The 55,399-nt window shown below is 72.0% G+C and carries 54 protein-coding genes and 1 tRNA gene (2 of these 55 cut by a window edge); 28 read left to right on the forward strand and 27 right to left on the reverse strand.

Translation table 11 applies throughout. From position 1 onward, the window contains the following. Positions 1-373, forward strand: partial view of an LPXTG cell wall anchor domain-containing protein gene (locus tag ACZ6K0_RS02135; RefSeq protein WP_469229280.1) — the end only. 986 nt of this gene lie to the left of the window's left edge; the window shows 373 of its 1,359 coding nt (coding positions 987-1,359); its start codon lies off the left edge, out of view; the stop codon is at positions 371-373. Between the two features lie 77 nt (positions 374-450). Here ACZ6K0_RS02135 and ACZ6K0_RS02140 read toward each other — a convergent pair whose 3' ends face one another. Both ACZ6K0_RS02140 and ACZ6K0_RS02145 read right to left on the reverse strand, forming a co-directional pair. Further along, positions 451-2,457, reverse strand: a complete 2,007-nt coding sequence (locus ACZ6K0_RS02140; protein WP_469229282.1) for a CocE/NonD family hydrolase — start codon at positions 2,455-2,457, stop codon at positions 451-453. A gap of 20 nt (positions 2,458-2,477) precedes the next feature. Then, positions 2,478-3,983 (reverse strand): peptide MFS transporter, encoded by a 1,506-nt coding sequence (locus ACZ6K0_RS02145; protein ID WP_376408756.1) that lies wholly within the window; start codon positions 3,981-3,983, stop codon positions 2,478-2,480. A gap of 211 nt (positions 3,984-4,194) precedes the next feature. Here ACZ6K0_RS02145 and ACZ6K0_RS02150 point away from each other — a divergent pair, with 211 nt between their 5' ends. Together ACZ6K0_RS02150 and ACZ6K0_RS02155 are read left to right on the forward strand one after the other, a co-directional pair. Then, a complete protein-coding gene (locus ACZ6K0_RS02150) occupies positions 4,195-5,205 on the forward strand; it encodes a polyprenyl synthetase family protein (RefSeq protein ID WP_376408754.1) in 1,011 nt (336 codons plus the stop codon). A gap of 189 nt (positions 5,206-5,394) precedes the next feature. Next, a complete protein-coding gene (locus tag ACZ6K0_RS02155; RefSeq protein WP_469229284.1) occupies positions 5,395-6,600 on the forward strand; it encodes a LolA family protein in 1,206 nt (401 codons plus the stop codon). Positions 6,601-6,685: 85 nt separating this feature from the next. On the opposite strand, the gene ACZ6K0_RS02160 is transcribed toward ACZ6K0_RS02155, so the two are convergent. Next, the gene (locus ACZ6K0_RS02160) at positions 6,686-7,993 is read right to left on the reverse strand and encodes a M28 family metallopeptidase (protein ID WP_469229285.1); all 1,308 of its coding nucleotides are present in this window, start codon (positions 7,991-7,993) and stop codon (positions 6,686-6,688) included. A gap of 233 nt (positions 7,994-8,226) precedes the next feature. On the opposite strand from ACZ6K0_RS02160, the gene ACZ6K0_RS02165 reads away from it, so the two are divergent. Together ACZ6K0_RS02165 and ACZ6K0_RS02170 are read left to right on the forward strand one after the other, a co-directional pair. Further along, the gene (locus tag ACZ6K0_RS02165) at positions 8,227-9,333 is read left to right on the forward strand and encodes a hypothetical protein (protein ID WP_376408745.1); all 1,107 of its coding nucleotides are present in this window, start codon (positions 8,227-8,229) and stop codon (positions 9,331-9,333) included. Positions 9,334-10,395: 1,062 nt separating this feature from the next. After that, positions 10,396-10,893 carry a DUF1203 domain-containing protein gene (locus tag ACZ6K0_RS02170; RefSeq protein ID WP_376408742.1) on the forward strand — a complete coding sequence of 166 codons (498 nt, stop codon included), beginning with the start codon at positions 10,396-10,398 and terminating at the stop codon, positions 10,891-10,893. Between the two features lie 18 nt (positions 10,894-10,911). On the opposite strand, the gene ACZ6K0_RS02175 is transcribed toward ACZ6K0_RS02170, so the two are convergent. Next, on the reverse strand, positions 10,912-11,379 hold the full coding sequence (locus ACZ6K0_RS02175) for a VOC family protein (protein ID WP_376408739.1): 468 nt from the start codon (positions 11,377-11,379) through the stop codon (positions 10,912-10,914). Between the two features lie 21 nt (positions 11,380-11,400). On the opposite strand from ACZ6K0_RS02175, the gene ACZ6K0_RS02180 reads away from it, so the two are divergent. Beyond that, positions 11,401-12,042 carry a CGNR zinc finger domain-containing protein gene (locus tag ACZ6K0_RS02180; protein ID WP_469229287.1) on the forward strand — a complete coding sequence of 214 codons (642 nt, stop codon included), beginning with the start codon at positions 11,401-11,403 and terminating at the stop codon, positions 12,040-12,042. 95 nt (positions 12,043-12,137) lie between these two features. Then, a complete protein-coding gene (locus ACZ6K0_RS02185) occupies positions 12,138-12,791 on the forward strand; it encodes an NADPH-dependent F420 reductase (RefSeq protein ID WP_469229289.1) in 654 nt (217 codons plus the stop codon). Here ACZ6K0_RS02185 and ACZ6K0_RS02190 read toward each other — a convergent pair. Beyond that, positions 12,734-13,381 carry a DUF4291 domain-containing protein gene (locus ACZ6K0_RS02190; RefSeq protein WP_469229291.1) on the reverse strand — a complete coding sequence of 216 codons (648 nt, stop codon included), beginning with the start codon at positions 13,379-13,381 and terminating at the stop codon, positions 12,734-12,736. The two genes, ACZ6K0_RS02185 and ACZ6K0_RS02190, sit on opposite strands and share 58 nt — an antisense overlap. A gap of 145 nt (positions 13,382-13,526) precedes the next feature. Continuing rightward, positions 13,527-13,964: a winged helix-turn-helix transcriptional regulator gene (locus ACZ6K0_RS02195; protein ID WP_376408727.1), complete on the reverse strand. Its 438-nt coding sequence runs from the start codon at positions 13,962-13,964 to the stop codon at positions 13,527-13,529. 123 nt (positions 13,965-14,087) lie between these two features. Here ACZ6K0_RS02195 and ACZ6K0_RS02200 point away from each other — a divergent pair, with 123 nt between their 5' ends. After that, positions 14,088-14,405 carry a DUF6401 family natural product biosynthesis protein gene (locus ACZ6K0_RS02200; protein ID WP_376408724.1) on the forward strand — a complete coding sequence of 106 codons (318 nt, stop codon included), beginning with the start codon at positions 14,088-14,090 and terminating at the stop codon, positions 14,403-14,405. Between the two features lie 31 nt (positions 14,406-14,436). Here the strand turns inward: ACZ6K0_RS02200 and rarD are convergent, their stop codons facing one another. Together rarD and ACZ6K0_RS02210 are read right to left on the reverse strand one after the other, a co-directional pair. After that, positions 14,437-15,459, reverse strand: a complete 1,023-nt coding sequence (gene rarD / locus ACZ6K0_RS02205; protein ID WP_469229294.1) for an EamA family transporter RarD — start codon at positions 15,457-15,459, stop codon at positions 14,437-14,439. 92 nt (positions 15,460-15,551) lie between these two features. Then, entirely contained in the window at positions 15,552-16,415 is an 864-nt protein-coding gene (locus ACZ6K0_RS02210; RefSeq protein ID WP_469229296.1) for an SDR family oxidoreductase, read from the reverse strand. Positions 16,416-16,518: 103 nt separating this feature from the next. Between ACZ6K0_RS02210 and ACZ6K0_RS02215 the strand changes: the two genes are divergently transcribed. From ACZ6K0_RS02215 to ACZ6K0_RS02230, 4 genes are all read left to right on the forward strand, one after another. After that, the gene (locus tag ACZ6K0_RS02215) at positions 16,519-16,923 is read left to right on the forward strand and encodes a winged helix-turn-helix transcriptional regulator (RefSeq protein ID WP_469229298.1); all 405 of its coding nucleotides are present in this window, start codon (positions 16,519-16,521) and stop codon (positions 16,921-16,923) included. A 146-nt stretch (positions 16,924-17,069) separates the two neighbouring features. Next, entirely contained in the window at positions 17,070-17,843 is a 774-nt protein-coding gene (locus ACZ6K0_RS02220) for a hypothetical protein (RefSeq protein ID WP_469229300.1), read from the forward strand. After that, the gene (locus ACZ6K0_RS02225) at positions 17,840-20,080 is read left to right on the forward strand and encodes a bifunctional serine/threonine-protein kinase/ABC transporter substrate-binding protein (RefSeq protein ID WP_469229302.1); all 2,241 of its coding nucleotides are present in this window, start codon (positions 17,840-17,842) and stop codon (positions 20,078-20,080) included. The genes ACZ6K0_RS02220 and ACZ6K0_RS02225 overlap by 4 nt, the downstream gene beginning before the upstream one ends. 3 nt (positions 20,081-20,083) lie before the next feature. Beyond that, positions 20,084-22,261: a bifunctional serine/threonine-protein kinase/ABC transporter substrate-binding protein gene (locus ACZ6K0_RS02230; protein ID WP_469229304.1), complete on the forward strand. Its 2,178-nt coding sequence runs from the start codon at positions 20,084-20,086 to the stop codon at positions 22,259-22,261. Between the two features lie 47 nt (positions 22,262-22,308). Here ACZ6K0_RS02230 and ACZ6K0_RS02235 read toward each other — a convergent pair whose 3' ends face one another. The 5 genes from ACZ6K0_RS02235 to ACZ6K0_RS02255 form a co-directional block, all read right to left on the reverse strand. Continuing rightward, positions 22,309-23,370, reverse strand: a complete 1,062-nt coding sequence (locus tag ACZ6K0_RS02235; RefSeq protein WP_469229306.1) for a 2-oxoacid:ferredoxin oxidoreductase subunit beta — start codon at positions 23,368-23,370, stop codon at positions 22,309-22,311. Further along, positions 23,363-25,300, reverse strand: coding sequence for a 2-oxoacid:acceptor oxidoreductase subunit alpha (locus ACZ6K0_RS02240; protein WP_376408703.1), 1,938 nt, complete (start codon positions 25,298-25,300; stop codon positions 23,363-23,365). Before ACZ6K0_RS02240 ends, ACZ6K0_RS02235 begins: the two co-directional genes overlap by 8 nt. Before the next feature lie 358 nt (positions 25,301-25,658). Then, positions 25,659-26,318 carry a response regulator transcription factor gene (locus ACZ6K0_RS02245; protein ID WP_056652441.1) on the reverse strand — a complete coding sequence of 220 codons (660 nt, stop codon included), beginning with the start codon at positions 26,316-26,318 and terminating at the stop codon, positions 25,659-25,661. A 132-nt stretch (positions 26,319-26,450) separates the two neighbouring features. Beyond that, the gene (locus tag ACZ6K0_RS02250) at positions 26,451-27,737 is read right to left on the reverse strand and encodes a sensor histidine kinase (protein WP_376408700.1); all 1,287 of its coding nucleotides are present in this window, start codon (positions 27,735-27,737) and stop codon (positions 26,451-26,453) included. A gap of 275 nt (positions 27,738-28,012) precedes the next feature. Next, complete coding sequence (locus ACZ6K0_RS02255; protein WP_376408697.1) at positions 28,013-29,185, reverse strand: sensor histidine kinase; 1,173 nt, start codon at positions 29,183-29,185, stop codon at positions 28,013-28,015. Positions 29,186-29,341: 156 nt separating this feature from the next. On the opposite strand from ACZ6K0_RS02255, the gene ACZ6K0_RS02260 reads away from it, so the two are divergent. The 14 genes from ACZ6K0_RS02260 to ACZ6K0_RS02325 all read left to right on the forward strand — a co-directional run bounded on the left by ACZ6K0_RS02260 (position 29,342) and on the right by ACZ6K0_RS02325 (position 42,138). Further along, positions 29,342-29,770, forward strand: a complete 429-nt coding sequence (locus ACZ6K0_RS02260) for an NADH-quinone oxidoreductase subunit A (RefSeq protein WP_189800433.1) — start codon at positions 29,342-29,344, stop codon at positions 29,768-29,770. Next, positions 29,761-30,342 (forward strand): NADH-quinone oxidoreductase subunit B, encoded by a 582-nt coding sequence (locus ACZ6K0_RS02265; protein WP_469229307.1) that lies wholly within the window; start codon positions 29,761-29,763, stop codon positions 30,340-30,342. The genes ACZ6K0_RS02260 and ACZ6K0_RS02265 overlap by 10 nt, the downstream gene beginning before the upstream one ends. Continuing rightward, positions 30,339-31,610 carry an NADH-quinone oxidoreductase subunit C gene (locus ACZ6K0_RS02270; protein ID WP_469229309.1) on the forward strand — a complete coding sequence of 424 codons (1,272 nt, stop codon included), beginning with the start codon at positions 30,339-30,341 and terminating at the stop codon, positions 31,608-31,610. Before ACZ6K0_RS02265 ends, ACZ6K0_RS02270 begins: the two co-directional genes overlap by 4 nt. Next, positions 31,607-32,575: a complex I subunit 1/NuoH family protein gene (locus ACZ6K0_RS02275; protein ID WP_376408688.1), complete on the forward strand. Its 969-nt coding sequence runs from the start codon at positions 31,607-31,609 to the stop codon at positions 32,573-32,575. Before ACZ6K0_RS02270 ends, ACZ6K0_RS02275 begins: the two co-directional genes overlap by 4 nt. A gap of 2 nt (positions 32,576-32,577) precedes the next feature. Continuing rightward, positions 32,578-33,150, forward strand: coding sequence for a NuoI/complex I 23 kDa subunit family protein (locus tag ACZ6K0_RS02280; protein ID WP_376408685.1), 573 nt, complete (start codon positions 32,578-32,580; stop codon positions 33,148-33,150). Then, on the forward strand, positions 33,150-33,704 hold the full coding sequence (locus ACZ6K0_RS02285) for an NADH-quinone oxidoreductase subunit J family protein (protein ID WP_376409012.1): 555 nt from the start codon (positions 33,150-33,152) through the stop codon (positions 33,702-33,704). The genes ACZ6K0_RS02280 and ACZ6K0_RS02285 overlap by 1 nt, the downstream gene beginning before the upstream one ends. Next, positions 33,704-34,093 (forward strand): NADH-quinone oxidoreductase subunit NuoK, encoded by a 390-nt coding sequence (gene nuoK / locus ACZ6K0_RS02290; protein ID WP_376408683.1) that lies wholly within the window; start codon positions 33,704-33,706, stop codon positions 34,091-34,093. The genes ACZ6K0_RS02285 and nuoK overlap by 1 nt, the downstream gene beginning before the upstream one ends. After that, positions 34,090-36,078 carry an NADH-quinone oxidoreductase subunit 5 family protein gene (locus tag ACZ6K0_RS02295; RefSeq protein WP_469229313.1) on the forward strand — a complete coding sequence of 663 codons (1,989 nt, stop codon included), beginning with the start codon at positions 34,090-34,092 and terminating at the stop codon, positions 36,076-36,078. The genes nuoK and ACZ6K0_RS02295 overlap by 4 nt, the downstream gene beginning before the upstream one ends. Positions 36,079-36,105: 27 nt before the next feature. Beyond that, positions 36,106-37,659, forward strand: a complete 1,554-nt coding sequence (locus tag ACZ6K0_RS02300) for a complex I subunit 4 family protein (protein ID WP_376409010.1) — start codon at positions 36,106-36,108, stop codon at positions 37,657-37,659. Next, entirely contained in the window at positions 37,656-39,182 is a 1,527-nt protein-coding gene (locus ACZ6K0_RS02305; protein ID WP_469229315.1) for an NADH-quinone oxidoreductase subunit N, read from the forward strand. Before ACZ6K0_RS02300 ends, ACZ6K0_RS02305 begins: the two co-directional genes overlap by 4 nt. A 47-nt stretch (positions 39,183-39,229) precedes the next feature. Continuing rightward, positions 39,230-39,685, forward strand: coding sequence for a large conductance mechanosensitive channel protein MscL (gene mscL / locus ACZ6K0_RS02310; protein ID WP_469229317.1), 456 nt, complete (start codon positions 39,230-39,232; stop codon positions 39,683-39,685). 166 nt (positions 39,686-39,851) lie between these two features. Beyond that, the gene (gene htpX, locus ACZ6K0_RS02315; RefSeq protein ID WP_376408671.1) at positions 39,852-40,715 is read left to right on the forward strand and encodes a zinc metalloprotease HtpX; all 864 of its coding nucleotides are present in this window, start codon (positions 39,852-39,854) and stop codon (positions 40,713-40,715) included. Beyond that, positions 40,712-41,104: a YccF domain-containing protein gene (locus ACZ6K0_RS02320; RefSeq protein WP_376408668.1), complete on the forward strand. Its 393-nt coding sequence runs from the start codon at positions 40,712-40,714 to the stop codon at positions 41,102-41,104. The genes htpX and ACZ6K0_RS02320 overlap by 4 nt, the downstream gene beginning before the upstream one ends. Continuing rightward, a complete protein-coding gene (locus ACZ6K0_RS02325) occupies positions 41,104-42,138 on the forward strand; it encodes a barstar family protein (protein ID WP_469229319.1) in 1,035 nt (344 codons plus the stop codon). The genes ACZ6K0_RS02320 and ACZ6K0_RS02325 overlap by 1 nt, the downstream gene beginning before the upstream one ends. Here the strand turns inward: ACZ6K0_RS02325 and ACZ6K0_RS02330 are convergent. From ACZ6K0_RS02330 to ACZ6K0_RS02345, 4 genes are all read right to left on the reverse strand, one after another. Further along, positions 42,104-43,342, reverse strand: a complete 1,239-nt coding sequence (locus tag ACZ6K0_RS02330) for an APC family permease (RefSeq protein WP_376408662.1) — start codon at positions 43,340-43,342, stop codon at positions 42,104-42,106. The two genes, ACZ6K0_RS02325 and ACZ6K0_RS02330, sit on opposite strands and share 35 nt — an antisense overlap. Before the next feature lie 20 nt (positions 43,343-43,362). After that, positions 43,363-43,995, reverse strand: a complete 633-nt coding sequence (locus tag ACZ6K0_RS02335; protein WP_469229321.1) for an alpha-ketoglutarate-dependent dioxygenase AlkB family protein — start codon at positions 43,993-43,995, stop codon at positions 43,363-43,365. Further along, entirely contained in the window at positions 43,992-44,498 is a 507-nt protein-coding gene (locus ACZ6K0_RS02340; RefSeq protein ID WP_376408656.1) for a methylated-DNA--[protein]-cysteine S-methyltransferase, read from the reverse strand. Before ACZ6K0_RS02340 ends, ACZ6K0_RS02335 begins: the two co-directional genes overlap by 4 nt. Before the next feature lie 95 nt (positions 44,499-44,593). After that, the gene (locus ACZ6K0_RS02345) at positions 44,594-45,085 is read right to left on the reverse strand and encodes a YajQ family cyclic di-GMP-binding protein (protein ID WP_376408653.1); all 492 of its coding nucleotides are present in this window, start codon (positions 45,083-45,085) and stop codon (positions 44,594-44,596) included. Positions 45,086-45,254: 169 nt separating this feature from the next. On the opposite strand from ACZ6K0_RS02345, the gene ACZ6K0_RS02350 reads away from it, so the two are divergent. Further along, positions 45,255-45,336, forward strand: a tRNA-Tyr gene (locus ACZ6K0_RS02350). Positions 45,337-45,514: 178 nt separating this feature from the next. On the opposite strand, the gene ACZ6K0_RS02355 is transcribed toward ACZ6K0_RS02350, so the two are convergent. From ACZ6K0_RS02355 to ACZ6K0_RS02370, 4 genes are all read right to left on the reverse strand, one after another. Further along, on the reverse strand, positions 45,515-46,900 hold the full coding sequence (locus ACZ6K0_RS02355) for a tyrosine-type recombinase/integrase (RefSeq protein ID WP_469229323.1): 1,386 nt from the start codon (positions 46,898-46,900) through the stop codon (positions 45,515-45,517). Then, positions 46,897-47,103, reverse strand: coding sequence for a helix-turn-helix transcriptional regulator (locus ACZ6K0_RS02360; protein WP_469229325.1), 207 nt, complete (start codon positions 47,101-47,103; stop codon positions 46,897-46,899). Before ACZ6K0_RS02360 ends, ACZ6K0_RS02355 begins: the two co-directional genes overlap by 4 nt. Positions 47,104-47,618: 515 nt before the next feature. Then, a complete protein-coding gene (locus ACZ6K0_RS02365) occupies positions 47,619-49,091 on the reverse strand; it encodes an ATP-binding protein (protein WP_469229328.1) in 1,473 nt (490 codons plus the stop codon). Position 49,092: 1 nt separating this feature from the next. Next, complete coding sequence (locus tag ACZ6K0_RS02370; RefSeq protein WP_469229672.1) at positions 49,093-49,908, reverse strand: bifunctional DNA primase/polymerase; 816 nt, start codon at positions 49,906-49,908, stop codon at positions 49,093-49,095. Positions 49,909-50,107: 199 nt separating this feature from the next. Here ACZ6K0_RS02370 and ACZ6K0_RS02375 point away from each other — a divergent pair, with 199 nt between their 5' ends. Continuing rightward, complete coding sequence (locus tag ACZ6K0_RS02375; protein WP_469229330.1) at positions 50,108-51,112, forward strand: SRA domain-containing endonuclease; 1,005 nt, start codon at positions 50,108-50,110, stop codon at positions 51,110-51,112. On the opposite strand, the gene ACZ6K0_RS02380 is transcribed toward ACZ6K0_RS02375, so the two are convergent. From ACZ6K0_RS02380 to ACZ6K0_RS02405, 6 genes are all read right to left on the reverse strand, one after another. Next, complete coding sequence (locus ACZ6K0_RS02380) at positions 51,109-51,615, reverse strand: hypothetical protein (protein WP_469229332.1); 507 nt, start codon at positions 51,613-51,615, stop codon at positions 51,109-51,111. The two genes, ACZ6K0_RS02375 and ACZ6K0_RS02380, sit on opposite strands and share 4 nt — an antisense overlap. Positions 51,616-51,784: 169 nt before the next feature. After that, the gene (gene traB / locus ACZ6K0_RS02385) at positions 51,785-53,833 is read right to left on the reverse strand and encodes a plasmid transfer protein TraB (protein ID WP_469229333.1); all 2,049 of its coding nucleotides are present in this window, start codon (positions 53,831-53,833) and stop codon (positions 51,785-51,787) included. Between the two features lie 15 nt (positions 53,834-53,848). Continuing rightward, positions 53,849-54,424, reverse strand: coding sequence for a plasmid transfer protein TraA (gene traA, locus ACZ6K0_RS02390; RefSeq protein WP_469229336.1), 576 nt, complete (start codon positions 54,422-54,424; stop codon positions 53,849-53,851). An 18-nt stretch (positions 54,425-54,442) separates the two neighbouring features. After that, positions 54,443-54,949 carry a hypothetical protein gene (locus ACZ6K0_RS02395; protein ID WP_469229338.1) on the reverse strand — a complete coding sequence of 169 codons (507 nt, stop codon included), beginning with the start codon at positions 54,947-54,949 and terminating at the stop codon, positions 54,443-54,445. Positions 54,950-54,961: 12 nt separating this feature from the next. Next, a complete protein-coding gene (locus ACZ6K0_RS02400; RefSeq protein ID WP_469229340.1) occupies positions 54,962-55,180 on the reverse strand; it encodes a hypothetical protein in 219 nt (72 codons plus the stop codon). Positions 55,181-55,194: 14 nt separating this feature from the next. After that, a protein-coding gene (locus ACZ6K0_RS02405; protein WP_469229342.1) for an RRQRL motif-containing zinc-binding protein crosses the window boundary here: on the reverse strand, positions 55,195-55,399 show its 3' portion. 131 nt of this gene lie beyond the right edge of the window; only the last 205 of its 336 coding nucleotides appear in the window; its start codon lies beyond the right edge, outside the window; its stop codon occupies positions 55,195-55,197.

Raw genomic sequence — 55,399 nt, forward strand, 5'->3', positions numbered from 1 at the left:
CGCCTTCGCCGTCGGCGTGTACGAGAACAACGACGGCAGCTGCGGTCTCGGCGAGCAGTACGCGACCGCCGACTTCGACATCCTCGCCGCCAAGGGCGACAAGCCGTCCCCGAAGCCCACCTCGGCGACGGAGTCCCCGGAGCCGTCCCCGTCGACCACGACGCCCACCCCGGCGCCGACGGTCACCTCCACGGGCAACGGCGACACCACCCAGCAGGGCGGCTCGTCGAACACCCCGGTGAACGACGGCGCCCTCGCCGCCACCGGTGCCAACGACACCCTGCCGCTCGGCCTGGCCGCCGCCGGGGCCGTCGCCCTCGGCGCCGGCGCGCTCGTCCTCGCCCGCCGCCGCAAGGCCGGCGCGAACGCGTAAGCAGCCGCGTAAGGCATGACGAAGGCGCCCGCACCGACCCCGGTGCGGGCGCCTTCGCGCGTGTCCGGCAGCCGACGTCAGCCCGCCGTGCGCGGGATGCTCTTCTCCCACGTGCGGTGGAAGACGACCTCGCCGCCCTCCTTGCACACGACCTCGTTCGCGGTGTGGAAGGAGTCCGCGTCGCAGGAGATCTCCGAGCGCGTGTCGACCGTGACGTCCCAGGCCATCTCCGGCCGGTGCAGCCGGATCGACCACTCCGAGCGGGTCCGCGCGGACAACGGGTCGCCCTCGTCGATCGTGTACGTCTCCACCGCGTCCTCGGTGAACTCCAGGCCGTCCGGGTACACCCGCGTCCCCCCGTACTTCGGGTCGACCTCCAGCTTCCACTCGCCCTTCGCGACGTCCCGCACCACGACCCGCTCCGGGCGCGGCTCCTCCAGGGTGCGGGGGTAGGCGACGCCCAGCGGCTCGGACTGCTCCGGCTCGTCCCACTCGACGGCGTCCTCCGTGTGGCGGCGGACCGGCAGGGTGAGGGAGGAGCCCGCCGGGTCGAGCGTGAAGCCCGCCGCGTCCGGCTGCGGCCAGATCCACGGCCAGTACGTGGAGGAGACCGCGAGCCGCACCCGGTGGCCGGGCGGGAAGGTGTGCCCGATGCCGTTCAGCTCGAAGACGAAGCTCTCCCACTCGCCGATCTGCGCCTCCACGGACCGGTCGCGGCCGTAGCGGGCGGAGAAGTTCAGCGCGCCGCGCGTGACGAGCGTGGAGGAGCCGTCGGGGGCGATGTCGCAGAGCCGGGCGACGACCTGGCCGGTCGGTGCGGGCGTCTGCAGGTGGAGGCTCACGGACGGGCGGCCGAGGATCTCGATGGGGCCGCCGTCCTCGGGGACGGGGAAGTCGAAGCAGGCCGAGTGGGCGTCCTCCTCGCGCTGGTCCGGCGGCAGGTCGGCGTCGTTGCCGAAGGGGAAGAACCGGCCGGCGTCGATGCCGGTCTGCTGCGGGGAGTCGACGACGACCGGGGCGCCCTGGAAGGCGTACGTGACGGGGGTGACGTTCGGCGACGGCCAGGCGGGGTCGGTGACCCAGCGGCCCGGCAGCTCCTCGTACACGGTGGCCGGCGGGTGCGACTCGCTGATCCAGGTGCGCAGCAGCGGCTCGGCCATCACGTCGTTGTCGACGCCCTTGAGGTGGTGGTCCCACCAGCGCAGGGTCTCCTGGAGGAAGCCGATCGCGGGCCCCGGCGGCAGGCCGCGGTCCGGGTACTGGTGGGACCAGGGGCCGATGATGCCGCGCACCCGGTCCTGGGGGAGGTGCTCGGCGAGCCGCAGGACGGTGTCCCGGTACGGGTCGTGCCAGCCGCCCACGGCGAGCACGGCGGCCCCGATGGCGGAGTAGTCCTCGCAGACGCTGCCGTGCCGCCAGTACGCGTCGCGGGTCTGGTGGGCGAGCCAGGTGTGGATGAGCGGGTCCACGGCCTCCAGGCGCTTCAGCCACCGCTCGCGCCATTCCTCGCCCGCGTACCGGGGGTCGGGCGGCCGGCAGACGAAGGCGAGCATGGTGGCGGCCCAGGCGTGCATGTCGACGCCGAGGACCGAGCCGCCCATGTAGTGGACGTCGTTGTCGTACCGGTCGTCGGTGGAGCAGACGGTGACGATCGCCTTGAGGGGTTCGGGGGCGAGGGCGGCGATCTGGAGCGAGTTGAAGCCGCCCCAGGAGATGCCGAACATGCCGACCTTGCCCGTGCACCAGGGCTGCTCGGCGAGCCAGTTCACGACGGCCACGCCGTCGGCGAGCTCGACGGCGTCGTACTCGTCGCCGGGGAGGCCCTCGCTGTTGCCGTGGCCGCGGACGTCGACCCGTACGGAGGCGTAGCCGTGGCCCGCGTACCAGGGGTGGCGCTGCCAGTCGCGGGGCGCGGTCCAGTCGGAGAGGCGGTACGGCAGGTACTCCAGGAGGGCCGGTACGGGCTCCTCGGTGACCGGGCGCCAGATCCGGGCGTACAGCCGCGTCCCGTCCGGGAGCGGGATGCGGACGTCCTCGTGGCGGGTCTCGTACGGGAAGTCGGTTCGGATCTTCGGCTTCGTCATCGGGTCCCCTCGGGGTCGCCTCAGTGGACGGGGTGCATGGTGCGGCGCAGCCAGGGCGCCAGGGCGATCACGGCGAGGCCGACGGCGACGGCCACGGCGCCGTTCACGCCGAAGTACACGGGCTTGGAGACGTCGTCGTAGAGCTTCACGGTCTGGGCCTGGATGCCGTTGGCGAGCGCGAGCGAGAGGAACCACAGCGACATCGTCTGGCTGGAGAAGGCCTTCGGGGCGAGCTTGCTCGTGGCGGACATCCCGGAGGTCTCCAGGAGCACGTCGCCGAGGCCGAGCAGCAGGTACGAGCCGACGATCCACCAGGCGGCCATCTGGTACGTGTCGTCGGCGTGCCCGGAGGTCGGCAGGACCATCAGGAGGAAGGAGAGGCCGCCGAGGATCACGCCGAAGGCGATCTTGTTGGAGGCGTGCGGCTGCTTGTGGCCCATCCGGGCCCAGACGGCGGCCACGACGGGCGCGAGGAGGACCTCGAAGGCGCCGAGGGCGGAGGCGTACCAGCTGGCGGGGAAGTCGAAGCCGAGGATGGTCGTGCGGGCGTTGGTGGAGGCCAGCAGGATCATCGTCGAGTACGCCTGGAAGAGGATGAAGTTGAACACCACCGAGGCGAGGAAGAGCACGATGTACGGCTTGAGGCGGCCGCGCTCCTCCGCCGTGACCCGGGGGCTGGTGAACATCACCCAGAAGAAGACGACGGGCGCGATCACCGAGATCAGGGTCAGCAGGTCCACGACCCGGTCCATGGTCAGCCAGCCCGCGAGGGCGAGGACCACGGCGACGGCGGCCGTCACGACCGTCCCGACGGCGATCAGCCGGACGGCCCGGCGCATGGCGTCCGGGGCGAGGGCGAATTCGGCGGAGTGCTTGCGCCCGGCCAGGTGACGGCGGCCCGCCACGTACTGGATCAGGCCGAAGGTCATGCCGATCGCGGCGGCCGAGAAGCCCCAGTGGTAGCCCTTGTGGTCGGCGAGCCAGCCGGTGATCAGCGGTCCGGCGAACGCGCCGATGTTGATCGCCATGTAGTAGAGCGCGAAACCGGCGTCGCGGCGGTCGTCGTCCGTCCGGTAGAGCTTGCCGACCATGGTCGCCACGTTCGGCTTCAGGAGGCCGGTGCCGGCGCTGATCAGGCCCAGGCCCACCCAGGTCATGGCGGCGGTCGGCACCGCCATGGCGTAATGGCCGCAGGCGATCAGGATGCCGCCCCAGAGGACCGCGCGGTACGAGCCGAGGATGCGGTCCGCGAGCCAGCCGCCGGCCACCGAGACGAGGTAGACGAGCGTGCCGTAGGCGGCGGAGACCGAGGCGGCGTTGCCCGGGTCCATGCCGAGGCCGCCGTCGGCGACGGTGGCGGCGAAGTACAGGACGAGGATCGCCTGCATGCCGAGGAACGAGAACCGCTCCCAGACCTCCAGGCCCGAGAGGGTCAGCAGGCCCCGGGGATGGCCGAGGAACGCGTGGTCGTCCTCCGGGGGCGGCTGCTCGCCGTTCGGATCCGTATCGATCGTTGTTCGGGACAAAACGCCTACTCCTGGTCGTATGAGCTGATCACGAACATACCGGGGGTGACGGGAAGGCGCCCACGGTGATCGAAAGGTGACCGGATACGCTGGCTTGAGTGAAGCGAGCGACACATCGACAATCCGTGTGATCGTCAACAGTCCATGTGAACAATCCGTGTGATCAACCCGTGTGATCGTCAGCAGGCGTCAGCAGACAGGAGACCCCCTCGTGACCGTCGTCGGGCCGTTCGGTCTTAGCGTGCGGGACCAGGCTCTTGAGGCCGATGTCCAGACCGGGTTGGCGGCTGTGGAGGCGGGCCTCCTGGACGCCACCAAGAGCGATGTCCCCTTCATCACGGAGGCCGCGCAGCACCTCGTCCTGGCCGGCGGCAAGCGGTTCCGCCCCCTGCTCGTGATGCTCTCCGCCCAGTTCGGCGACCCCTACGCGCCGGGCGTCGTGCCCTCCGCCGTGGTCGTCGAGCTCACCCACCTGGCCACGCTCTACCACGACGACGTCATGGACGAGGCCGACGTGCGCCGGGGCGTGCCGAGCGCCAACACGCGCTGGGGCAACTCGATCGCCGTCCTCACGGGTGACTTCCTCTTCGCCCGCGCCTCGCACACGCTCGCGGACCTCGGCCCCGAGGCCGTACGGATCCAGTCCGAGGCGTTCGAACGCCTCGTGACCGGCCAGATCCTGGAGACCGCCGGACCGACCGACGGCCGCGACCCCGTCGACCACTACCTCGACGTCCTCGGCGGCAAGACCGGCTCGCTCGTCGCCGTCTCCTGCCGCTTCGGCGCGATGATGTCCGGCGCCGACGAGAGCGTCGTCGACATCCTCACCCAGTACGGCGAGCGGCTCGGCGTCGCCTTCCAGCTCGCCGACGACGTCCTCGACATCGCTTCCGACTCCCACGAGTCCGGCAAGACCCCCGGCATCGACCTCCGCGAGGGCATCCCGACGCTGCCCATCCTGCGCCTGCGGGCCGCGGCGGCCGCCCACGGCCGCCCCGAGGACGTCGAGCTCGTCGCCCTCGTCGACAGCGACCTCACCGACGACGACCGGCACGCCGAGGTCCTGCGGCGGCTCCGCGTCCACCCGGCCCTGGAGCAGGCCCGCCGGGACACCGTGCGGTACGCGGAAGAGGCGCGGGCGATGCTGGCACCGCTGCCCGACGGGTACGCGAAGGCGGCGCTCCAGGAGATGTGCGACGCGGTCGTCCACCGCGCGGGCTGAGGGCCCCGCGGGCGCCGATGGGTCAACCGGCCGCGCCGAGGAGTCAGCCGGGCGGGTGAGGGAATCTCAGGGTGGGGTCATCCCGAAGCAGTACGCGAGGTTGATCCCGGGGGCTGACGCTTCTGTGCCCCCGATTTGGTCAGATGGAGCCATCGACCACTAGGGCGCAGCACGGAGGAAGCGGAGACCATGGCAGACAACCGTAAGGCGAGCCGGTTCATCGTCCCGGTCGCGGTGGCAGGAGTGGCCGCGGCGACCATCGGGCTCGTCCCGGCACTGGCCGCGTCCGGCGACCCGGACCTGCCCGCGATCACGGCACAGCAGCTCATCGAGAAGATCGCCGCCTCGGACACCCAGACCCTGTCCGGCACGTTCAAGATCTCCACCGACCTCGGCCTGCCCCTCGGCGGCCTGGCCGACCTCGGCGGTCTGGCCGGCGGGGGCGGCGGCTCCTCCTCGGCGGACCCGACGGAGAAGCTCACCGAGCTCGTCTCCGGCACCCACACGCTGCGCGTGGCCGCCGACGGCCCCGACCGCCAGAAGCTGACGCTGGTCGACGGCTCCGACGAGTACAGCCTGATCCACAACGGCGACGACGTCTGGGCGTACGACAGCAAGTCCAAGGAGGTCTTCCACGAGAAGGCCGCCGAGGGCGAGGGCGTGACGGGCGAGAAGGGCGAGAAGCCGGCCAAGGAGCTCCCGGGCACGCCCAAGGAGCTCGCCGACGAGGTCCTGAAGGCGGCCGGCGACACCACGTCGATCACCGTCGACGGCACCGCGAAGGTGGCCGGCCGGGACGCGTACCAGCTGGTGATCAAGCCGAAGCAGTCCGGCTCGACGGTCGAGTCGGTCAAGATCGCCGTGGACGCGGCGAACGGCACCCCGCTGAAGTTCACCCTCTCCTCGGTCGAGGGCGGCAAGCCGGTCGTCGACGCGGGCTTCACGAAGGTCGACTTCGGCAAGCCGGCGGCCTCGGACTTCGACTTCAAGGTCCCCGCGGGCGCGAAGGTGACCGAGGGCGCCGCGGAGAAGGGTGCGGGGGCGGAGAAGCTCCCCGAGGACTTCGGGAAGGACTTCGAGAAGGAGTTCGGCGGCATCGGCGGCGGTCTCGGCGGCTTCGCCGGCCTCGGCGAGGGCGACCTGAACGTCATCGGCGAGGGCTGGACGGCCATCGCGAAGCTCGACTCGGGCGCCCCGGCCCCCAAGACCGACGAGGCGCCGAAGGAGATCCAGGGTCTCCTGGACTCCTTCGGCGACAAGGTCACCGGGAAGTTCGGCTCGGGCACCGTCTTCAAGACGAAGCTGGTGAACGCGCTGCTCACGGACGACGGCAAGGTCTACGTCGGCGCGGTGACGCAGGACGCGCTGGTGGACGCGGCCAACGCCGGCAAGTAGCAGGCGGGTAAAGCCGGGTTGGGACCCCGGGCGGGTCGGGGGCGATGGTCACCGACCCACCCGGGAGTTCTGTGTTTCCTGAGCCCTACGGGAACGTCAGCTTGAAGTTGTTGATGTAGCCCGTGTCGGCGGAGGCCTTGTCCTGGACGCGGAGCTTCCAGGCACCGTTGGCGACCTCGGTGGAGGCGTTCACGGTGAAGGTCTGGACGATGTTGTCGGCGCTGCCGCCGGAGCGGTTGCTGAGGCTGTAGACCGAGCCGTCGGGGGCGACGAGGTCGACGACGAGGTCACCGCGGTAGGTGTGGACGATGTCCACGCCGACCGAGAGGTTGCTGGGCGCGTTGCCGGTGATGCCGGTGACGTTGACCGTCGAGGTGACCGCGGCGCCGTTGTCCGGGACGGACACGTCGGCCGCGTTCTCGAAGACCGTGCCGGTGGGCGGCGTCGTCGTGGTGCCGGACAGCGTCCAGATCGCGTGCGCGATCGCGTCGCTGTTGCGGTCCAGCGCGGTGTCGTTGATGTTCGCCGTCGTGTCGCACGACGAGTGGTAGCAGCGGTCGAAGGCCTGACCGGAGGTGCCGCCCCACTTCTGGGCCTGGGCCGCCGTCTTGATGTAGTCGGCGCCGGTGAAGAGGCCGCCGACCGGGATGCCCACGTTCTTGAACGGGGCGTGGTCGGAGCGGCCGTCGCCCTCCGTCTCGATCTCGGTGGCGATGCCGAGCCCGGCGAAGTAGTTCTTGAACGTCTGCTCGATGGTCGGGTCGTCGTCGTAGACGAAGTAGCCCGGGTTGGGCGAGCCGATCATGTCGAAGTTCAGGTAGCCCTTGACCTTCGCGCGCTCGGCGGTCGGCAGGTTGTTGACGTAGTACTTCGAGCCGATGAGCCCGAGCTCCTCCGCGCCCCACCAGCCGAACCGCAGGTGCTTGGTGGGCTGGTAGCCGGCGCGGGACACGGCGAGGGCCGTCTCCAGGACGGCGGCGGAGCCGGAGCCGTTGTCGTTGATGCCGGGGCCCGAGCTGACCGAGTCGAGGTGCGAACCGGCCATCAGGACCTGGTTCGGGTCACCGCCCGGCCAGTCGGCTATCAGGTTGTAGCCGGTGGCGCCGCTGGAGGTGAAGGTCTGCAGGGTGGTGGTGTAGCCGGCGGCGTCCAGCTTGGCCTTCACGAAGTCGATGGACGCCTTGTAGCCGGTACGGCCGTGGGCGCGGTTGCCGCCGTTGGCGGTGGCGATCGACTGGAGGTCCGTCAAGTGCTGCTTGACGTTGGCCAGAGAGATGTCGGGCGCGGCGGCTACCGCGCGCGAATCGGCGCCTGCGGTGCCGGTGAGACCGGCGAGCGCGAGGGCCGCGAGAGCGGCGACCGCGGTGATGCGTCTGGGCACGGAGATGTTCATGTGGGGGCTCCGGATTCCGAACGGGGATGGGACGGAACGTGCGAGACGCCTCGGGCTTGGGTGCCACGAGGCGCTGGAGCTGTGCGAGTGCATGTGCGGTGTTCAGTTGTTCTGTTGTGCGTGCTGAATGTTCAGTGAGAGTTTGACTCTGCGTCAAGAGCGGAAACCGGTCAGGTGCGTTCGCTCAGCGAACGAAAACCTCCGCGACCTGGGTCTGACCTACGCTGCTGCCCGTGAGCGGAATAGACCTCGGCAACGGAATAGTCGGCGCCATCCTGGGAGTCGTCTTCGCGACCCTCTTCCAACAGTGGACGCAGGACCTGTGGTTCAAGGTCAGACGCCGCTCCGCCGGAGTCGTCCGCAGCCTCACCTACCGGCAGGAACCGGGCCGCGCCTGGACCGCGTTCTCCCTCGGCCCGCTGCACACCCCCGCCTTGATCGTCGAGGGCGACGGCGACCGGGCCATCGCCCCGGAATCCGTCCACGTCCAAGTCCTCGAAGGCGACGTCGCGTTGCCGGACGAGATGGTGGAGTGGCGCGCCGAGATCGAGGCCGAGGAGAGCCGGGCCGCCGAGGCCGGCGAACGCCGACCCGTCTGGAACGGGCCCCGGTACGCCGTCGAGTCCGTCGAGATCTCCCGTACCGCCCTCGACGAACAGTCCGAGGTCCACCTGCGGCTGCGGCCCACCGACTACTACACCTTCCTCGCCGCCCAGCAGCTCGACCGCCGCCTCCCGGACGGCACGACACCGCGCGGCCGCTACCTCGACCCGGACGCGCCGCTCGCCTCGCCCGCCTTCCTCCAGTGCAGCTTCGCCGTCAACGTCGCCGTCGTCACCGCCGACCACCTGCTCGTCGTCAGCCGCCGCAGCGACCGCGTCCGGATGGCCCCCGGCCTCTGGAACTCCTCGGTCAACGAAGGCCTCTCCCGGCACATCGACTCCGCCGGCCGCAACGCCCCCGACCTGCACGCGGTCGCCCGCCGGGGCATGCGCGAGGAACTGGCCATCGAGCCGCACGAGTACACGCTCGCGCTCCTCGCCTTCGTCCTCGACGTCAGCAAGCGCCACTGGAGCGCGCACTTCTACGCCCGGCTCACCGACCTCACGGGGGAGCAGCTCCAGGCCCGCATGGGCCGGGGCGTCGCGGACCGCTGGGAGCACGGGACGATCGAGTACGTCCCGTTCCGTACGGCGGACGTCACCCGCCACCTCCTCTCCCCCGAACGCCGCCACCGCTGGGCCCCGTTGGCCCCGTCGCTCTTCCACCTGGCACTGGTGCATGTGCATGGGAGGGCGTCGGTGGAGCGGGCGGAGGCGCAGGTGTTGCGGAGGTTGTAGAGGCTCTGGGGATGACCCGGCTTCACGGGCTTCTGGTGCGGCCGCCCTCTTTCCGAGTGTGGCGGCCTCCACCACCGCGTCAAGGGCAAGTCGGCTTCGCCGATGGGCTGTGCCCACCCTTGACCCGGCGGCGGAGGCCGCCTTTTCACACTCGGAGGGCGGCCGGGGGCGTGGCCACGCGGGGCTTCGGGCAGTATCCGGGGCCGGATGGCGGGTGGCGGGCCGGTGGGTGGGGGCTTGGTCAGTGGCGGGGGCGGGTGGGTCCCTTGGGGTTGGTCCGGGGTGCGCGGTTGTTGAATGGGGCGGCCCGGCGGCGCTTGGCGGGGGACGGCGGGTGGGTTGTTGGGATTCAGGCCCCGCTGGTCACTCCCGGTGATTGGTGGTTGGTGGTTGGTGGTTGGTGGCTGGTCAGCGGTCAGCGGTCAGCGGTGAGCGGTCAGCGGTCAGCGGTCAGGGGTCAGGGATCAGGAGTGAGTGGTCGGTGGGGTGGTGGCGAGACATTCGTGCACTTTCTCCGCCCGGTAAAGGTGAAATGCCCCTTTGGGCGGACATCTCTGAGTTCATTACCTGGAGTAACTGCGGGTTAGGCATGTCTCCACCCACCGGGAGCGACCAGCGGGGCCTGAATCCCGACCAAACGGCGGCCGTTTCTCGCTAAGCCTCGCCCGGCTGCCCCATTCAACGACCGCGCACCCCGAACCGACGGAAGGTGCCCACCCGCCACGGCCACTAACCGAGCCCCCACCCACCGGCTCGTCAGGCGCCCTCCGGCCCCGGATGCTGCCCGGGCCCCCGGCGACTCCGGCCCCCGGACCGCCCTCCGAGAGTTGTTGCGCAGCTTCCGGCGCCGGGTCAAGGGTGGGCGCAGCCCATCGCGTAGCGACGCCGAAGGCGCCCTTGACGCGGTGCCGGAAGCTGCGACTCTCGGAAAGAGGGCGGTCCCACCAGAAGCTCGCCGGAAACGACCACCCGTTGCCGTCTGCCCCGCCCCGAGCGCCTCCCCCCGAGCGCCCCGTCCGAATTCCGCCAGCGGCCGTGGTGGGGGCGCGTGACGCTGGGGGCATGAGTCTCTACAGCGCCCGCGCCATTCCGCCCCTCGCCCTCGCCCAGCTGCGCGTCGTCGACGACGCCGGGCGTCCCTGTGTGCCGTTCGTCGCCGTCGAGGACGGGAGCCCCCTGCGGTGCTGCCTGCGGTCCGCCGTCGTCGGGGAGAAGATCGCGCTCGTGTCGTACGCGCCGCTGCGGCGCTGGGCCGCCGAGGACGGGGTCGCGCCGGGGGCGTACGACGAGCAGGGGCCCGTCTTCGTGCACGCCGAGGAGTGCGGCGGCCCCGCGCCCTCGGAGGCGTACCCCTTCGCTCGGGCCGGGGCGCTGCGGACCGTCCGGCGGTACGACGCGGAGGGCCGCATCGCCGGCGGGCGGCTCCTGGAGCTGCCGGAGGTGCCCGGCGAGGGCTTCGACCAGGCCTTCGAGGAGGCCTTCGCCGACCCGGCCGTCGTCCTCGTGCACGTCCGCGCGGTGGAGTACGGCTGCTTCCAGTTCGAGGTGCGCAGGCCCTGACCCCGGCCCCGGCGTCCCTCAGTGCACGCAGAACTCGTTGCCCTCCGGGTCCGCCATCACCGTCCAGGACCCGGACGGCTCCTCCACCCGGCGCAGGACCGTCGCGCCGAGCGCTTCCAGCCGGGTGACCTCCGCCTCGCGGGTGCCCGGGTCCGGGTGGAGGTCGAGGTGGAGCCGGTTCTTGGTGGTCTTGGGCTCCGGGACGCGCTGGATGAGGACGCGCCGGCCGAGCCCCACGCCCGTCGCCGGGTCGTGGGGGTCGTCCGGGTGGCGGACGGCGGCGAGGTCGCGCCAGCCGAGGCGCTCGTGGTCCGTGCCCTCGTGGACCGTCACGGTCGTCGCGGGCGGGGCGGCCCCGAGATCGAGGAGGCGGCGGATGAGCGCGTCGTGGTCCTCCTCCGCGTAGCCGAGGGCGGCGGCCCAGAAGACGGCCTGCGCGTGCGGGTCGGCGGCGTCGAGGACAAGCTTCCAATGGATGGGCTTCATGTAACTGGTTATACTGGTTACATGACGCTGGCCGCCACCGGAATGACCCTTCGGCACCGTGACGGGCAGGTGTTCCGCTTCGACGCCGGAGCCCTCTCCCTGGAGCTGCTGCTCACCGGCGGCCCCGGGCCCGTCGCCGCGCGGTACGAGGTCCTTGACCGGGCCGACGGGCTGCTCGACTGGGTGCGGGACTGCCGCCTCGCCCCCGGACTCGACCTCACCGTCACGGACGGCGAGTTGGCGGCCGTACGGGAGGTGCGGGACGCGCTCTGGGGCCTCGCCCTCGCGCGGGCCCGGGGCGCCGCCCCCGACCCCCGGGAGCTGGCCCTGGTCAACGCCGCTGCCGCAGAGCCGCCGCTCGTCGCCCTGATCGCCGCCGACGGCACGCGCGCGTGGGCGCCCGGCGCCACCGGGGCCCGGCTCCTCGCGACGGTCGCCAGGGACGCGGTCGAGCTCCTCACCGGCCCGTACGCCGACCGCGTCCGCGTCTGCGGCGCCGACGACTGCGCCCTCGTCTTCGCCGACACCTCCCGTCCCGGGCGCCGCCGTTGGTGCTCGATGGACCGCTGCGGCAACCGCCACAAGGTGCGGGCCCACCGCGCCGCGCGAGAACGGGACGACGTGGGACGGTTCGGGACGCCAGAGGCGCCCTCGGCGTCGTAAGGTCGGGCGGTTGGGCCGTTGGTTTTCGGACACCGATCGGGCGCCGGTCGGACGCCGATCGACAACCGAATCGACAACCGAGGAGAGCGCACGTCATGAAGATCGCCGTACTGGGAACGGGCGAGGTCGGTCGTCGCCTCGCCGGCAAGCTGGTTTCGCTCGGGCACGAGGTCACCCTGGGCTCCCGCACCGCGGACAACGCCGAGGCCGTGAAGTGGGCCGAGGCGCACGGCGGCGGACACGGCACCTTCGCCGACGTCACCGGCCCCGCCGAGCTGGTGGTGAACGCGACGGGCGGGCTCGTCTCCCTCGCGGTCCTGGAGGCCGCGGGCGCGGAGAACCTCCGCGGCAAGGTGCTCGTCGACGTGTCCAACGCGCTCGACTTCTCGGAGGGCTTCCCGCCCAAGGTCGTCACGTTCGACGGCGGCAGCCTCGCCGAGCACCTCCAGAAGGCGTTCCCGGAGACCCGCGTCGTCAAGACGCTCAACACCATGACCAACACGGTGATGGTCGAGCCCGGCCGGGTCCCGGGCCGGCACCACGTGTTCCTCAGCGGCGACGACGAGGACGCGAAGGCCGTGGTCGCGGACCTGCTCGGCTCCTTCGGCTGGCCCGCCGACCGGATCCTGGACCTCGGCGACCTGTCGAGCGCCCGGGCCACCGAACAGCTCCTGCCGCTGTGGCTGCGCCTCTACGGCGTGCTCGGCACCGGCGACTTCAACTTCTCGGTCGTGACCGCCGGTTCCTGAACCCGGAGGTGGTCCAGCAGCCCCTCGGGCGCCGGATACGGCTCCTCCCGGGGCAGCAGCCGGCCGGCGGCGGCCAGGTCGCCGGCGCGGACGAGCGCGTGGACGTCGTGGGCGAGCGGGGTCACGTCGGTGACGGAGACCGTCCACTCGTCCGCGTACCGCCGGGAGGCCTCGCCCGACAGGCCGAGCTGGAGCGAGCGGTGGGGGAGCGGCCGCAGGTGCGGATCGCGCTCCGGGTCCCACTGGACGCGGGCCGGGGCCTGCCTCAACTGCCGTTTCCAGGAGGCCTGGTCGGGGTGGAAACCGCGTACGTAGTGCGAGAGGCAGGCGTTCCGCAGGGCCCACTCGAAGCCCTCGCGGGTGATCTCCACGGCGAGGACCGTCTCCTGGCCCTCCTTCGCGCCCCAGCCGCAGCGGTACATCATCCACAGGAACGACGGCTTGATCCACGTCATCCGGTCCCGCTTCCACGCGGCCGGGAATCGACCGTCGCGGGCGGCCGGCAGGCCGATCGCCGGCGTGTACGCCTGGTAGACGGTGACGGTGTCCGGGGTGTGGAGCGCCCGGATCCGGTACTTCGGTTCTTCCATGACCGTCAGGGTGCGCGAAGTCCGGGGGGTCGGGCCACCGGTTATCGGCGGGGCCACCGGGCTATTGGTGGGGCCACCGGGTCATCGGCGAGGCCACCGGGTCATCGGCGGGGCCACCGGTCGTCCGGTCGCCCCGCCCCGGCGCTCAGGCGACTGCCGCCTCCTTCGCGTCGTACTCCTCGCGCGCCGCCGCGATCTCGTTCTGGTGCTGCTCGGTCCAGGTCACGAGGGAACGGATCGTGGTGTGCAGGGTGCCGCCCAGGGGCGTGAGCTCGTACTCGACCCGTGGCGGGACCACCGGGTGGACGGTGCGCTTCACCAGGCCGTCGCGCTCCAGCTGGCGCAGCGTGACGGTCAGCATGCGCTGGCTGACGCCGTCGATCTCGCGCTTGAGCTCCGTGAAGCGCAGGACGCGGCGGTCGAGGAGGGCGATGACGAGGAGGGACCACTTGTCGGCGACGCGGTCGAGGATCTGGCGGACCTCGCAGTCCTCGCGGGTGTCCCACTGGAAGGGGTCCGGGTCCCCGTCGCTCCCGTAGCTTCCCGCGCAGTGGCTCGGTGACTTCATGGTGGTCTCGTCCATGACACCTGATCCTGGCGCAGGGCCGGGTCGGTTACAAGAGGGAACCGAGGTCGGCGACGGAAGGGGCCGGGGTGCGACCAAGGTCACGGTCTGAACGCCCCGATCCGCCCCTAATGTGGAGTGATGAGCGATTCATCCGGCTGCCCGTTGACCGAGGTCGTCGTCGCGTACCTGCCCCGGCTCGCGGAGGTCACCTCCGAGCCGGGCCTCGCGGCCGCCGTCGACCAGCACGCCGCCGCCGTGTGCGACGCGCTCGTCCCGGCCCAGCGAGGGCCGGAGGGCCGGACCGTACGCCGGGAGGAGCTCGCCGACTACGTCCTCGGGTTCACCTACGGGCTCTCCGAGGCCGAGTGGGCCGAGCCCGCGGGCCACGACTTCGTGACCCTGCGGCTGACGGCGGTCTGCTGGCTGATCCGGGAGCACGACCTCCTGAACGCGTGAGGGGCGGGCCCCCGGCCTCGGCCCCTCGGCGTCAGCGCCCCGGGCGGACCGCCGACGCGGGGGAAGGCTGCGCCGCCGCCTCGACCGACGCCACCGCCACCGCTTCCGCCGACGCCGCCGCCTCGACCGACGCCACCGCCTCCGCCGCCGCCGCGGCCATCGCGGCCCGGCTGCGGCGGGCCGTGCGCAGCGCGTCCCAGGTGAGGAGCGTCAGGGCGAGCCAGACGAGGGAGAAGCCCGCCCACCGCTCCGGCGGCATCGCCTCGTGGAAGTAGAGGACCCCGAGCAGGAACTGGAAGGTCGGCGCCAGGTACTGGAGGAGGCCGAGCGTCGACAGCGGTACGCGGATGGCCGCCGCGCCGAAGCAGACCAGCGGCACCGCCGTGACGATGCCGGTGGCGGCGAGCAGGGCCGCGTGGCCCGTGCCCTCGGAGCCGAACGCCAGGGTGCCCTGGGTGCCGAGCCAGATCAGATAGCCGAGCGCCGGCAGGAACTGGACGGCGGTCTCGGCGGCGAGCGACTCCAGGCCGCCGAGGTTGAGCTTCTTCTTCGCCAGGCCGTAGATCGCGAAGGAGAAGGCGAGGGTGAGCGAGACCCACGGCGGCTGCCCGTACCCGATCGCGAGGACCAGGACGGCCACGAAGCCGACGCCGACCGCCGCCCACTGGGCCGGGCGCAGCCGCTCCTTGAGGACCAGGACGCCGAGCGCGATGGTGACGAGCGGGTTGATGAAGTAGCCGAGGGAGGCCTCGACGACGCGGCCGGTGTTGACCGACCAGATGTAGAGGCCCCAGTTCACGCTGATGACGGCGGCGGCGACGGTGATCAGCGCCAGCTTCCGCGGGCTGCGCACGAGCTCCGGTATCCAGCTCCAACGGCGGAGCGCGAGCAGCGCGAGGCCGACGAAGACGAGTGACCAGACCATCCGGTGGGCCAGGATCTCGACGGCGCCGGCGGGCTTGAGGAGTGGCCAGAAGAGCGGGACCAGTCCCCACATGCCGTAGGCGCCGATCCCGTAGAGCAATCCTGCTCGTCCTTCGTTCTTCGTCTCCACCGGACCTCCTGCCCCGCGCCACGCTGTCCTGTCGAAGGTAGCGCCGCACGGGGCTGCTTGTCATGCCCGTATCGCCATACGGTCATGACAGTTCACGCGGCGAGGGCTTCCTTGATCGTCACGGCGATCGGGGTGGTGGGGCGGCCGATCAGCCGGGCCAGGTCGCCGGTCCGCAGGGCGAGCGCGCCGTGCTCGACGGCCCGGTCGACGTCGACCAGGATCGCGGCGAAGGATTCCGGGACCCCGGCGCCGGTGAGGATCGCGAGGTGGGCCTCGGCGGGGACGTTGCTGTACGTGATCTCCCGGCCGGACTGGGTGGCGACCTCGGCCGCGTACTCGGCGTGCGACCAGGCGGTGTCGCCGCTCAGCTCGTAGGCCCGGTTCACGTGCTCCTCGGCCGGGCCGGTCAGGACGGCGGCCGCGGCGGCGGCGTAGTCGGCGCGGGTGGCGGAGGCGATCCGGCCCTCGCCGGCGTTGGAGACGACGGCGCCGTGGGCCAGGACGGGGGCGAGGTTCGCGGTGTAGTTCTCGCTGTACCAGCCGTTGCGGAGGAAGGTGTACGGGAGGCCCGAGGCGAGGATCAGCCGCTCGGTCTCCTTGTGCTCGTCGGCCAGGTCGAAGTCGGCCTCCGGGCCGCCGAGGACGCCGGTGTACGCGAGCTGGGCGACGCCCGCCGCCTTGGCCGCGTCGATCACGGCGGTGTGCTGCGCGACGCGCTGCCCGACCTCGCTGCCCGAGATGAGGAGCACCCGGTCGCCGGCCTCGAAGGCCTCGGCCAGGGTCTCCGGCCGGCTGTAGTCCGCGATCCGCAGCTCGACGCCGCGCTCCGCGAGGTCCGCGGCCTTCTCCTTGTTGCGGACGACGGCCGCGACGGACCCGGCGGGGACGGTGGCGAGGAGGGTGTCGATGACGAGACGGCCGAGCTGTCCGGTGGCTCCGGTGACGACGATGCTCATGGTGTGTCCTGTTCCTTTTCCCGTGGGGTGCGGTGGGCGATGCACTCACCGTACGACGTGCGCTTTCCTTTCGTAAGTACCCACTTTGAAGTAAGGTACTGGTATGGGAGTAAGTCCACAGGTCAAGAAGCCCGACGTGAACGAGCCGATGTGCCCCTCCCGGCTCGTCCTGGAGCACGTCACCAGCCGCTGGGGCGTCCTGATCCTCGCGGCCCTGCTGGAGCGCTCGTACCGCTTCAGCGAACTGCGCCGCGCGATCGGCGGCGTCAGCGAGAAGATGCTCGCCCAGACCCTCCAGACCCTGGAGCGCGACGGCTTCGTCCACCGCGACGCCAAGCCCGTCATTCCGCCCCGCGTCGACTACACCCTCACCGGCCTGGGCGAGGAGGCCGCCCGCCAGGTCTGGGAGCTCGCCCGCTGGACCGAGCGGCAGGTCGGAGCCGTCGAGAAGGCTCGCGGACGGTACGACGCGTCGCGTCGCGAGAGTGCCACGAGTCCGTCCCAATGATGCTGTAACCAGGGCGAGTTGCCCGCGCCGGGCCGTACGATCTGCTCACTGTCGGGGGAGACCGTGAAGACCGTGGGGGAACTGTGGCATACGGGGACCGAAGACTGTGGCGCGCCTGCTGCGCCGTGCTGGTGGGTGGGCTGGCCGTGACGGGGTGCACCGACGGAGGGAAGCGGGAGGGCAAGGGCGGTACGACCACGGCGGCGCCACCACCCACCAGGACGCCGACCACCGCCCCGGCACCCACCCCGACCGCCCTCGACTTCACCCCGGACCCCGAGCGCGCGCCGAAGACCGAAGCCGAGGCCCGGCGCCTCGCCCTTGCCGTCGTCGCCGGGCCCGACGCCTGGGCCCCGGGCTACGTCAAGCGCACGCCCTACCTCAGCGACCCGGACTACTGGCCCGTCCTCGGCGCCAACTGCTCCTGGGAGACGGGCACCCGACCGGCCGACGTCCTCGCCAGCGTCACCGCCTACAGCGAGATCCCCGCCGCCGGCGGCAAGGGCGTCCTGCGGGTCGCCGCCACCGTCACCGTGCACCGCACCGAGTCCGACGCCGACTGGGAGATGGCCTCGACCCTCGAAGAGGTGCTGCGCTGCCCCGACCAGAAACTCCGCGACGGCGAGCGCATCACCGGCCTCATGTCACTCGGCAATCCCTTCGGCGTCGGCGGCAACGCCACCGCCCACGACGCACTCCGCGAGGGCGGCTCCTACCTCAACGACGCCGTGAAGGGGAAGCAGTTCTACAGCTGGTACCAGTCCAGGATCGGCCAGGTCACCGTCGCCACCGTCGTCAAGGGCGCCCCCGGCTACACCGAGTTGAACCAGGGCGCTGCCATCGGCACGAGCCAGGCACAGATCCAGGCGCTCGTCACCATGCTCGAACGCGTCCAGGACGAGCTGGAGGTCCAGTCGTGAGCGCCACCACCCCGCAGCCCCGCCCCGAGCCCGGCGCCCTCCAGCCGCTGCTGCCCTCCGACCCGTCGGCGATCGCCGGCTACCGGCTCCTCGGCCGCCTCGGCGCCGGCGGCATGGGCGTCGTGTACCTCGGCCGCACGGCAGCCGGCGAACTCGCCGCCGTGAAGGTCACCCACGCCGACCAGGCCGACCAGCCCGACTTCCGGGCCCGCTTCCGCCGCGAGGTCGAGGCCGCCCGCCGGGTCTCCAGCCCCTGGGCCGTCCCCGTCACCGGCGCCGACCCGGACGCCCCCGAACCGTGGATGGCCACCGCCTTCGTCGCAGGACCCTCCCTCGGCGAGGCCGTCACCGCGCACGGCGCGCTGCCCGAGCGGAGCGTCCGGCTCCTCGGCTGGTCCGTCGCCCGCGCCCTCGCCGCCGTGCACGCGGCCGGGCTCGTCCACCGGGACGTCAAGCCCGGCAACGTCCTCCTCGCCGTCGACGGCCCCCGCCTCATCGACTTCGGCATCGCCCGCGCCACCGGCGAGACCGCGCTCACCGCCACCGACATGGTCGTCGGCACCCCCGGCTTCCTCGCCCCCGAGCAGGCCGAGGCCCGCACCGACGCCATCGGCCCGCCCGCCGACGTCTTCGCCCTCGGCTGCCTCCTCGCGTACGCGGCGACCGGCCGCCCGCCCTTCGGCACCGGCGCCGTGGACGCCCTGATGTACCGGACCGTCCACGACGAACCCGACCTCACCGGCGTCCCCGAAGGGCTGCTCGACCTCGTCAGGGCCTGTCTCGCCAAGGACCCGGCCGCCCGGCCCACCGCGGCCGGGATCGGCGTCCGGCTCGTCGAGGACAGCCCGGGCAACGGAGCCGACTGGCTGCCCGCCCCGGTCGTCCGGACCATCGCCGAACGCTCCGCCCGGATGCTCGCCCTCCCCGAGATCGACGTCACCGAGACCGGTGGCACCACCGCCCCGGCCGCCCCGGAGAAGAGCAGACGCGGCTTCCTGCTGCTCGCCTCCGGCGCCGCCGTGCTGGCCGTCGGCGGCGGTGCGGCCGCCGTCTGGGCGGGGCTCGACGACGAGGACGACGCCAAGGGCGGCGGCAAGAAGACCGCTCCGCCCCGCACCCGCTGGGCGATCGGCGTCCTCGCCGACCTGTCCGGGCCCGCCAAGGAGATCGGCCGCGCCCAGGAGCGCGGCGCACGGCTGGCCGTCGAGCAGTTCAACGCCCGCAAGGACAAACCCTTCACGCTCGACCTCAAGGTCGTCGACGAACGGGGCGACGGCTCCCGGGCCCTGGAGACCGCCAAGACCCTCACCACCGACCCCGGGGTCCTCGCCGTCCTCGGCCCCACCACCGATGCCGTCGGACAGGCCGTCATGCCCGCCTTCGAGGAGGCCGGGATCCCCCTGATCACGGTCTCGGCCGGATACAACTTGCTCACCCTGCGGTCGGACACCGCGCGGAACGAGACGTTCCTGCGCGCCATCCCCAACCACATCAGCGCGGGCACCCACCTCTCTTTCGCCGTCACGCTGCTCCCCCAGATCCGCCGCCCCGGGGTTCTGGAGGACCGGACCGAGGACCACTACAGCTGGCAGGTCACCGGCGGTGTCCGCTTCGGCTTCGGGCAGGCCGGCATCACCCCGCACTTCCGGGTCGTCCCCGCCCACGCCGACGCCGCCGCGTACCGCCGGGTGCTCGGCGAGATGATCGACGCCGGGATGGACGCGTACGTCCACTGCGGAGTCACCGAGACGGCCGTCCACGCCGCCCGCGCCCTCACCGGCCTCGGCTTCACCGGGCCGAGGTTCACCGGCCAGGCCGTCTTCGGCCAGGAGTTCCTCAAGCAGGCCGGGGCCGCCGCCGAGGGCTGGTTCGTGTGCGCGCCCGTCGCCGACCCCACCACGCAGAAGACGGCCGCCGCCTTCACCGCCGCCCACCGCAAGCGATACGGCACGGGCCCCGCGTACTACACGGGCGAGTCGTACGACGTGGTCACCATGACGGTCAAGCAGCTGACGGCCCGGGCGAAGGCCGGTGGCAAGCCCGCCCGCAAGGGCCTGTGGGCCGCGCTGCGCAAGCAGAAGTACACCGGCGCGATGGGCGGTTACCACTTCAACGAGTTCGGCGACCTGGGGCTCGGCGGCACCTTCGTCTTCGCGGTGCAGAACGGCGCGTACAAGCAGATCGGCTCAGCGCCCCTGCTGCCGAACAAGCCCGCGAAGAACGACAAGAAGGCCTGACCCGTGCAGCCGCTCCGCAAGGCCGACCCGTCGGCCATCGCCGGGTACCGGATCCTCGGCCGCCTCGGCGCCGGCGGCATGGGTGTGGTCTACCTCGCCCGCTCCGGCGGCGGGGCGCTCGCCGCCGTCAAGCTGATCCGCGCCGAGCACGCCGCCGATCCGGGCTTCCGGGAGCGGTTCCGCCGCGAGGCCCGCGCCGCCGAGCGCATCACGGGCCGCTGGGTCGTCCGGGTCCTCGGGGCGGACCCGGAGGCCCGGGAGCCCTGGCTGGCGACCGAGTACGTGCCGGGGCCGTCCCTCGCCGAGGCCGTCGGCCTGCACGGCGCCCTGCCCGAGCCGACCGTACGGGCCCTGGGCGCCCGGCTCGCCGCCGCGCTCGCCGACATGCACGCCGCCGGGCTCGTCCACCGGGACGTCAAGCCGGGGAACGTCCTCCTCGCCCTCGACGGGCCGCGGCTCATCGACTTCGGCATCGCCCGGTCCGCCGGGCAGACCGCCCTGACCGCCACCGACGCGATGATCGGCACCCCCGGCTTCCTCGCCCCCGAGCAGGCCCGCGCCGCCGGGGCCGGCGAGGTCGGCCCGGCCAGCGACGTCTTCTCGCTCGGCTGCGTCCTCGCGTACGCGCTGACGGGGGAACGTCCCTTCGGTACGGGCGGGGTGGCGGCCGTCGTCTACCGCACCGTCCACGAGGAGCCCGCCCTCGACGGCGTACCGGACACGCTCCTGCCGCTGGTCGGCGCGTGTCTGGTCAAGGATCCGGCGGACCGGCCGGCGGCGGCCGAGGTGCGGGCGGCGCTGGGGGACGCCGACGGTCCGGCGGGGGACTGGCTGCCGCCCGGCCTGCCCGCGCTCATCGCCGAGCGCTCGTCACGGGTCCTGGACCTGCCCGTCGCCGAGCCGACGATGCTGGTGAACCCCGAGCAGCCCCCGGGGATCTCGCGGCGACGCGTTCTCATGGCGGGCTCGGCCGCCGCCGTGGCGGGAGCCGGCGGCCTGACCGCCTGGCTGCTGAGCCGGACACCGGGCGGGACGGGCACGGTCGGCACCGGCGCCCCGCTCGCCACGTACACGATCGGCGTTCTCACCGACCTGAGCGGTCCCACCAAGACGGACGGCCGGGGGCAGGAGCGCGGCATCCGGCTGGCCGTGGAGGAGTTCAACGCCCGCGCCGACCGGCCCTTCGAGGTGCGTCTCCGGGTCGAGGACGACGGGGGGAAGCCGGCGCGCGCCGAGGCGGCCGCCCGGGCTCTGCTCAAGGACCCTCACCTGGTGGGCGTCCTGGGGCCGACGGCCACGGCGACCGCCATCGCCGCGGGAGACGCGCTCGCCGCCGCCGGTATGCCGTTGGTGAGTGTCATCGCCGACGTCCAAGCCGGTCAGATCAAGGGCCAGGAGACCACGCTCACCTACTTCCAGCCGCGGACCCTTCAGGACATGATGATCGTCCCCTTCGGCCGCTACCTCACCGAGCACGGGGCCGTCAGGACCGCCGTCGTGGAGGACAGGGCCGCCGGCCGGTACAGCTGGTTGGCGGTCAAGAACCTGAAGGACTACCCGCCGTCGCCGGACAAGGGCGGGGTGGTCACCTCGCACGCCGTGGAGGCCGACAGCGAGGACTTCGGCCCCGCCGTACGGGCCGCCCTGGCGACCGACCCGCAGGGCGTGATGTTCGCGGGGGTGTCGCCGCGCCGGGCCGCGCTGTGCGCCAGGGCCCTGCGCGACCAGGGATACCGGGGGCCCTGCGGCAGCGTCGAGTACGCGCTCTACCCGGAGTTCCTCACCCTGGCCGGCCCGGCCGCCGAAGGCTGGTTCTTCGGCACGGGGTATGTCGACCCCGACGGGCTTGCGGCGGCCCGGCGGTTCACCGCCGCGTACCGGAAGCGCTGGGGGCTCGCCGGGACGACTCCCGTCCAGCGGTTCGCGACGGAGGCGTACGAGGCCACCAACTGGGCGCTCCAGGCAGTGCGCACGGCGGTTCTGGACCACGTCGAGTCGCCGGCCACGGGGGTTCGCAACAATCTCCAGCGGAGCCCGTACACAGGGTTCTCCAAGACGTACACGGTCTTCACGGACAAGAACAGGCCCACCGCCCTCGCGGGCCTCTTCCTCTGGCAGGTGAAGGGCGGAGTGCCCCGCTTCCTCGGGAAGTTCGACGAGGCGGCGGCGAAGGGCACGTGAAGGGGCCCGGCCGTTCGCACGGCCGGGCCCCTGAGGTCGTACGCGTGCTACCCCGCCACCGTCCAGGTGTCGTTGCCGGTGAGGAGCCGGCCCAGGTCGCCCTTGCCGTTCTGCTCCACGGCCGTCTCCAGCTGATCCGCCATCAGCGTGTCGTAGACCGGGCGCTCCACCGACCGGAACACCCCGATGGGCGTCTGGTGGAGGGTGTCCGGGTCTGCGAGCCGCGAGAGCGCGAAGGCGGTGGTGGGGCTGGTCGCGTGGGCGTCGTGGACGAGGATCCGCGACTCGTTCTCCGGGGTGACCGTGACGACCTGGAGGTCGCCGGTGGCCTGGTCGCGGACGACGCCCTTGCCGCCCTCGGAGCCGAAGCGGATCGGCTGCCCGTGCTCCAGGCGGATGACCGCCTCCTGGGCCTGGTCCTTGTCCTTGAGGACCTCGAAGGCGCCGTCGTTGAAGATGTTGCAGTTCTGGTAGATCTCGACGAGCGCCGTGCCGTTGTGGTCGGCGGCCTGCCGCAGCACCTCGGTGAGGTGCTTGCGGTCGGAGTCGACCGTACGGGCCACGAAGGAGGCCTCCGCGCCGATCGCGAGCGACACCGGGTTGAAGGGCGCGTCGAGCGAGCCCATCGGGGTCGACTTGGTGATCTTGCCGACCTCGGAGGTGGGCGAGTACTGGCCCTTGGTCAGCCCGTAGATCCGGTTGTTGAAGAGCAGGATCTTCAGGTTGACGTTGCGGCGGAGCGCGTGGATGAGGTGGTTGCCGCCGATGGAGAGCGCGTCGCCGTCGCCCGTGACGACCCAGACGGACAGGTCGCGGCGGGAGGTGGCGAGGCCGGTGGCGATCGCCGGGGCGCGGCCGTGGATGGAGTGCATCCCGTACGTGTTCATGTAGTACGGGAAGCGGGAGGAGCAGCCGATGCCGGAGACGAAGACGATGTTCTCCTTCGCCAGGCCCAGTTCGGGCATGAAGCCCTGGACGGCGGCGAGGACGGCGTAGTCACCGCAGCCGGGGCACCAGCGGACCTCCTGGTCGGACTTGAAGTCCTTCATCGTCTGGACGGCCTCGGCCTTGGGGACCAGGTTGAGCAGGAGCTCCGTGGGCTCAGGCATCGATGGTCTCCTTGAGGGCGGCGGCCAGCTGTTCGGCCTTGAACGGCATGCCGTTGACCTGGGTGTGGCTGCGGGCGTCGACGAGGTACTTGGCGCGGACGAGGGTGGCGAGCTGGCCGAGGTTCATCTCGGGGATCACGACCTTCTCGTACCGCTTCAGGACCTCCCCGAGGTTCTTCGGGAAGGGGTTGAGGTGGCGCAGGTGGGCCTGGGCGATCGGCTTGCCCGCGACCCGGAGGCGGCGGACGGCGGCGGTGATCGGCCCGTAGGTGGAGCCCCAGCCGAGGACGAGGGTGGTCGCGCCGTCCGGGTCGTCGACCTCGATGTCGGGGACGTCGATGCCGTCGATCTTGGCCTGGCGGGTGCGGACCATGAACTCGTGGTTGGCGGGGTCGTACGAGATGTTGCCGGTGCCGTCCTGCTTCTCGATGCCGCCGATGCGGTGTTCGAGGCCGGGGGTGCCGGGCACGGCCCAGGGGCGGGCCAGGGTCTCGGGGTCGCGCTTGTACGGCCAGAAGACCTCGGTGCCGTCGGCCAGCTCGTGGTTCGGGCCGGTCGCGAACCGCGTCCGCAGGTCGGGGAGCTCGTCGACGTCCGGGATGCGCCAGGGCTCGGAGCCGTTGGCCAGGTAGCCGTCGGAGAGCAGGAAGACGGGCGTGCGGTACGTGAGGGCGATCCGGGCCGCCTCGATCGCCGCGTCGAAGCAGTCGGCGGGCGTCTTCGGCGCCACGATCGGCACCGGGGCCTCGCCGTTGCGGCCGTACATGGCCTGGAGGAGGTCGGCCTGCTCGGTCTTGGTGGGCAGACCGGTGGACGGGCCGCCGCGCTGGATGTCGACGATCAGCAGCGGCAGTTCCAGGGAGACCGCGAGGCCGATCGTCTCCGACTTGAGGGCCACACCGGGGCCGGACGTGGTCGTCACGCCGAGGGCACCGCCGAAGGCGGCTCCCAGCGCGGCGCCGATGCCGGCGATCTCGTCCTCGGCCTGGAAGGTGCGCACGCCGAAGTTCTTGTGCTTGGACAGCTCGTGGAGGATGTCCGAGGCCGGGGTGATCGGGTACGAGCCGAGGTAGAGCGGCAGGTCCGCCTGGCGGGAGGCGGCGACCAGACCGTACGAGAGGGCCAGGTTCCCCGAGATGTTCCGGTAGGTGCCGGTGGGGAAGGCCCGGGTCGCCGGGGCGACCTCGTAGGAGACGGCGAAGTCCTCGGTGGTCTCGCCGAAGTTCCAGCCGGCCCGGAAGGCGGCCACGTTGGCCTCGGCGATCTGCGGCTTCTTCGCGAACTTCTGGCGCAGGAACCTCTCGGTGCCCTCGGTCGGCCGGTGGTACATCCAGGAGAGCAGCCCGAGCGCGAACATGTTCTTGCTCCGCTCGGCCTCCTTCCGGGACAGGCCGAAGTCCTTGAGGGCCTCGATGGTGAGCGTGGTCAGGGGTACCGGGTGGACCCGGTAGCCGTCCAGCGACCCGTCCTCCAGGGGCGACGTCGCGTAGCCGACCTTGGCCATGGCGCGCTTGGCGAACTCGTCGGTGTTGACGATGATCTCGCCGCCGCGCGGCACGTCGCCGATGTTGGCCTTGAGCGCGGCCGGGTTCATCGCGACCAGCACGTTCGGGGCGTCGCCCGGGGTCAGGATGTCGTGGTCGGCGAAGTGCAGCTGGAAGGACGAGACGCCCGGCAGGGTTCCGGCGGGTGCCCGGATCTCGGCCGGGAAGTTCGGCAGCGTGGAGAGGTCGTTCCCGAAGGACGCCGTCTCCGAGGTGAAGCGGTCACCCGTGAGCTGCATGCCGTCGCCGGAGTCGCCCGCGAAGCGGATGATCACCCGGTCGAGACGGCGCACTTCCTTCTCGGTGCCGTGGTGGGCCGTCGCCGGGGCGCTGCGCTGCTCCCCGAGCAGGGCCTCACCGGCCTCGCTACTGACCTGGCTGGTCACTGAACTGGACCTCCCTCGTGGCAAGGGGACTCTCCGCCGGAGGCGGGAGAAGGCTCGGGAGACGCCGGCCGATCACCGGTCGTCCCGTGGCCCACCCTACGACGGTAAGGGGGGCCCTCCCGGGACTTCTCGCATACCGGACCTCTTTTTGAGACGCCCTCTTGCCCTGAATTGTCACGTTCTGTCGCCACCCGGATTGTTCCGGAAGGTCGCGTTACGCCTCATCCATTGGATCTAGGACCCTCCGGTTGTCGGACGGTCGGCAGCCTCCCCGATGTCGCTCCGGCCTCGCTCCAGCCGCACTCGGCCGCACTCGGTCACGCGCGGCCGCGCCAACTTCTGACAGGGTGTCAGATTTTCAGGACTTCAGATACGTCAACACCGCCAGTACCCGCCGGTGATCACCGTCACTCGGGGAGAGGCCCAGTTTCAGGAAGATGTTGCTGATGTGCTTCTCCACCGCGCCGTCGCTCACCACCAACTGACGCGCGATCGCCGAGTTCGTCCGCCCCTCCGCCATCAGACCGAGGACCTCCCGCTCGCGCGGCGTCAGGTTCGCGAGCACGTCCTGCTGCCGGCTCCGGCCGAGCAGCTGCTGCACGACCTCGGGATCCAGGGCCGTACCGCCCCCGGCGACCCGGACGACCGCGTCCACGAACTCGCGGACCTCCGCGACCCGGTCCTTCAGCAGATAGCCCACGCCCCGGCTCGAACCGGCCAGGAGTTCGGTGGCGTACTGCTCCTCCACGTACTGCGACAGCACCAGGACACCCAGACCCGGATACTCCTTGCGCAGTCGCACCGCCGCCCGGACGCCCTCGTCCGTGTGCGTCGGCGGCATCCGCACGTCCGCGACGACCACGTCCGGCAGCGCGCCCTCGTCCGCGAGCCCGGCCACCAGCTTCACCAGCGCCTCGCCGTCACCCACCCCGGCGACGACCTCGTGCCCCCGGTCGGTCAGCAGCCGGGTCAGCCCCTCACGGAGCAGCACCGAATCCTCCGCGATGACCACTCGCACCCGGTCCGTCACCTCTTGTACACCCACGTCCCACAGCCCCCTGCTCCGACGGTCGACATCGGCCCCAGCATCGCAGGAAGCGGCCCGCCCCGGGGGAGCACCCCGGGGCGGGCCGCGACGGCCGGAGCACCGCTACGCACGCCAGGGCAGCTCGACCGTCACCGTCGTCGGACCGCCCGCCGGCGAGTCCACCGCCAGCACCCCGTCCACCGCCCCGACCCGCTCGGTGAGCCCCGCCAGGCTCCGGCCCGCCGCCGCCTCCGCGCCGCCGACACCGTCGTCCCGCACCTGAAGCATCAGCCGGTCGCCGGCCCGCCACACGTCCACCCAGGCGCGCCGCGCCCGTGCGTGCTCCGTGACGTTCCGCAGGAGCTCCGAGACCGAGAAGTACGCGATCCCCTCGATCGCCGCGACCGGCCGGGCCGGCAGGTCCACGTCCACCGACACCGGGACCGAGCACCGGGAGGCCACCGACGAGAGCGCCGCGTCCAGGCCCCGGTCGGTCAGGACGGCCGGGTGGATGCCCCGGGCCAGGTCCCGCAGCTCCTTGAGGGCGACCTTCACCTCGCCGTGCGCCTCGTCGACCATCGCCGCCGCGGCCTTCGGGTCCTCCGCCAGCTTCTCCTTCGCGAGCCCCAGGTCCATGGCGAGCGAGGCCAGCCGGGCCTGCGGGCCGTCGTGCAGGTCCCGCTCGATGCGCCGCAGGTCCGCCGCGGCCGTGTCCACGACCACGCCCCGGTCCGACTCCAGCTCCGTCACGCGGGACGCCAGCCGCGACGGGCCGAGCAGCCCGGCGACGAGGAACCGGTCGACGGCGACGACCCCGCGCAGCACCCACGGCCCGATCAGGACGAACAGCAGGCCGATCAGGCTGGTCACGGCGATCTCGAAGGTGTTGTCGAGGTACATGTGGTGGGTGGCGTCCCCGTACAGCTGGATGCCGTCCTGCCCGACCCACGTGGGGAAGATCCACTGCCACAGCGGGTACGTGAAGAGGCTCCAGCCCCAGGCCCACAGCGCCACCGTCACCGAGAAGCCGAAGACGGCCCACGGCATGTGGAGGAGCGCGTACAGCAGGTGGCGCCACGACGCCCCGCTCTTCAGCATGGCCCCCATCCAGGAGAACGCCCCGCCGGTCTTGCCGCGCACCGGCTCCGGCGCCTTCACGTCGACGTCGAGCAGCGCCCGCGCCCGGGCCCGCTCGACCGCGCCGAAGCCCCGGCACATCGCGAGCGCCCCGGCCAGGATCGGCACACCGAGGAAGGTGATGAGCAGGCCGGCGCCGGCCGAGACGAAGGCGACGGAGAGCGCGAACCAGCAGACGCTCAGCGGCAGCCCGATCAGCACGTAGCCGAGGGCACGCCAGGTGCGGGCCTCGAACGGCGCGCGGATCGCGGCGGGGAGTCGGGGGGAGGCCATCACGGTCGTCCTTCTCTGCTCAAGGGAGTGGGGCGGTACGTGTTCCAGGGTTCCGTCTCGCCGCGCCCCGGACCATGAGGGGAGTGGGCGTCTCGGGGCGGGGGTTTTCCCTACCCGGGGCCTTCGGTGGGGGGCTGACGGCCGGGGGCTGGCGGCCGGACGCTGACGGCCGGGTGCTGACGACCGGGGGCTGACGACCCGGTGCTGACGACCGGGCGGTCGCGGCCCGATGCTGACGACCGGGCGGTTGCGGCCCGGTGATCACGGCCCAGGGCTCACGCGGTGGGGCGGGGGCGCCACGGCAGTTCCGCCGTGACCGTCGTCGGGCCGCCCTCCGGGGAGTCGACGACGAGGAGGCCGTCCACCGCCCCGAGCCGCTCCGCAAGACCCGCGAGCCCCGTCCCGCCGTCGAGCCGCGCGCCGCCGACACCGTCGTCGCGCACCTGGAGCATCAGCCGCTCCTCGGCCCGCCACACCTCCACGGACGCGGACCGCGCCCCCGCGTGCTTGGAGACGTTCTGGAGCAGCTCGGAGACCGTGAAGTACGCGATGCCCTCGATCGCCTCCGCCGGCCGCTCCGCCAGGTCCACCGACACCTTCACCGGCGCCGTGCAGCGCGCGGACACCGAGGAGAGCGCGGCGCTCAGCCCCCGGTCCGTGAGGACCGCCGGGTGGATGCCCCGGGCCAGGTCCCGCAGCTCCTGGAGCGCGAGCTTCACCTCGCCGTGGGCCTCGTCGACCATCGCCGCGGCCCCCTCCGGGTCCTCCAGGAGCTTCTCCTTCGCGAGCCCGAGCCCCATCGCGAGGGCGACGAGCCGGGCCTGCGCGCCGTCGTGCAGGTCCCGCTCGATGCGCCGCAGGTCCGCCGCGGCCGTGTCCACGACCACGCCCCGGTCCGACTCCAGCTCGGCGATCCGCCGCTCCAGCTCGTCGGAGGGCGACAGCAGCCCGCGGACCATGCCCCGGTCGGCGTTGGCGAGACCGCGCGAGATGAACGGCAGGACGGGCCAGAGGACGAAGAGCGAGACGAGCGTGACCGTGAACGTCACGATGCCCCAGGGCAGTCGGATCAGCCCGTACAGCTGGGTCCGCCAGGCGACCGGGTCCTTCAGCGAGGACCACAGCCAGGCGAAGAAGCCGCGGCGCCGCGGCATCCGGGACGGCTCCGCGACCCGTACCCCGAGCAGCGCGCGGGCCCGCGCCCGCTCCGACCGGCCGAGCCAGCGCGCGCCGCCGAGACCGAGGGCGAGCAGCGGCAGCCCGATCACCGTGACGGAGAGGCTCACGCCGAGCACGACGGTCACGACCGCGTAGACGAACCCGGCCAGGGCCGTGAAGAGGTTGGAGAGGAGGAAGGAGATCTCCTTCCACGTCTCCTTCCCGTAGGCGGACCGCACGGGCGGACGGGGGGCATCGGCGGAACCGGGAGATTCATGATCGGCGCTCATGGCCCCCAGCCTGCCGGTCGCGGAGCGCGCGACGCCATGGGGGAGGTGGGTGAGAGGCGGTAGGGATATCCCCACCGGGGGCTACCAAGGAGTACCCGGGGACCGCTTACGGTCCTTTTAACAGGGCCTAGACTCGCGTGCGTACAGAAGTGACCCATGAGACACCGAGACCGAGGGGCGGACGTGCGGGAACCGACCGTTGTCGCGGCCGACGCGGCGGACTACTTCCAGACGTACTCCGTCGTCGGGCTGCTCGCCGTCGTCGGCGTGCTCTTCGTCGCCGTGGCGTTCGGCGCCGGGCGACTGCTCAGGCCCGTCGTGCCGACACCCGAGAAACTCCTCACCTACGAGTGCGGTGTCGACCCCGTGGGGGAGGGCTGGGCCCACACCCAGGTCCGCTACTACGTGTACGCCTTCCTCTACGTCATCTTCGCCGTCGACTCGATCTTCCTCTTCCCCTGGGCGACGGTCTTCGCGGCGCCCGGCTACGGCGCCACGACCCTGGTCGAGATGTTCGTCTTCCTCGGCTTCCTGGCCGTGGGGCTGCTCTACGCGTACAAGAAGGGCGTCCTGTCATGGACGTAACACCGCTGCCCGCTCCGAAGCTGGGGACGCTCGCCCGCCTGGCGCCCGAGCCGATGAAGGTGGTCCTGAACTGGGGCCGCCGCTACAGCCTGTGGGTCTTCAACTTCGGCCTCGCCTGCTGCGCGATCGAGTTCATCGCCGCGTCGATGGCTCGGCACGACTTCATCCGGCTCGGCGTGATCCCCTTCGCGCCCGGGCCGCGCCAGGCGGACCTGATGATCGTCTCCGGCACGGTGACGGACAAGATGGCGCCGGCCGTGAAGCGCCTGTACGAGCAGATGCCCGAACCGAAGTACGTGATCTCCTTCGGCGCCTGCTCCAACTGCGGCGGCCCCTACTGGGACTCGTACTCGGTCACCAAGGGCGTCGACCAGATCATCCCGGTCGACGTGTACGTACCGGGCTGCCCGCCCCGCCCCGAAGCGCTCCTCCAGGGCATCCTCAAGCTCCAGGAGAAGATCGCGCGCGAGAGCCTGGCGGAGCGGTACGCGACGGCCGCGTCGACCGCGACGGCCGCGTCGGTCGCGGAACTGACCAGCCCGCTGACGCCGCCGCCGGGAGACAGGTCATGAGCACGTACGACTCCCTCCCCGACTCCGTCACGGAGATCTTCGGCGAGGAGGCGACGGCGGAGCAGGCGTACGACCTGCTGACCGTCGACGTCCCGCCGGCCTCCTGGATCGAGGCCCTCACGACGGCCCGCGACGAGCTGGGCTGCACCTACTTCGACTGGCTGAGCGCGGTCGACGAGCCGGGCACGGGCTTCCGCGTCTGCGCGCACGTGGTGGCCCTCACGGCCGGCCACGCCCCGCGCCGCCTGCTCGTCCGGACGACGGTCCCGCACGAGGCCCCGGCCCTCCCGACGGCGATCGGCGTGTACGCGGGCGCGGGCTGGCACGAGCGCGAGACCCACGAGATGTTCGGCGTGGACTTCACCGGCCACCCCCACCTCGTCCCGCTCCTCCTCCCCGAGAACTTCGAGGGCCACCCCCTCCGCAAGGACTTCGTCCTCGCGGCCCGCGTCGCGAAGGCGTGGCCGGGTGCGAAGGAGCCGGGCGAGTCCCACGACGGCGGAGGCCCGAAGCGCCGCCAGATGCTCCCGCCGGGCGTGCCGGACCCCAACGAGTGGGGCCCCCAGAAGGGCCAGCTCCCCCCGGCCCCGGCCCGCCCGGCCCGGGCGGCCGCGGGCGACCGCCCCGCCCGCCGCACCCGCTCGGTGACGGAGGGCTCGGCGACCCAGCCGACCCCGGAGGCCGGCGCGCCGGTACGCCGCTCCCGCTCCGTGACGGAGGGCTCGGCAAGCCAGACACCCGCGACGGAGGCCCAGCCGGGCACCCCGGAGCCCGGAACCCCGCCCACGACGCGCCGCTCCCGCACGGCAGCGGACGGCTCGGCGAGCCAGGCGGCCCCGGAAGGGGACGCGCCGGCGGAGGCCCCGCCCGCGGCGCGCCCGCCGCGCCGCTCCCGCACGGCGGCCGACGGCTCTGCGAGCCAGGCGCCCCCGGAGCAGGGCGCGACGACGGACGCCACCCCGCGCACCCGCAGCGCGGACGCCCCCTGGCACCACGCCCGCCCGGCCTTCGACGAGAAACCACAGAACCCGGAAACCCCGACAGCCCCGGCCACCGCAGCCGAGCCCCCGGCCGCCCCGGCGGCGGAGCCGACCGAGGCACCGGGCACCCCGGCGGAGCCCGAGGCACCGGCCACCCCGGCCGAGCCCGCCGCCCAGCCCGAGCCCGGCCCCCAGCCCGACGCCCCCCAAGCCCCGCCGCCCGCAGGGCGGGAAGAGGCGATCGAACCGACCGAACCCACCGACCCCGCCGGAGGCGACCCCGCGTGAACGACGCACTCGACGTCGCCGTCCGGCTTCTGATCGTCTTCGGCGTGTTCCTCGTCCTGCCGCTGGTCGTCGGGCAGACCGAGCACAAGGTCATGGCCCACATGCAGGGCCGCCTCGGCCCCATGTACGCCGGTGGCTTCCACGGCTGGGCCCAGCTCGTCGCCGACGGCGTGAAGTTCGCGCAGAAGGAGGACGTGGTCCCGAAGGACGCGGACCGGCGGATCTTCCAGCTCGCGCCGGCCGTCGCCCTCCTCCCGTACCTCCTCGTCCTCGTCGCGATCCCGATCGGGCCGAGCGAGGGCGCCGTCGGCCAGGTCGTCGACGCGGGCATCTTCTACGTGCTCGCCGTGATGGGCATCGGCGTGCTCGGCAGCCTCATGGCCGGCTGGGCGTCCGCCAACAAGTTCTCGCTGCTCGGCGGTCTCCGTACCGCCGCCCAGCTGCTCGCCTACGAGCTCCCGATGCTGCTCGCCGCCGCGTCCGTCGCGATGGCCGCCGGCACCGTCTCCCTCCCCGGCATCCTGAACGCCTTCGAGTGGTGGTGGCTGCCCTGGCAGATCGTCGGCGCGATCGTCTTCTTCGTCGCCGGTCTCGCCGAGCTCCAGCGGCCCCCGTTCGACATGCCGGTCGCCGACTCGGAGATCATCTTCGGCGCGTACACCGAGTACACCGGCCTCCGCTTCGCGCTCTTCCTGCTCGCCGAGTACGCCGGCATCGTCGTCCTCTGCGGTCTCACCACCGTCCTCTTCCTCGGCGGCTGGCACGGCCCCTTCGGCGGTGACGGACTCGGCTGGGTCTGGACGCTCCTCAAGACCGCCGTCCTCGCGTTCGTCGTGATCTGGCTGCGGGTGACCTACCCGCGCCTGCGCGAGGACCAGCTCCAGAAGCTCGCCTGGACGACGCTCGTCCCGCTCGCCCTCGCGCAGATCGCGCTCACCGGCATCGTGAAGGTGGCGATCCAGTAACCATGCCTCCCATCCCCGGCTCCGGCCTCGCCAAGGGCCTCGCCGTCACGCTCCGCACGATGACGCGGAAGACCGTCACCGCGCAGTACCCGGACGTCCAGCCCGAGCTGCCGCCCCGCACCCGCGGGGTCATCGGACTGTTCGAGGAGAACTGCACGGTCTGCATGCTCTGCGCCCGTGAGTGCCCCGACTGGTGCATCTACATCGACTCCCACAAGGAGACGGTGCCGGCCGCCGCCCCCGGCGGCCGCGAGCGCAGCCGGAACGTCCTCGACCGCTTCGCCATCGACTTCTCGCTCTGCATGTACTGCGGCATCTGCATCGAGGTGTGCCCCTTCGACGCGCTCTTCTGGTCGCCGGAGTTCGAGTACGCGGAGACCGACATCCACGAGCTGACCCACGAGCGCGACAAGCTCCGCGAGTGGATGTGGACGGTCCCGGAGCCGCCCGCGCTCGACCCGAAGGCGGAGGAACCGAAGGAGATCGCCGCGGCCCGCAAGGCGGCGGAGAAGGCGGCCGAGAAGGCGGCGGCGGAAAAGGCCGCAGCCGCCGAGGCCCAGGAGGAACAGCAGTGATCCTGGCAGCACAAGCGGCCGCGGAGGCCCCCGGCTTCCTCTCGCCCTCCGGCGTCGAGATCGCCTTCCTCCTCGTCGGCCTCGTCACCCTCGGCGCCGCCGTCGTCACCGTCACCACGCGCCAACTCGTCCACGCCGCACTCTGGCTGGTCGTGGCGCTCGGCGGGCTCGCCGTCGAGTACCTGCTCCTGACCGCCGAGTTCATCGCCTGGGTGCAGGTCCTGATCTACGTCGGCTCCGTCGTCGTCCTCCTGCTCTTCGGCCTCATGCTCACCAAGGCCCCCATCGGCCGCTCCCCGGACGCCGACTCCGGCAACCGCCCGGTCGCCCTCGGCGTCGCGCTCGCCGCCGCCGTCGCGCTCGTCTGGGTCGTCGTCGACGCGTTCCGTACGACCTGGATCGACCTCGACGGAGCCGTCCAGGGCTCCACCGAGGTCACCGGCGCCACCCTCTTCAAGCACTGGGTGCTGCCCTTCGAGGCCCTCTCGGTGCTCCTCCTGGCCGCGCTGGTCGGCGCGATCGTCCTCTCCCGCAAGAAGGAGCAGGAGCGCTGATGCACCTCGCCTATCCCGCGGTCCTCGCCGCCCTCCTCTTCTGTGTCGGCGTGTACGGCGTCCTCGCCCGCCGCAACGCGATCCTGGTCCTGATGTCCGTCGAGCTGATGCTCAACGCCGTCAACCTCAACCTGGTCGCCTTCGACGTGTGGCTCCGCGACACCCTGCACGCCGGGCAGGCCCTCACCCTCTTCACCATCGCCGTCGCCGCCGCGGAGATCGGCATCGGTCTCGCGATCGTCCTGATGGTCCACCGCAACCGCGGCACCGCGGACGTCGACCGCCTCCGCGACACGGCGGAACGGCCGGAGTCCCCGGACGGGGCATCCGACACCGACGCACCCGCAGACGACACGCCCCACGGCGAGAAGGCCGAGGCCACCGCGTGACCACCACGACCCTCGCCGTCCTCGTCCCCCTCCTCCCGTTCCTCGGCTCCGTCGCCGGACTCCTCCTGGGCCGCACCGCGCCCGGCTTCGTCCGCCCGCTCGCCGTGCTCCCGACGCTCGCGGCGGCCGTCCTCGCCGTCCTCGTCGCCGCCCGCCAGGGCGGGGGCAAGCCGATCGTCGCGGCCACCGAGCTCACCCCGACCGGTTCGGTCCCCATCGACCTGGCCCTCTACATCGACGGCTTCGCGGCCCTCGTCGCCGTCCTCGTCGGCGTCGTCGCGACCTGCGTGCAGATCTACTCGACGGGCTACCTCCGCGACGACCCCCGCTACCCGTCGTACGCCGCGCTCGTCTCCCTCTTCACCTCCGCGATGCTCCTCGTCGTCTACTCCGGCGACCTGATGGTGCTCCTGGTCGGCTGGGAGATCATGGGCATCTGCTCGTACTTCCTCGTCGGCCACTACTGGGAGACGCCCGAGGCGCGGGCCGCCTCCCTCAAGGCCTTCCTCGTCACCAAGCTCGGTGACGTCCCCTTCCTCATCGGTCTCTTCGCGCTCGCCACCGACGCGGGCACCTTCCGCATCACCGGTGTCCTCGGCACCGTCGCGAGCGGCGGCCTCGACCACCCCACCCTGATCGCGCTGCTGCTGCTCGCGGGCGTGGCCGGCAAGTCCGCCCAGTTCCCGCTGCACACCTGGCTCCCGGACGCGATGGCCGGCCCCACCCCCGTCTCCGCGCTCATCCACGCGGCGACGATGGTCGCCGCCGGCATCTACTTCACGGCCCGGCTGCTGCCCGTCTTCGCCGCCTCCGCCGCCGCGATGACCGTGCTCGCGGTGATGGCCGCGATCACGATGGTCGGCTCGGCACTGGCCGCGCTCGCCCAGGACGACATCAAGCGGGTCCTCGCCTACTCGACGATCGGCCAGCTCGGCTACATGGCCGGCGCCCTCGCGGTCGGCGACCGCGGGGCCGCCGTCTTCCACCTCATCTCGCACGGCGCCTTCAAGGCGCTCCTCTTCCTCGCCGCCGGCACCGTCATCCACGCCGCCGGGACGAACTCGCTCACCGCCATGTCCCGCATGAGCGGCCTCGCGAAGCGCATCCCCGACGCGTACTGGACGATGACCGTCGCCCTCCTCGCGCTCGCCGCGATCCCGCCCTTCGCCGGCTTCTTCTCCAAGGACGCCGTCCTCGTGGCCGCCGAGCACACCGCGCTCGGGGACCAGACCATCCAGCCGGCCCCCGCCGGGGCCGGCTGGACCGTCCTCGTCGCCGGGCTGCTCACCGCGCTCCTCACCGCGGCGTACGCGCTCCGCCTGTGGCTGCGGACCTTCCGCGGCCGGGGCGCCGAGGCCCCCGACCACGGCCGCCAGCCGATCGCCATGACGACCGTCCTGTGGGTCCTCGCGATCCCCTCCCTGGGCTTCGGCCTTGCCGTCACCTACCTGGACGACTGGTTCGACGGCCACCCGCTCACCCCGACCGTCACCACGGCCGTCCTGGGCACGGGCCTCGCCGTCGCCGGAGCCGTGATCACCTACGCGGTCTGGCGCACCCTCGCCGCGAGGACCGCCGTCGTACGGCCCCCGGCCCCGCACGTGGCCCACCCGGACGCCGACGCCGGTCTGGTCGAGGCCGAGGCGCTGCACCTGCCGCACCCCGCCGAGGACCCGGCCGACCCCGGCCGCGCCCTCCTGGGCCCGCTGTACGCCCCCGCCGCCGACGGCTTCCACCTGGACGCCGTCTACCGGGCCGCGTTCGTCCGCCCCGTCCTCGCCGCCGCCTCCCTGGTCCGCTTCCTGGACCGCGAGGTCGTCGACACCTACGTCCGCGCCGCGGGCAACTCCGCCCAGGGCCTCGGCTGGCTCGTCCGCCGTGCCCAGACCGGCAACGTCCAGACCTATCTGAGCGCCCTGCTCGCCGGCTCCGTCGTCCTGGTGATCGCCGCAGTCGCCCTCGCCAACGCCGTCGCCGGAGCGTGAGCCGTGATCGATATCAGCGAATCCGTGATGCAGTTCCTTCTCGCGTTCACCGTCGTCGGCCCGCTCATCGGCGCGGCCGCCGCTCTCCTCCCGGCCCCGCCGGGGCTGAAGGGGAAGTCCCCGGACCAGGCCGTGCTCCGCCACGGCGTCACCGTCACCGGCGTGATCCTGCTGGCCGCGATCGTCCTCGCGGTCGGCTTCGACCACGACCAGCCGTCGAGGATGCAGGCCACGACGGACATCGCGTGGATCCCCGCACTCGACGTGCGCATCCACCTCGGCATCGACGGCATCTCCCTCCCCCTCCTGGTCCTGACCGCGCTGCTGACCTTCCTCTGCGCGCTGTACAGCTACTTCAAGATGCCCGCGGGCCCGTCCCCGAAGGCCTTCGTCGCGCTCCTGCTCGTCCTGGAGTCCGGCACTCTCGCGACCTTCGCCGTCCTCGACCTCGTCCTGTTCTTCCTGGCCTTCGAGATGGTCCTCGTCCCGATGTACTTCCTCATCGCCCGCTGGGGCGGCGAGGGCAGGCGGGCCGCCGCCTGGAAGTTCATCCTCTACACGCTGCTCGGCTCCGTCGTCATGCTGCTCGGCCTGCTCCTCATCGGCGTACAGGCGGGCACGTTCGACATGGTGGCACTCGCCTCTGACAACGGCCGTGAACTGACCACGTCCGTGCAGGTCACCGCCGTTCTCGCGATCGGTCTCGGGCTCGCGGTGAAGACCCCGATGTGGCCGCTCCACAGCTGGCTCCCGGACGCCCACACCGCCGCCCCGACCGTCGGCTCCGTCCTCCTCGCCGGCGTCCTGCTCAAGATGGGCACGTACGGCTTCGTCCGGATCCTCCTGCCGATCGCCCCCGACGGCATGCGGACCTTCGCGCCCTACCTCGCCGCCTTCGCCGTCGCCGGGATCATCTACGGATCGCTCGCCTGCCTCGCGCTCGTGCGCCCCGGCGCCAAGGGCGACCTCAAGCGCCTCATCGCGTACTCCTCCGTCGGCCACATGGGCTTCGTCCTCCTCGGCATCGCCACCATGACCCCCACCGGGGTCAACGGCGCCCTCTTCGCCAACATCGCCCACGGCCTCGTCACCGGCCTGCTCTTCTTCCTCGTCGGCGCCCTGAAGGACCGGTACGGCACCGCCGACCTCGACACCCTCGCCGGCGCCACCGGGGCCGCCCTCTACGGCCGCGCCCCGCGCCTCGGCGCCCTCCTCGCCTTCGCCGCCGTCGCCTCCCTCGGCCTCCCCGGCCTGGCCGGCTTCTGGGGCGAGATGCTGGCCCTCTTCGGCGCCTTCGACCCGGCCCCGGGCCTCAGCCGCCCCGCCTTCCTCACCTTCATGGCGATCGGCGCGTTCGGCACCCTCCTCACCGCCGCCTACCTCCTCCTCGTCGTCCGCCGCGTCTGCATGGGCGGCCCGCGGCCCGCGGGGGAGACGACGATCGCCGACGTCCAGGGGTACGAGTTCGCCGCCTGGACCCCGCTCGTCGCCCTCACCGTCCTCGCCGGACTCTGGCCCGCCGTCCTCCTCGGCCTCACCGACCCGGCCGTCCAGCAGCTCCTCGCCGGAGGCACCCGATGACCCCAGTGACGGCACTCGCCGGTGAGTCGCTCGTCCAGTCCGTCGACTGGCTCACGATCGCGCCCCCCACCCTGACGGCCGTGGTCGCGCTCGTCGTCCTCGTCGCCGACCTGTTCGTCCCCCCGGAGCGCAAGCGGCTCCTCGGCTGGACCGCGATCGGCGGCCTCGTCGCCGCCCTCGCGCTCCTCGTCCCGCTGCGGGCCGGCGACCGCTCCACCTTCTGCCTCACCGCGGAGGCCCAGGCCCAGGGGCACGCGGGCGCGTGCAGCTACACCGCCGACCACTTCACGCTCGTCATCCAGCTGCTCGTCCTCGGCGGCGCGCTGCTCACCGCGCTCCTCTCCCTGGACCAGACCCGCGAGAAGCTCCCCGCCGGCGAGTTCTGGTTCCTGCTGCTCTCCTCGGCCGCCGGCGCGGCCCTGCTGCCCGCCTCCCGCGACCTCGCGACCCTCGTCATCGCCCTCGAAGTGGCCTCGCTGCCCGCCTTCGCGCTCGTCGGCCTCAAGCGCGGCGACCGCATGTCCGGCGAGGCCGCCCTCAAGTTCTTCCTCTCCTCCGTCACCGCGACCGCCGTCACCCTGCTGGGCGTCAGCTTCGTGTACGCGGCGACCGGCACCCTCCACCTCACGGAGATCGCCCAGCGCCTCGACTCCGTCCCCGGGCAGCTGGAAACGCTCGCCCAGGCGGGCGTGGCCCTCACCCTCGTCGGCTTCGCCTTCAAGACGGCCGCCGTCCCCTTCCACTTCTGGGTCCCCGACACCTACGTCGGCGCCCCGCTGCCCGTCGCCGCCTACCTGTCCGTCGTCGGCAAGGCCGTCGGCTTCACCGGGCTCATCCTGGTGACGGTCGTCGCCTTCCCCTCGTACGCGGACGTCTGGGGCCCGGCGCTCGCCGTCCTCGCCGCGCTCACCATGACCGCCGGGAACGTCGCCGCCCTCCGCCAGGTCTCCACGCGCGCGTGGAGCGCGGTCCGGCTGCTCGCCTGGTCGTCCGTCGCCCAGGCCGGCTACCTCCTGGTGCCGATCGCCGCCGCCGCGTACGCCGACGACGAGCAGGTCGGCGCCACCGTCGCGTACGCCCTCATGTACGCCGTCGTGAACCTCGGTGCCTTCGCGGTCGTCGCCTTCGTCGCCCGGACCCGCCCCGAGAACCGGATCGCGGACTACCGGGGCCTGTACGCGGCCAGCCCGGTCACCGCCCTCGCGCTCGGGTTCTTCCTCCTGAATCTGGCCGGTTTGCCCCCGGGTATCATCGGCCTCTTCGCCAAGGTGACCGTCTTCTCGTCGGCCGTCGACGCGGGCCTCGGCTGGCTGGCCGTGGTGATGGGCGTCAACGTCGTGATCGCGCTGTACTACTACCTGCGCTGGACGGCGCTGCTCTTCCGCGCGCCGGTGGGGGCCCCCGTCCCCCACAAGGCCTCCGGGCCGGTCACCCTGGCGATCGCGCTGACCGCCGCCGCCGGAGTCGTGCTGTCGGGCTACCCGCAGTTCGCCCTCCGCTTCGCGGCGGACGGCCTCTTCTGACCCCCCATACAGCCCCCCCACAGAGAAACACCGAGGAGCAACACCCCGTGCTGAACGGATTCAAGGACTTCATACTTCGCGGGAACGTCATCTCGATGGCCATCGGTCTGGCCGTCGGAACCGCGTTCACGGCCGTCGTCACGGGCTTCAGCAAGGCCTTCATCACCCCGCTCATCGGTCTCGCGACCGGCTCCGTCGGCGACTTCAGCGAGGCCAAGTTCAGCGTCGGGAAGACCGTCTTCCCCTACGGCCTCGCCATCTCCGCCGCCATAGCGTTCGTCATCACCGCCGCGGTCCTCTACTTCCTGATCGTCGCCCCGCTCGCGAAGGTCCAGGAGAGGTTCGCCAAGGAGGAGGCGGCCGACCCCAAGGCCGAGAAGCGCGACTGCCCCCGCTGCTTCACCGAGATCCCGGCCATCGCCTCCCGCTGCGCCCACTGCACCAGCGAGGTCGAGCCCACCGCCGTCACCCTGGAGAAGCTCGCCGTCCCGGCGGCCCGCTGACGAGCCCCTTCACCCGAACGGCCCTGGAGCCTGCCCCCGCCGCCCCGGTACGGCCGGGGGAACCCGAGCCTCCCGCCTGGCGTTGACCAGTACGGGAGGGTCCACTGGACGAGTGGACCACCACGAAGCAAAGGGTTCCCCTGCCGCACCACTTGGAGGGCGTACCGTGCACCGCCGGCACAACGGGCTGAGGACCGCGGTCCTCCTCGGAGGGCTCTCCGCCCTCATCATCGTCATCGGCAGCTTCTTCGGACGGACGGGGCTGATCGTCGCGCTCTTCGTGGCGCTCGGCACCAACGCGTACGCGTACTGGAACAGCGACAAGCTGGCGCTGCGGGCCATGCGGGCCCGACCGGTCAGCGAGTTCGAGGCCCCAGCGCTGTACAAGATGGTGCGCGAGCTCTCCACGCAGGCCCGCCAGCCGATGCCGAGGCTCTACATCTCGCCGACCCAGGCGCCCAACGCCTTCGCCACCGGCCGCAACCCGCGCAACGCCGCCGTCTGCTGCACCGAGGGCATCCTCGCGATCCTCGACGAGCGCGAGCTGCGCGGGGTCATCGGCCACGAGCTGAGCCACGTCTACAACCGGGACATCCTCATCTCCTCGGTCGCCGGAGCACTCGCCTCCGTGATCATGTTCCTGGTCAACTTCGCCTGGCTGATCCCGGTCGGCCGCTCCAACGACGACGACGGCCCGGGACTCCTCGGCATGCTGCTGGTCATGATCCTCGGCCCGATCGCCGCCTCGGTGATCCAGCTCGCCATCTCCCGCTCCCGCGAGTACGAGGCGGACGCCTCCGGAGCCCAGCTCACCGGTGACCCACTCGCCCTGGCCAGCGCCCTGCGGAAGCTGGAGGCGGGCACCAAGCAGCTGCCGCTGCCGCCCGAGCCCCGGATCGAGACCGCGAGCCACATGATGATCGCCAACCCGTTCCGCCCCGGTCAGGGCATGTCCAAGATGTTCTCCACCCATCCGCCGATGGCCGAGCGCATCGCCCGGCTCGAACAGATGGCAGGTCCCCGCTCGTGAAGACCATCCTCAACATCATCTGGCTCATCCTCTGCGGATTCTGGATGTTCCTGGGCTACATGCTCGCGGGCGTCCTCCTCTGCATCACGATCATCGGCATCCCCTTCGGCCTCGCCGCGTTCCGCATCGGCCTCTACGCCCTGTGGCCCTTCGGATACACGGTCGTCGACCGCCGGGACGCCGGAGCCCCCTCCTGCATCGGCAACGTGCTGTGGCTGATCCTCGCCGGCTGGTGGCTCGCCCTCGGCCACATCGTCACCGGCATCGCCCTCTGCATCACGATCATCGGCATCCCGCTCGGCATCGCGAACTTCAAGCTGATCCCCGTCTCGCTGCTCCCCCTCGGCAAGGAGATCGTCCCCACGGACCAGGCGTACGCGGCCCGCTGATGCAGTACCCCCGCTACGCGCTGGTGCCCGCCCCCGGAGATCCCGCCCCCCACGTCCTGGCCCTCTGCCAGGACGTGGCGGGCCTCTTCGCCGAACCCGCCCGGCCCGCCCGCGTCCGCTACGAGCTCCGCGGCTGCGAACCCCGCGGCGAGCTGGGCCGGGCCGTCACCCAGGCGGTCGTCGAGGGCACGGCCCCCTTCGGCACGCTCGTCGTGGACCTCCACGGCACCCGATGGGCCCTCGCCGACACCCGGGTCCTCGGCATGCGCGGCGACGTCGTCACGGTCGAGGCCGCCGGCGAGCCGCGCCGCGCCCACCACGCCGCCGACCCGGTCCCGTGCGGCAACCTGATCCCGGTCACGCGCGCCGCACCCGAGGAGGAGACCCACACCGACGTCACCTTCGTCGGCTGCTCCCCGCGCGGCGCACTCCGCGACGCCCTCGCCGCGGGCGCGGAGGAGTTCCGCGAGGTGCGCTACCAAGGCCTCACCCGGATCGGGAACCAGCACCACGAGGGCGAGGCCGGCCGCATCACCGGCTGGGACACCTCCGCCCGCCACCGCGGCCTCCTCGACCTCACCCTGTCCTTCCCCCGTACGCGCCTGGTGCCGCCCGCGACCGGCGAGATATGGGACCTGTTCTGGCACGCGAGGCCCACCGAGCCCGGCACCTGGCGGCGGTTCACCGGCGCGGCGCGCGGCGAGTGGCTGGACCGGGCAGCGGCCCACGGCTCGTACGGCGCCCCGGAGCTCGTCCCCGGCGCCACGTACCACCTCGACGGCACCGACGTCGTCGACGAGGACTCGTTCCGGTGCGCTCTGGGGGAGGCCGTGCTCGGCGCCGGCCGCTGCTTAGGCGCGGGAAGCTCCGGGGCGACGGTCGAGGAGCTGGCCGGCACGACCGTCGTCTGGCACCACGCCGACGTGGCCCGCGCCTGCCTGGGCGTCCTGCCCTACAGCGGGCACCGCCCGCCGACCTTCCAGGAGCTCGCCGACGACCTCAGGGACGCGGGGGTACGGCTCGTCCTCGACTGACCGCCCACGCCACGACGCCCGCCGCGAGGACCCCGGACCCCGCGAGGACCGACCCGAGCGGCAGCGCGAAGGCGAGCACGGTGCAGCCGACGAACCCGAGCGCGGCGAGCGGCCGGCTCCGGCCGCCCAGGGTCCAGGCGGAGGCGTTCGCGATGCCGTAGTAGACGAGCACGCCGAACGACGAGAAGCCGATCGCGCCCCGCACGTCCACCGTCGCCGCGACCACGGCCACCACCGCGCCGACGGCGAGCTCCGCCCGGTGCGGCACCCGGAAGCGGGGGTGCACGACGGCGAGCCCGGCCGGCAGGTAGCCGTCCCGCGCCATCGCCAGGGTCGTCCGGGACACCCCGAGGATCAGCGAGAGCAGCGAGCCGAGCGCGGCGACCGCCGCGCCCACCGTGACGAGCGGCACCAGCCACCCCGCGTCCGCCGCGCGGGCCGCGTCGGCGAGCGGCGCGGGGGAGTCCGCCAGGGCGGCGGGACCCAGGACGGCGAGCACGCTCACCGTGACCGCCGCGTAGACGGCGAGCGTGATCCCGAGGGCCACCGGCACCGCCCGGGGGATCGTGCGGGCCGGATCGCGGACCTCCTCGCCGAGCGTGGCGATCCGCGCGTACCCCGCGAACGCGAAGAAGAGCAAACCCGCGGCCTGGAGCTCCGAGCCCGCCAGCACCTCCCCGGCGAACGCGGCGGAGGACACCTCGCCGGCTTCGAGGGAGACCGTGACGACACACGCGAGGACCGCGAGGACCACCGCCACGACGACCCGCGTGAGCAGCGCCGACTTCTGAACTCCCCGGTAGTTCACGGCCGTCAGGGCCACCACGGCGGCGACCGCCACCGCGTGCGCCTGAGCGGGCCACACGTACGTCCCGACGGTCAGTGCCATCGCCGCGCACGAGGCGGTCTTGCCGACGACGAACGCCCAGCCGGCCAGGTACCCCCAGAACGACCCGAGGCGTTCGCGACCGTACACATAGGTGCCGCCGGAGGCCGGGTAGAGGGCGGCGAGCCGGGCGGAGGCCATGGCGTTGGCGTACGCGACGACGGCGGCGATCCCGAGCGCCCACAGGAGCCCGGCCCCGGACCCGGCCGCACCGGCAGCGGGCCCGAGCGCCACGAAGATCCCGGCCCCGATCATCGAGCCGAGCCCGATCACGACCGCGTCGAAGACGCCGAGCGACCGGCGCAGTTCCTCTGCCACGCCCTCAGCCTAGGGGGCGGTCAGCAACCGGTCTCGCGCAGTGTGATGTTGAGCCGCCCGGCCAGGCCGAGCGCCGGATCGGCCGTCCCCGGGTGGACCGTGGGCACCCCGTGATGGACCCACCGCGAGGCCCCGCCGAAGACGAAGAGATCACCGGAGGCCAGGTCGACGTCCCGGTAGGGCCGGCCGCGGTTCTCCGCGTTCCCGAACCGGAAGACGCACCGGTCCCCGAGGCTCAACGACACCACGGGAGCCCCGGACCGCTCCTCCTTGTCCTGGTGCATGCCCATCCGCGCGCCCGGCCCGTAGAAGTTCACGAGCGCCGTGTCAGGGGAGAAACCCGCGTGCTCCCCGTCCTCCCCGTACGCCTCGACGACCGCCTCCCGCCCCAACGCGGCCAGCCAGTCGGGCAGTTCGACGCCGACCGAGTCGAGATAGCGGTACGGCTCCCACTGCCGGCCCAGGCACAGCGACCGCACCGACATGACGCCCCCGCCCGGCAGCACGGTCCGCCGGTACGACACCGGCCCCCGCCCCCACTCCCGGCAGGCGTCCACCAACTCCCGCTGCCGCGCGGGCGGCAGCCACCCGGGCACGTGCACGGCCCCGGGCGCGACGACGGCCCGCTCGCGAGGGAAGAGCCCCTCGCTCACGCGGACCGCTCCAGGGCGCCCTCAAGCCCGAGGAGCCGCTCCTTCCGCTCAAGGCCGGCGGCGTACCCGCGCAGGCTTCCGTCGGCCCCGATCACCCGGTGGCAAGGCCGCACCACGAGCAGCGGGTTGCGCCCGATCGCGGTGCCCACGGCCCGCACCCCGGCCCCGGACGAGCCGACGAGCCGGGCGACGTCCCCGTAGGAGACGGTCGTGCCGTACGGGATCTCCTCCAGCGCCCGCCAGACGCGCCGCTGGAACTCCGTACCGACGCCCGGGTCGTACGGGACGTCGAACCGGTCCCGGCGGCCGGCGAAGTACTCGCCGAGCTGGCGCGCGACGTCCTCGAACGCCTCGGGCGCGCACGTCCAGCCGTCCTCGACCTCCACGCCGCCCTTCTGCCCCGGCAGGGACAGCGAGCGCAGCACGGCACGGCCCCCTTCGGCGAGCCGCCCGACCAGCAGCATCTCGCCCAGGGGGCCGTCGACGTACGCGTACACGGTCATGACTGGTTCCTCTCCCCGCACGGGCCTTCCACGATCCAGTGTGCGGGGCCCGCCGACCCTCGGGCTGGCGGAATTCGGACACGAGCCTCGATGTGTCAGCGGTAGTTCACGTACTGGAGGGCGAAGTCGAAGTCCTTGCCCTTGAGCAGCGCCTGCACGGCCTGCAGGTCGTCCCGGCTCTTCGAGCTGACGCGCAGCTCGTCGCCCTGGACCTGCGCCTTGACGCCCTTCGGGCCCTCGTCCCGGATGGCCTTCGCGACCTTCTTGGCGTTCTCCTGCGAGATGCCCTCGGTGATCGAGGCGAAGAGCTTGTACTCCTTGCCGGACAGCTGCGGCTCACCCTCGACGTCCAGCGACTTCAGCGAGATGCCCCGCTTGATCAGCTTGGTCTGGAAGATGTCGAGGATCGCCATGACGCGCTCCTCGCCGCTCGCCTGCATGAGGATCTTCTCGCCCGACCACTCGATCTTGGCGTTGGTGCCCTTGAAGTCGTAGCGCTGGGAGATCTCCTTCACGGCCTGGTTGAGGGCGTTGTCGACCTCCTGCCGCTCGACCTTGGACACGATGTCGAAACTGGAGTCGGCCATGACTCGTGGCTCCTTGCTCGGTTGCTGTGGGGTACAGCCCAAAGCCTAGGGGGTTCGCCGCGACTCGAACCGCTGATCAATCCGGTGGCGGACCACCCTCCGGGATCAGGTATTGTTTACGTCGTTGCCACGGAACACCGCGAAAGCGGCTCCACGGCAGCGATCTCATGGCGATGTGCCCGAGTGGCCAATGGGAGCGGACTGTAAATCCGTCGGCTTAGCCTACCCAGGTTCGAATCCTGGCGTCGCCACGCGATAAGAACGGCCCCTGATCTGCGGAAACGCGATCAGGGGCCGTTTGCGTGTGTAAGTGAGACAAGGGGTCGACTGTCTCGCCGTGTCTCGCTCGATCCCGGGGTCTACCAGGGTGTCTGGACGGGCCGTGGACGGGATTCAGGGCCACGCCCGGGGCTGCGACCGTAAGGCCATTCAGGGGGTCGCGGGTCCGCTCGCGCGGTGCTGATTCAACCGGGCGGAGATCTTGGCGTTGGCGGCCTCGTCGCCACCCTTCAGGAACTTCGCGTAGACCCGGAACAGGACGCCGGTCGAGTGGCCGGCGCGCTGGGCGACGAGCTGCGGCTCGACGCCCGAGCTGAGCCAGGTGGAGACGGCCGCGTGACGAAGGTCATACGGCCGCTTGGCCAGCTTGGTCTCCTGCTCGGCGGGCGTGAGGACGTCCCCGCGGGCGCCCGCCCAGACCTCCCCGTATCCGCTCTCCTGGACCATGCCGCCGCGGGCGGTCCGGAACAGCCGGCCGTCGGCGTGGGTGCCGTACAGCGTGACGTGCCACCGGAGCATCGCCACGAGCTCGGGCGGGATCGGCACGTGCCGGACGGCCTTCCGGGTGCGGTGCTTGAGCCCGCGCCGGTCGTGAGCCTCGCCCGTGTCCGTCCAAGAGCTCCCGGAGCGCGCCCTGCTCTCCCGGAGCCGGATGAGCCCCCAGCCGCGCCGGGGAAGGTCGCACTCCTGGAGCCGGAGCCCGACCAGCTCACCGGGTCGGGCGGCGGAGTAGTACATGCACCCGAAGAATGCCTCCATGTGCCGGCCGCGGGCACCCTGCTTTCCCACAGCGGCCAGGAGCGCGGCGGCCTGCTCGGGGTCCGGCACGGCTTCGGGGTCCACTTCCTCCTCCACCTTCTCGGGAGCCTTCCACTTGATCGCCGGGATCGGGTTTTCGCTCAGCAGCTCGGCTTCGACGGCGATCCCGAGTGCCTGGTGGAAGATGGCCCGCTTCCGGGCGATGACGGTGCCGGCCGACGTCTTGCCGTCTAGCCGCCGGGTGCAGGCGTCCAGAGCCCGGCGAACGAGGATCCGATCCGCCAGACCGGACGTAGGAACGGACTTCCGCTCCACCCATGAGAGCAGCGTGGCCACGTCTTCCGGGGTCTCCTCCTTCCACCGGTTCACGTTGAAGCCCCAGGTGTAGAGCGCGCGGCGGACGGCTTTGTGGTCCGCCATGCCCTTCGTGTCCTTGAGTAGCGCCATGGTCACGGTCGCCATGGCTTCAGCGAGGTTCCGCCGCGTGGAGGCGGGGGAGTGGTCCCACTTCATCTCCACGTAGTTCCTGGCGTGCTGGTACCAGGAGATGTCCTTGGCCTTCTGGACCATCGACTTCGGGAGGCCGCTGTCGATATCCCACGGCTCGCCCTCGCGGGTCGCGGTGATGAACTGAGCGCGCCGGCTCTCCGCGAGCCCGAGCGTCAGGAAGGACTCGGAGTGCGGCTTCGTGCCGACCTGCCAGCGGAGCTGGTACGGCTTGCGGTAAGGCCGCTTGCGGATGCTCCAGATCCGCACGGTGTAGCTCCAGTCGGTCACGCGGTCTCCAGTTCGTTCAGGAAGGCGTCAAGCACGCTGCGTCGGATGCGCAGGTGCCCGTTGGGGAGGCGCTTCACCTCGGGCCCGTAGCCGCGGTTGCGCCAGCGGTACCAGGTGGCTCGGGTGATGCCGATCTCGTCGAGGACGTCAGTCAGGGGCAGCAGTTCGTCGGCGGGCTGGCGGCGGCGGGAAGTGCGGGCCATCGGGTCCCCTCCTTGGGGCGTGGTCGGGCGGCGTGGCCTCCGCGGTAGTGCGTGGGCAGAAGCGGGCCGGGGCAGGGGGCGGCTTCGCGGTGGCCCATGTGTGTCCGAGGTGGGGATTTCTGCGTCACCACGTCATCCGTGTCATTCACGCGCTTGACCTGCGGTTTTCTGTGACGCAGGCGTCTGCGGGCTGTGTCACCGGTGACGCACGTCTCTGTCACCGGTGACGCAGGTGACGCGGGGTGACGCAGGATTCAGGGCTCTGCGTCACCCCTGTCGCCGCAGCTCACGGGTGGTTTTCTGGCCGTTGGTGACGCAGGTGACGCAGCGTCTCTTCTCTTAGGAAAGAGACAGGGGGTGTCTGTTGTGGTGCGTGCCTTAGAGCGTGAAGAAGGAGCCGCGATGCGGCACGACCTTTCCAGCGGCGGCGAGCCGCCGGAACAGCAAGAGGAGCACCCGCCGGCGGGGCGGGGGTGCTCCTCTTGCTCGTGCGCGAGCGGTCGCGGTGGTCCCGGTTAGAACATCGGGGGCTGCTCGTCGGCCGGGGGCGTGGGGCGGGTCAGTTCGATGTAGCGGGCGGCGCGGGTGCGGCCCCAGTCGACGAGGACGCCGCGTGCGGCGAGGACGGGCTGGAGTCGCTTGAGGCGGTCGGAGAGGACTTTGCCGGTGGTGGGCCACCCTTTGGGCAGGGGGCGGAAGTCGTCGCCGCTGTAGAGCTGCGTGAGGCCGTGCAGCCACTCGGCCGAGGTCATGCGGACTTCCGTGCCCGGGGCGATGTCGGCGGCGTGCTTGAGGACGGTCTGGGCGAGCAGGTCGCCTTCGATGACGTCGTCGTTGAGGTCGTCGAGGCTGGCCCGGTAGGCGTCCAGCGCGCCCAGGCTGGTGGCGGCGTCCAGCTGCGCGCAAAGGTGGGCGAAGTCGGCCATGCGCAGGTCGGTGGGGATGTCGGCCTGGGTGGCGCGGACCTTGACGGCGAGGTCGAGCACGGATCCGAGGATGACGGGCAAGACCTCTTCGAACTCCGCCCACAACTCCGCCTCAGTACGGCGCACGAGGGGGCGTTCCAGGCGGAGCGGGAGGAGGCGTTCGGCGAGGTCGGGGCGGATGACGCCCACGTCGATGCCGGTCAGCAGCAGCGGCCGACGGTAGCGGGAGCGCACGACGTCGCCGTCGGTGAACAGGGCGCGCTTGATGGTCTCGGCGCCGGTGACGATGCAGCACATGAGGTCAGAGAGGTCCGGGCCGAGGTGGGAGAGGTTGTCCAGGGCGGTGACCCATCCGGCGGCGACGGCCGTGATCAGGTTCTCTTCGTCCTTCGGGGCGCGGCGCAGGTCGCCGCTCATGCCCTCGATGATCCGCACCAGCATCCGGCCGGCGGTGGACTTGCCCGCGCCCTGGGGCCCGGTGAGGAAGGGGGCGGGGACGGGCGCGGACGGCCCGAGGCAGCCGATGAGCCACGCGAGGGCCAGGCTCTCAGCCTGAGCGCTGGCGAAGTTGCACAGCCGCATCAGGAGGTCGATGCCCTTGCCGTCGGTGTCCTTGACCGGCAGCGGCATTTCCCCGGTTAGCTGGGTGCGCCGCCAGCACACCTCTCGCGGGTCGGGGGTGAGGACGTCCCAGCCGGTGGGGTGGATGCGGACGGACTTACCGTCGTCGCGGCCCAGGTCGAGCCAGGTTGCGCCGTCGAATCCGGGGGCGACCCGGATGTGGGTGGGCTGTACGTCCTCGGTCAGTGCGAGCGCTTCGATCAAGTCCAACGCCTCCTTGAGCGCGGTTCCGTTGAACACGCCGAACCCGTCCTTGAACAGGCCGACCATGAGTTCCTGCCGATGGCTGCCCGTCGTCCCCTGCGAGCGGATCGGGCGGGCGACGGGGTGGCCGTTCTTCTGCGCGTACACGGTCCCGTCGACGGTCCGGAAGTACCGGAAGTGCTCCTGCGCGTAGTTGGTGATGATCTCGCGTGCCGGGTTCTTCTCGTCCTCGGCCATGTCACATCCCCAGAGCCGTGCGGGCGTTGGTCCAGGCGTCCGCGCAGTGCCCGGAGGACTCCCCCTTGGCCTGCGCGGCCGTGAACAGCCGCGCGATGTGCGCTTCGGTGAGGCAGCCGCACCGGCCATGGGCGGACAGCACCGCGAGGAACGTCCGGTACACCGTGGCGTGGACCGCGCTGGCCGCATCGGCGATCCGCTGCTCCGCCATGGCGATCCCACGCTCCAGGTAGGAGGGCGAGCGGTGGCGGCACTCCCCACCCCCAGCGAGCGCGGACACGGTGACTACCTGGGGCGCCGTCCGGACCACGGCGGGCTCCTTCACGATCAGCGCGCGCACGACTTCCGGGAGAACTGCCATGGTTCCGGTGCCGGGGCCGAGCCAGCGGGCGTAGGACATCGCGGACTTGATGTCCACGCCCTCGCGGACACCGTTCACCGACCGCATGGTGCCGGAGTAGATCCAGTGCTCCCCGCGGGTGGTGGTCACGGTCGTGGTGGGCGGGAGTGTGGCGCGGGCCCAGTCGACTGCGGTGCGGTTGTCGAGGTCGACCACGGTCACGCCGGCGCCGCCGGGGTGGTAAGCGATCGCCCGGGCGCGGCGCCATGCCGCGGCCCACTGCCGGGAGGCGAGCACGCTCGCGTCGGTGGTGGCTGCGGCCCAGCCGTGGCATGGCCACGGGCAGGCGCACGGCCCGGGGGTCTTCATGTTCGGCCGTCCGCTGCAGGTCAGGTTCTCGCAGGCGCGGCAGTTGCCAAAGGGCCGCTTGTCGGCCCCCAGGGGCAGGACCGGCAGTCCGCCATCGGCCAAGGCCATGGCGGTGGTGGGGATGGCGTTCACGCGGCTACCTCCGCACGCTCTCGTCGGGGCTGGGGCGGATGAGTCATGCTGGAGACCTCCAGGTCTCTGGGAAGGGACGGGGAGTGCAGGGCGGTCCCGGACTTTGGCGAGACGGGGGCCGCCCTGGCGGTTTCTGAAAGGGCCGGCTGTCAGTGGGGCTCGATACCTTCGCGGGATGACGACTCTTGAACTCGTTCCGGGCCTGATCACGACGCGCGAGAAGGTCGCTCAGGCCTACGGTGGTTCGGTGTTCAGTGGCGGGATCGTGCCCGCCAAGGACTCCGAGAAGGTCTTCGTCTACTCCGACCCGAGCGTCGGAGAGAAGCACGGCTACACCTTCGACGGGCGTGCCGACGATGACGAGTTCGGCGTCCTGTTCCTGTACACGGGCGCCGGCCCTGAGGGACACCAGCAGATGCTCCGCGGCAACAAGACCCTTATGGAGACCCTCAACGACGGTCGTGAGGTCCATCTGTTCGTCGCTGATGGCAAGGCGGCGCCGGGCAAGAAGTTGGTGAAGCAGCGCTACGTCGGTCAGGTCGTCCTTGACCCCAGCCTCCCGTACGTCATCCGCAAGGCACCCGACAAGCATGATGAGATGCGCGACGTCTACGTCTTCCGCTTCCGTCCCGCTCCCGACGCGGTGCTCCACTTCGAGCCGAAGGACGCTGTCCAGCCGGCTACAAAGACCGATGTGGTACCGCTGCCGGTCGAGTGGCCGGCGCTGGCCGTGGCAGCGGTTAAGGGCAAGAAGACGGAGAAGCACGCGACGAGCGAGACTGTCGCGAACGTCAAGGGTGGCCCGCGTACGGTGCTGCGCCGCGAGGGCCTGTTGGTCACGGCATTCGAGGAGTTCCTGACCGCGGCTGGCCACGAATTCACGAGCTTCCAGATCACCGTAGAAGGCGAGCCGGGTGCCCAGGTTCCTGACCTGTATGACATCACCGCGAACGTGCTCTATGAGGCGAAGGGCCTCACGACCCGAGCCAACATCCGCATGGCTGTCGGGCAGCTCCTGGACTACCGCCGGCTGCTGAAGGACGAGGTTCCTGAGGGGATGCGTGTCGCCGTATTGCTGCCGACCGAACCCACCGCGGACGTGCGTGAGTGGCTGGACTCGGAGGACATCGCTGTCGTGGTCCAGGACGGCGACACGTTCACCGGCTTCCCTGTGCTTTAGCGGTGGTTGACGGCGCCATTGGCGCGGCCGAACAGACCGGTCGTGGTGATGTTCTGGGTGATGTGAGTCGTCGTCCTCACGGATCCCCCGCCGCCGGTTTCGCCGGTGAGGGCGCGGCGGGCGGTCCGGAGGAAGACGGGGACAGCGATGACGGCGGCGACGACGAGGGCCGCGGCGGACCAGAGGGCGTGGCTCATGGCGATGAGTCCCGGCGCGGCGTAAGAGAGTCCGATGCCGGCGGCGCCGATGCCGCCGCCGATGGTGGGGGCGAGCAGCGCGGTGGTCTTCGCCCACGCCGGTATCGGCCGTGCGGCCGGCGCCGGGGCGGGCGTGGTGGGGGCGAGGGCGTAGCCGGTGATGATGCGGCCGTCGGGGAGCTGGACGCTCGTCACGGCCGGGATCCCGCCCGGCGGGATGGTGGCGAGCGGGGAGCTTGCGGCGGGGTGGAGGGGGACGGGGTAGTGGACGGTGGTGGGCCCGGGGGGCTGCTCGGGGTAGGGCATGGCGTCTCCTCGGGGTACGGCGCGGGCCCGTGACGGGTGGGTGTCACGGGCCCGGGCGCCGGGGTGTCAGGGGGTGTCACGTGGGGGTGTCAGGGGTGCGTGACACCCCCGTTCGCCTGAGGGTTTGGGTGTCAGGGGCCTGTGACGGTGTCAGGCGTCACGCGGGGTGTCAGGCGGCGGCGAGGACGGGGACGATCCGCCACCGGCCGCTCTGGTTGGTGGGCTGGAGGCGTCCGTCCATGGCGGCGTCCTTGAGGCGGGCGGAGACCCAGGGGCGGCTGTAGCCGTGGGTGTCGCACCAGTCGGTGAAGTCCTTCGGGCCGACGATCATCCGGCCTTCCTCCTCGAACTCCTCCAGTGCTTGAGCGAGCAGGAGCCGGGCCTCATCCGGGCTGGGCTTGCGGCCCGACTCGATGCCGAACACGGGCTCGTCGTCGCCCGGTTCGTCGTCGGGGAGGTCGGCCTCGGGGTCGATGCCGTCGTCCTCCCGGTCGATGAACGAGTCCTCGAACATGTCGTCCTCCTCCACGTCGACGGACCCCGCCGGGTCAACCTGCGTGGTCGGGGTGCTGTCGGGGGTGTGGCGGCGGCGCTTGGTGTAGGCGTTGCCGACGGTGCCCGCGGCGGCCCGGGTGGTGATCGGGTCCATGGGGGCGCCGTGGGCGGCGGCCCAGTCCGCAAGCTGTTCCATGACGTCCATGGACCGGGACGTGAAGCGGCGGGTGCGGCCCGGGGCGGGGTAGCGGTCCTCCGGGATGCCCGGGGAGACCACGTAGCAGTAGCCGGGGCGCCGGTTCCCCCAGGCGCCGGGGTGGGCGCCGGAGTCGATGACCGTCTCCGGGAGCGAGAACCCTTCGTCGCGGGGGTCGCAGCCGAACGCGATCACCGACGGCAGGGACGCGCGGGTGCTGGTGCTCATCTGGTCGTAGCTCGGGCGCTGGAGGGAGATGACCAGGGAGACGCCGGCCGCACGGGCCTCCTGGGCGATGCCGGTGAACGCGTCGTCGCCGAGCGCGCGCAGGGTGTTGGCGGCCTCCTCGAACCAGCCGACCAGGTAGGCCATGCCGGGGCAGCCACACGCGGTGCCATCGGTCCGGCAGGAGTGCGCCGGGTCCGTCTGCGGCAGCGCGGACTCGGGGAGCCACTGGCGGTAGCGGTGGGCGCCGAGCCAGCGGGTCCGCGCGGGGATCGCGGCTTGGAGGGCTTCGACCATGGCTTCTGTGCCGGCGCCGCCTTCCTCGGCCCAGTCGAACGCGGGCAGGAGGGGGCGGAAGTCCTGGAAGGACTTGGGGTCGGACAGCCAGACGTTGACGTCCCGGCGGGAGAGGATCTCCGTGAGGACGTTGAGGGCTCCGTCGCCCTTTCCGGAGCCGGTGCCGCCGGCGATCAGCACGTGCGTGGCGTTGCGGCCCGCTTCGGGGTCTCCGGGGAGCCAGATGACGAGCGGGGAGCCGTCGTCGTACCGGCCGATGACCAGCGGGGCGGCGATCGAGCCACCGAGCTGGGACGGTCCGTCGTACTCGACGACCTCGGCGAGCATGTCCTCGGGGACGATGACCAGTTCACCCCGGCGGGCGGAGTCGGCGTTCGGCATGTAGCGCAGGGCGGTCGTCGGCAGATCCAGCGCCGACGCGAGCCGCGGGAGAACCTTGGTGACGTCGTCGTTGGTCTGCTCGCCCGGCTCCAGCGCGATCGGGGCGGTGACCCGGTTCGGCTCCACCTTCGCCGCCCCGATCGCCGCGCGGGCCAGACCGACCTTCTCCAGCAGCCCCTTGTCGGAGCTGGGCGCCGCTGCGTCGGTGTCGGTGCGACGCATGACCATGCGCACGTTCCACGACAGCGCGATGACGGGCCCGCCCATCAGAAACAGGTCCCCGAGCGGTCCCGTGGCCGGTCCGGCCAGGCACGCGCCGGTCAGCCACGCCGACCCCGCCGCGACCGTGATCGCGGAGTGCAGGCGCCGCTGCTGGGAGGTGTTCCGGCCGATCCACCACGTGGCGCCGGTCAGCGCCACGGAGGCAACCGTGAGTCCGACGCCGGCGGCGGCGCTGTCGGCCCACCGCATGTTGCCCAGCACCCCGGCGAGGCCGGTGCCCGCGACACCGAGCCACGGCGGCAGGTGCGGCTTGGCCCGGTGCAGCAGATAGCCGCCAATGCTCCCGCCGCCCGAACCGCCGCGCAGGTCGTCGTCCAGTACGTCTATGGTCTTGCGTCCCATGACCGTTCTCCCTTCCTACTGCTGGGCCCAGTCCATGCGCGCCGTGGGCCGGGGACGGGCACGGTGGCGGACTCGGTTGATCTCCTCCTGGTACTCCTGCTGGAACAGGGCGTACGCGGCGGCGGCGTTCTTCGCCGCGTCCCTCAGGTCGTCGGCGGACTTGCGGAGCTTGCGGGCGACCTTCGCCGCCCGGATACGGGAGCCGCCGATCCGGCCCTCCGGGTCCGGGACCGCAGCCAGCACGCTCTTGAGGATCTCCGTCCCCATCGCCACCTCGATCGAGAGAGTGACGGCGGCGGCCCGAAGGCTGTTGCAGTAGTTCCGCACCTGCGCCGGCGAGCTGAAGTCCGGCGCGGGCAACAGGGCCTGGGCGTGCGGACGACGGCCACCGCCACCACCCCGGGTGTTGTTGGTGGTGCGGTTGACGGTGACGTTGATCGGCGGGGCGAACGAGCCACCGACCGCACCGACGAAACCGCCGACGGCGGCACCGGCACTGGCGAACTTGTCCGACTTGCCGTTCGTGTCGGAGGTACTGGGGCGCGGGCGCCGCGGCGGGGTGACGCGGTGGCGGCCGGGGGTCTCAGCCATGACGGGAACTCCTCAGGTTCAGTGGGAGCGGCGGACGACGAGCCAGAAGACCTGCGCGGCGGCGGCGAGCAGCAGCCACACCCACGCCAACGGGACAGTGAGCGGGCCGAAGTGGACCGTGGCGGCGGCCCAGCCGAGCGCGGCCGTTGCCAGGACGGCCAGAGAGGCGAGGCGGGCGGTGTGCTCGCCGAAGAGCTCGGGGAGCTTGAGGCGGAACCACCACAGCCCGGCGGCCGGCGCGAGCGTGGCGGCGGCCAGGGGCCACACCATCCACGCCGCGACGACGTGCACGGCGGCCATGGCGGCGAAGACGCCGACGGCGATACCGGACGGTGCCCACGCGGCACGGCGGTGCCACATCCAACGCCCGGCGGCCCAGGCGGCCCGGGAGGTGAGCGAGGGGCGCTGCTCGGGGACGAGGACGACGACCGGGGCGGCGGGCCGGAAGCCGCGCTGCCTGGGGATGCGCACGGTCGTGGCGCCCGCGGGCACCTTCACCGTGTGGGAACGAGAACGACGGGACACAGCACTCCTCCTTCAGACGGTGTTGGACTCCAGGGCGAAGTGCAGGACGATCCCGCCCTTCATCGACGGGTACCTGCGGGCCGCGTCGATCTGGAGTTGGACCAGGACGTCATACCGGGTTGCTCCCGGCGCCGGGGTGCAGGTGCCGGAGACGGTGCACACGTCCAACTCACGGGTCTGAAGGGTCAGCACGTACATGTGAGACCCCTGCTGCTGGGTGTTGCTCTGCACGGGAAACCTCCAGGTCAAGCAGCGAGTTGAGGAGCGTCCGCACACGGGACGCACATGCCGAGCGAGGGCGGGATGCGGTAGCCGGCGTCCCGCCCGCACTCCGGGCAGACCTGCCGGGCGGCGTTCGCCCGCTCCAGAGCCGCCCACCGCGCCGGCGTCATCGGCCGGACCGGCAGGGCGAGGTCGACGCGGTAGAGGAACGCGACCAACGGCCCGCGA

This window comes from Streptomyces sp. NPDC042346, from assembly GCF_055581845.1.

What these genes read in the sequence shown, in the direction of transcription:
- traA (WP_469229336.1), bottom strand. Translation starts at nt 54,424, where the DNA reads ATGGCTGAGACCCCCGGCCGCCACCGCGTCACCCCGCCGCGGCGCCCG.
- ACZ6K0_RS02180 (WP_469229287.1), top strand. Translation starts at nt 11,401, where the DNA reads ATGACGCTGGCCGCCACCGGAATGACCCTTCGGCACCGTGACGGGCAG.
- ACZ6K0_RS02250 (WP_376408700.1), bottom strand. Translation starts at nt 27,737, where the DNA reads ATGGCCTCCCCCCGACTCCCCGCCGCGATCCGCGCGCCGTTCGAGGCC.
- ACZ6K0_RS02215 (WP_469229298.1), top strand. Translation starts at nt 16,519, where the DNA reads ATGGGAGTAAGTCCACAGGTCAAGAAGCCCGACGTGAACGAGCCGATG.
- ACZ6K0_RS02210 (WP_469229296.1), bottom strand. Translation starts at nt 16,415, where the DNA reads ATGAGCATCGTCGTCACCGGAGCCACCGGACAGCTCGGCCGTCTCGTC.
- ACZ6K0_RS02305 (WP_469229315.1), top strand. Translation starts at nt 37,656, where the DNA reads ATGACCCCAGTGACGGCACTCGCCGGTGAGTCGCTCGTCCAGTCCGTC.
- ACZ6K0_RS02270 (WP_469229309.1), top strand. Translation starts at nt 30,339, where the DNA reads ATGAGCACGTACGACTCCCTCCCCGACTCCGTCACGGAGATCTTCGGC.
- ACZ6K0_RS02175 (WP_376408739.1), bottom strand. Translation starts at nt 11,379, where the DNA reads ATGAAGCCCATCCATTGGAAGCTTGTCCTCGACGCCGCCGACCCGCAC.
- ACZ6K0_RS02195 (WP_376408727.1), bottom strand. Translation starts at nt 13,964, where the DNA reads ATGGACGAGACCACCATGAAGTCACCGAGCCACTGCGCGGGAAGCTAC.
- ACZ6K0_RS02160 (WP_469229285.1), bottom strand. Translation starts at nt 7,993, where the DNA reads ATGAACATCTCCGTGCCCAGACGCATCACCGCGGTCGCCGCTCTCGCG.
- ACZ6K0_RS02235 (WP_469229306.1), bottom strand. Translation starts at nt 23,370, where the DNA reads ATGCCTGAGCCCACGGAGCTCCTGCTCAACCTGGTCCCCAAGGCCGAG.
- ACZ6K0_RS02265 (WP_469229307.1), top strand. Translation starts at nt 29,761, where the DNA reads ATGGACGTAACACCGCTGCCCGCTCCGAAGCTGGGGACGCTCGCCCGC.
- ACZ6K0_RS02190 (WP_469229291.1), bottom strand. Translation starts at nt 13,381, where the DNA reads ATGGAAGAACCGAAGTACCGGATCCGGGCGCTCCACACCCCGGACACC.
- ACZ6K0_RS02155 (WP_469229284.1), top strand. Translation starts at nt 5,395, where the DNA reads ATGGCAGACAACCGTAAGGCGAGCCGGTTCATCGTCCCGGTCGCGGTG.
- ACZ6K0_RS02375 (WP_469229330.1), top strand. Translation starts at nt 50,108, where the DNA reads ATGACGACTCTTGAACTCGTTCCGGGCCTGATCACGACGCGCGAGAAG.
- ACZ6K0_RS02380 (WP_469229332.1), bottom strand. Translation starts at nt 51,615, where the DNA reads ATGCCCTACCCCGAGCAGCCCCCCGGGCCCACCACCGTCCACTACCCC.
- ACZ6K0_RS02200 (WP_376408724.1), top strand. Translation starts at nt 14,088, where the DNA reads ATGAGCGATTCATCCGGCTGCCCGTTGACCGAGGTCGTCGTCGCGTAC.
- ACZ6K0_RS02170 (WP_376408742.1), top strand. Translation starts at nt 10,396, where the DNA reads ATGAGTCTCTACAGCGCCCGCGCCATTCCGCCCCTCGCCCTCGCCCAG.
- ACZ6K0_RS02140 (WP_469229282.1), bottom strand. Translation starts at nt 2,457, where the DNA reads ATGACGAAGCCGAAGATCCGAACCGACTTCCCGTACGAGACCCGCCAC.
- ACZ6K0_RS02370 (WP_469229672.1), bottom strand. Translation starts at nt 49,908, where the DNA reads ATGGCCTTGGCCGATGGCGGACTGCCGGTCCTGCCCCTGGGGGCCGAC.
- ACZ6K0_RS02260 (WP_189800433.1), top strand. Translation starts at nt 29,342, where the DNA reads ATGAGACACCGAGACCGAGGGGCGGACGTGCGGGAACCGACCGTTGTC.
- ACZ6K0_RS02345 (WP_376408653.1), bottom strand. Translation starts at nt 45,085, where the DNA reads ATGGCCGACTCCAGTTTCGACATCGTGTCCAAGGTCGAGCGGCAGGAG.
- ACZ6K0_RS02255 (WP_376408697.1), bottom strand. Translation starts at nt 29,185, where the DNA reads ATGAGCGCCGATCATGAATCTCCCGGTTCCGCCGATGCCCCCCGTCCG.
- ACZ6K0_RS02340 (WP_376408656.1), bottom strand. Translation starts at nt 44,498, where the DNA reads ATGACCGTGTACGCGTACGTCGACGGCCCCCTGGGCGAGATGCTGCTG.
- ACZ6K0_RS02280 (WP_376408685.1), top strand. Translation starts at nt 32,578, where the DNA reads ATGCCTCCCATCCCCGGCTCCGGCCTCGCCAAGGGCCTCGCCGTCACG.
- ACZ6K0_RS02365 (WP_469229328.1), bottom strand. Translation starts at nt 49,091, where the DNA reads ATGGCCGAGGACGAGAAGAACCCGGCACGCGAGATCATCACCAACTAC.
- ACZ6K0_RS02300 (WP_376409010.1), top strand. Translation starts at nt 36,106, where the DNA reads ATGCAGTTCCTTCTCGCGTTCACCGTCGTCGGCCCGCTCATCGGCGCG.
- traB (WP_469229333.1), bottom strand. Translation starts at nt 53,833, where the DNA reads ATGGGACGCAAGACCATAGACGTACTGGACGACGACCTGCGCGGCGGT.
- nuoK (WP_376408683.1), top strand. Translation starts at nt 33,704, where the DNA reads ATGCACCTCGCCTATCCCGCGGTCCTCGCCGCCCTCCTCTTCTGTGTC.
- ACZ6K0_RS02185 (WP_469229289.1), top strand. Translation starts at nt 12,138, where the DNA reads ATGAAGATCGCCGTACTGGGAACGGGCGAGGTCGGTCGTCGCCTCGCC.
- ACZ6K0_RS02360 (WP_469229325.1), bottom strand. Translation starts at nt 47,103, where the DNA reads ATGGCCCGCACTTCCCGCCGCCGCCAGCCCGCCGACGAACTGCTGCCC.
- ACZ6K0_RS02325 (WP_469229319.1), top strand. Translation starts at nt 41,104, where the DNA reads ATGCAGTACCCCCGCTACGCGCTGGTGCCCGCCCCCGGAGATCCCGCC.